Raw genomic sequence first — 57,671 nt, forward strand, 5'->3', positions numbered from 1 at the left:
TTCTGAATTTTCTCAAATCCTAAGGTCTAAACCAAACCTTTTGAATTGTTAGAATTTTCAGGGTTTTACATACTGTTTAATCTTCAATTTTCAAGGAACTTCTTTGTTGTTTGACTTTTCGTCCGAAACGGTTATTTATTATAACCGATTGTTTTTCATTTGTCAACAACTTTTTTAAATTTATTTTGACATTTTTTAATGTCGTTTCTTTTGTGTTTCTGTCGTTCCCGACAGCGAAGATTATCTTACCAGATGTATCGCCAAATGTCAACAGTTTTTTTAAGTTTTTTCAAAATTCTTGTAACAGTTCAGCCATGCGAAGCTTCAGGCAGAAAAAAGCGTTGAAAGCTTGCTTTCATAAGAATTTTTCTGCCTGAAGCTTCATAGGACGGACGCCCGATGCTTCTTGTCCGCTGTAAGTGGGCAAGAAGATGCAATGCTGAACTGTTACAAAATTCTTTATCTTCAGATTATCATCCGGATATCCGGATATAAAACCTGCCGTTCCATTATAAATCAGTACAGATATCCTGCATAATCTGCAATGTTTTCGACATATATTTATTTTTATGTCTAATAAAATGAAAATCTCTGATTATATGAATATCCTCTACAGGCACTATAATCAAACTTCCCTCTACTGCTTCTTTTTCAATCATTCGTTTTGAAAATATTGCGATTCCTCTGCCATGTACTACTGCATTTTTTATTGCCTCCGTATTTGTACTGCAGAAAATTCGTTTCAGCCTAATTCCTTTTTGTTCTAAGAACTGCTCATACTGATTCCGCTCTGTACTTCCGCTTTCTCTGCTGACGTAGTTTTGTCCCTCTAACGCCTTTAGAGAAATACTTTCTTTCTTTGCAAACGGATGTGCTTTTCCGCACACAATGACAAGTTCATCTTTACACATGGGAGCCGCTATTAAATTTTCATCTGAAACAACTCCCTCAATCATACCAATATCAATCTGATTCGTTAATAATGCCTGCTCAATTTCCGATGAATTTGTAACCTTCACTTGAAATTCACATTTCGGAAGAACCCTTTCAGCCTTATCTAAAATACGGTTAATAAGACACGTCCCCACAGAAACACTGCAGCCTATTTGTATCTGTGTTTTTTCCACCGCCTGATTCATCACTTCTTCCATTTGTTTATAGGAATCTAAAATATGGCGTGAAAAGGAAAGCAACAGCTCTCCTTCTTTTGTCAGATATAATCTTTGCGAAAGACGTTCAAACAATTTCACGCCATAATGCTGCTCCAGCTCTGCGATAGCCTGACTGATATTCGGCTGAGAAAGATGCAGTGTTTTTGCGGCCTTATTCATCCCGCCTTCATCTACAACTGCAGTGAAAATCATTAAGTGTCGTAAGGTCATAAAAATCCTTTCCTTTTAAACAGCGCCTAATAATACATATATCAACGTACCTATCATACCACTTCCCAGAATAATTGCAATGGCGCTTGTTTTATACCTTCGCAGTATAAATAAGGAACCGGCGAAAATCGAAAATTCTATAAAACGAAAATTATTGAACTCAACATTATAAAGTTCTGCCTGAAAAAGCCCCAGCATTAAGATTGAAGCTCCGGCAGAAGCAATCAGCGCAACTACTGCCGGCCGCATGGAGCCTAACACAACCTGTACCCCGTCTACATTTCTATATTTATAATAAAAATGGGCTAATAGTAAGCAAATACAAAATGATGGAATGATACATCCAATCGTACACAGCAGCACACCCGGAATTCCTGCAATCCGCATACCTACAAAAGTTGCGGAATTGATGGAAATCGGACCCGGAGTCATTTCTGCAACTGTAATAAGATCTGAAAACTCACTTAAGGTCATCAATCCATAAATATTTACAATCTGCTCCTGAATCAACGGAATTGCAGCATAACCGCCTCCCACACTGAATAAACCAACCTGAATAAACGCAATAAACAGTTTAGCCAATAACATTTCTCATTTCTCCCTTTTTGTTTTTTGTTGTTTGAATCATCAGATCAATCAGTCCAATTCCAAGACATGTAAGAATGATAATCATAGCGCTGACATCCAATACATATGTTGCAATAAACGCAATCATCATCATGCCTATATACAGGCTGCGTCTTGTATGGACAACATTTGCCGCTAAGTTGATCACAACATCAAATATGACAGCTGCAACTCCGGCCCTCATGACCTGTAATGCAGTATTGATATATGGATTCGTACGAAATTGCTCATAGAATAAAGAAATAACAGAAATGATGATCATAGGCGGAAGGATGGTTCCTAAAATCGCTGTCAAAGAACCTATAATGCCTGCAATCCGATATCCGATTATGACAGATGCATTTACCGGCAAAGGACCGGGAGCGGATTGTGTAATTGCAGTTACATCTAACATCTCATCTTCTTCTAACCATTTTAATTCTTCAACATATCTTTTCTTCATTAAAGAAACAATAACAAATCCTCCGCCAAAGGTACATGCACTCAATGCAAACATTGACTTAAATAAAACCCACAGCTTACTGTAATCTTTTTTCATTATATTTCCTCCTTTTGTTTGACACTTGGATTGTATCATCGAATTAATTATATGTAAAATACATAGTTTTTATAAAACTTATATATAAAATATATAACTAGGAAATATGCTGTGTTTTTCTGTTCCATTTTAGTTCCGCCCACAAAAAAAGGAGCCGTGAAACCTTTGATTTTTCAGGTTTCACGGCTCCTTTTTATTTTATTCCCACTCGCCGAGTTAAATCCATTTCTAAACTTTTTTGTATAGCAGATTTGATTCGTCGTGGTTTTATTTGATACAGATTATCCTTATCCTAAGGTCTATTCGGACTTTTGCTATCAAAAATCTATCCAAGCCATCCTATCACGGGTTTTGCTTGAGATGCACGATTGGGTGGCTTAGGTGTATTATAGCACGATTCGACGTTTTCTTCAAATTATTTCTTGCCACTTCAGCAGTCACATCTATTCCTCACTGTTGTTTACGACCCAAATCTTTTTGAGTGGGATCAGTTCTTTGATTTCATCATCCATTTGATCGTAGTATCGCAGGAACTCCTCGATAATTTCTTTGTGGGTCCAAAGCCGGATTTCAAAGAACTGTTTAGCCGTCTCATTGATGACCGAAGATTTGAACCCACTCCATGACACTAACAGGCCATATTCGGCACCAAAGTTTTTCATCACGCCGCCCAATTGATCCAAAACAATCCGATCCACTGGCGCGTCTGTGGACTTAACCTGAACACAGATTTTGGGGCTTCCAAAACCAAGTGTGCCCGCTGAAGCCAGAATATCCACACCTTTATCCGGTCCGGCCGGGCTAACGTATGTAGTGAATCCCTTTGCCCGAAGAATGGCATCTACAATTTTTGCTAAACCATGCCCTTTAGTCTTTTGGATTATCAGGTTTGTGATAACCCCCAAGGCTTCATTTTCAATATCTCGTGCTTCTTCATCATCCTGTGGCTCTTGCGGAGTAATTTGGGGCGCTTTCTTTCCCTGCTTCTGGGCATGGATCACTGCTTTTATGCGATCTTCCTGCTTAATACGGCAAATGGTCATAAATGCCCCAAAGGAATATAAGATGTCCTGGTCAAAAGCTGTACGTGGGATATCACAGGCAAACCAGTCAACTTGATGCGCGTGATAATAAGGATTATCGTTATTAGGTAAGAATTCATAATCCCCCGTGATTTTGCCAAAATGAATCACAGGCTTAATCTTGCTGGGTAGGACAACGATCTCTCCCTTTTTCATCTCATGGGCAAACGGCCATACCTGGCTTGCCCAGTTCATCGCTGTTTTTACCTTTACATCTGGGTTATTGTCCACAAAGTATTGCTGTAAGTCCTGCTTGGTGTGGAACTGCATGATTGATTCGGTGAGATTGTCCCAGGTGCAATATACCCTATTATCTTCAAGAAATTTATTTTCAAACTCGCCATATCGTCCGGCGCGACATAACCACATCGGCATTATTTTTCCTCCCTATCGTTCATAGCCAAAATGTTGCGCTACGATCTAAAACTGTTTTGCGTTCTTTCCAATCAGGCATTAGCATGGCCAAAAAACTATAAAAATGCTTTGAATGATTTGGATGGATAAAATGACAGAACTCATGCATTACGACATATTCGATACAGTTTCGGGGGGCTTCCAATAAACGCTTGTTCAGTGTAATAACCCCTTTTTTTGCCAAGCAAGATCCCCACCGTGTCTCCATATCACGAATCCGTAATGTCGGCATAGGCACTCCATATTTTTGGAATACTGGATAGATTTCTGAAATAATCTCTCCAAAAACAGTTCGACATTGCTCATCCAGGTAACGGCTTACCATCTTTTGCTTTTTCCTAAAATCCTCCGTGTCTTTCACACGAAGATGAAGATATATCCCGTCAGAGAAAATGGAATCTTGCACATTTTTCTCCACTTTCAGGCGGACGCCTCTGCCCAGCAGATAAAAAGTCTCTCCGCTGACATATTTCTTAGGTTGAGGGGCATATTGTGCCATCTCACGAAACTTTCTTTGCGCTGAACAGATATAGGCTCCTTTGCTCACTACAAAATCGTCAACTTTTTCAGTAGGGACATCTGAATTAGCCGAAACATAAACCTTACAATCCTTATGAACCCGCAAATTCAGATTTTTCACCGGCTTCTGTTCTAGAAGATAGTGAATCTCGTTATTTTCGTATAAAACAGTTCTTTCCTGTACCATTGCTGTCAAAACCTCCGAAGCGCCACTGTTTTGACATTTTCAATGATTTTATCGATGGTGTCAAAAGACAGTTTTAATCCCCGCTCTTTCTCGTAGTCATAAAAAAGATCATCAATATCCTGCGAGATTCGGTCGTGGATTGTTTTGTTGTTGGTCCAGTCTACCTGACTGTGGTCGGCCACAATTTTTGTAATTTCTTCCGCAATCTCTGCAACAAAATCAGGAGAAACTTCCGCTTCTTTTGCTTCGTCAAACACCGCAGAAAGAACACCGTAAAATGCCTGGGCATGAACATTATTCTTAATGGATTCCGGATAGGTTACACTGCTCTTTCCGGCGTGATAATCTTCCATGATGGTACGCATCTTTGCCAGATATTCCGCCTCGGAGATCACCTTTTCCTTGTACTGATCCAATGCATCCTTAATCCGCTTGGAGAAGCTGTCGTAATAGGAAGGATTCTCTTGATACTTTTCGCTGATGCTGCGGGTCAATTTGCTGGTAATAGCATCTGCCTTCGCTCGAAGAGATCCCAATTCCTCCAATTCCCGTTCAAAGTCATCCTTGTTCAGAATATCGATGGGGTTAGTAATTTGTTTCAGGCCAGCTACTGAAAGGTGTGTATCAAGAAGATTTTGCATCAGCGGCTCATATTCCCGGTTATCAATGGCATCACAGTAACGGATTTTCACGCTGCGGCGCACCCTAGAAAAAAAGATAAAAGTATTTTGATACTGCTTCAATTCATCTTTCGGAACGGCTGCATACGTCTGTTCCGCATTCAGCACTATATTCAACGCTTTGCCAAGAGCACAGAGGAGATTATAAAAGTTCTCTCGCTTCTTGTCGTCAGCAAGAAACACCTCCACTTCTTCGGTGTCGCGTGCATTTTTCAAGTCCGCAAACAATTCTGTCAACCGAGTATAGGCTTCACGGAGGCCAGCCACAGACGACATGACATCCACCACGACACCCTTCAGGTCTCCACTGTCAAAGTTCTCCAGCCCGGCGCCAATGTACAGATCCATAGCGGTATCTAGCTTTTCAATCAGTCCACGGTAGTCCACAATAAGGCCGTAGTCCTTGCCTTCATACAGACGGTTGGTACGGGCAATAGCCTGGAGCAGACCGTGTTCTTTCAACTCTTTGTCGATGTAGAGAACCTGGCAGATGGGGGCGTCAAAACCGGTAAGCAGCTTACTGCACACGATAAGAATATCGATGTCCCCTGCGCAGAACTGGTTCTTCATTGCCTCTTCGTAGGCATCTGCGTCACCGTAGCGGTTCATCATTTTATTCCAGTAGGCAATGACCTTATCGTCGGCACCTTCGTCTATATCGTCTACACTTTCCCGGAGATCAGGTGGTGAAATCACCACGGCACAGTTCAAATCCCCAAATTGCTCAAAACACTCCAGATACCGAATCGCATCCCGCTTGTAGTTAGTAGCCAGCATAGCCTTAAAACCGGTATCTTTGTATCCATCAATGAAGTGCTCATTGATATCCAGAGCGATCCGCTTGATACGGGCATCGGTGGAGGTCAGGCGGCGAATACTGCTCCATTTCCGGGAAAGGTCATCTCGCTGCGCTTCCGTGAGCCGTTTGGTGGTCTGTTTAAACCAGAGGTCGATATTTGCCTCGTCCACATTCTGTTCCACAAAGCGGCCTTCGTAAATGAGCGGCACAATGGCTCCGTCATCCACACCATCCTTGATGGTATATTTATGGATCAGCTTTCCGAACTTCGCCATAGTGTTCTTCTCTTTTTTCATCAAAGGCGTTCCGGTAAATCCAATATAACAGGCATTGGGAAACACCGCCCTCATTTTAGTGGCCAGCAGGCCATAGTTGGAACGATGGCTCTCATCCACCAGCAGAAACACATCCCGCGAAAAATTCTTGTGCTCCATTTTTTCAGCGGTGTTGAACTTATTGATGATTGTAGTGACTACATCCGCCTTGCCGCTATTCAGCAGTTCTACCAGATTCCGTCCACTGGTGGCTCTGGCTGGATTGAGGTGGGTATGAGCAAAGGTGGCGGCGATCTGGCGATCCAATTCCTTACGATCAGTAACAACAACCACTTTCGGATTGCAGGCGGACAGTTCCATTAAGATATACTTTGCCAACATAACCATAGTCAGGCTCTTACCGCTGCCCTGGGTATGCCAGATAACGCCGCTTTGTCGGTTTCCCTTTTTATCCTGCTGTTGAATGGTCTTGATAATCTCTTTGATGGCGAAATACTGCTGATACCGGCAGATTTTCTTTACATTGGCGTCAAATAGCACAAAGTACCGGATCAGTTCCATAACTCGTTCTTTGCTGAACAGAGAAATTAAATTCCGGTCCTGCTCAGTGGGGGTACGGTCAGTCACATGCTGGGCCAGTGTATCTTCCAGAAAAGCGGTGTCTTGTTCTTTCCACACATTCCAAAATTTTTTAGGTGTGCCGGTGGTGGCATACTTCACAGCGTTTTTATTGGTCGCCATCACAATCTGGGCAAACTTGTAGAGCTGAGGAATGTATTCCTTTTGTTGGTTGCGGATGTTCTGCTCCACGGCCTGTTCTACACTGACCTGCGGGGCTTTACACTCAATGACGGCAAAGGGGATACCGTTGATAAACAGCACGATATCCGGTCTGGCATTATGAAGCTTATCCCGACTGTCTACTGCAAACTCCTCAGTAACATAGAACAGGTTGTTCTCCGGATGCTCCCAGTCGATGTATTTCAGGTTGAAACTGAGAGTTTTACCCTCACCTACAGTCTCTGGATAGCTTTTGCCCAGCAACAAAGCATCATATATTTTTTCACTGGAGCGGACCAGGCCATCAGTTAACGGCTCGTCCAGATCTTCCATAGCCCGCTCGATGTTGGCGGCGGAGAACTCGTTTTCCGCGCCGGCAAAGGCATAGCGGTTGAGCCGCCGCAGCTGGCCTCGAAGAATGTCTTTCAGCAACACATGGTATCGGCTGCCTCTCTGCGCCTCGCAGTCCTCCGGTGATATGTAGGTATAGCCCATGGACCGCAGCAGATCAATGGCCGGCTGCTGGCTGATATTCTTTTCTAAGTACACGGATTTGTCCATGGTTTACATCCTTTCATACACATTATATTTTCTGAGGCTTTTCCCATGAAAGCTCCCATGCTCTACTTTTGAATTCTGCCCGTCCGGAAACCCTCCATTTGCGTTGAATAGTATCTTCAAAATACAACGTAAATGACGCATAATCCATTTGATTAACTGATGGTAAATTGATAAAATAATATGCATCAGGAAATTGTGCTGCAGGCGGCAGACGATAAGGCGAAATAACTCGCTCTACGCCATTAAACACATATCTTTCAAGAGATAAAGGTGTGGCGCTAATATTTCGTATTTCTATCTGCGCAGCAATCATTTTAGATGGATCATCTTTATCCATTAAATATCTTGTACGCAAATAAATATCAACACCATCTTGAATTGAAAGCATCCTTCTATTGATTCTATTTTGAATAACACCAATGTAAAGTGCCACTATTAAGGCTCCGCAAGAAAGCAAACTGGAAATAATATCTGCCAATGTCATTGTCATATCAATGCTCATATTTTGACCCTCACAATTCCCGTCAGCAATAGCTGCATCAGAGCTTTTTTCTTTTGTTTTTCCTGTTCTATGTCCTGCCGAAGCAGTTCAATTTCCCGGTCAGCAGCCGAAAGGACTTCGGCAATAGCGGTTTGTTCCTCCAGTGAAGGAAGTAGAATTTTCGAATTAAAAAAATCGTCAATCGCAATATTTAGTAAACCATGGTTTCGAGCCCCTTCCTGAGCAAATGCCTGTATCTCATGGCTCATAAGCCCTGCTTCAAAATACTGCTCCAAATATTCTCCAGAAACACTTCCTTCTTTTATTCGAAAACAAATATAGAGCGGAGATACTATTCCCACTTCATACCGTGTTAACCGCTTAATAGCCCCGAAGGGATAGCCGTTAGAATAGCTCTTATTGTAGGCAAAGTCACCCTTTTCAAGAAGGAAATAGTTGCTCTTGTCATCGCTCGCAACCGCTTTGTTGAAAAATTCAGCCTGATTGATTAGCCCGTACTGTGCAGAAATAGTAAGCACATTGGTATTTCCTATGGTATTTCTTTTTGTATGTCGCATTGCAATGTTGCGGAGGCGATTTGCTTTCCACTCCCCACTAAACCCCGGAAGACGCTTTTTGCCGGTCAGAAGCTGCTGCATGAGATACTTTTTCTGTCGCTGCTTTTCGGCAAGACGCTTTTCTTTCAGCTCAATCACCCTATCTTGGGTGGTAAGGATAGCGGCAATTTTTTTTTGTTCTTCAATAGGAGGCAGTACAATTTTACTTTTCAAAAAGCGCTCCTGTCCCAGTGTTTTGTTTCGCCCTGCTCCTCCAGGAGATGCTGCCTCCAGAATATCGGTTCCCCGCTTTGTCAAAAAATAAGAAATCAGGTAATCGATATCAACTCTATCATTTACAGGACGGTACATCGGAAAACGGTGAGATCCAATCATTCCTACTTCAGATTGTGTGGTCTTTCCGATTGCCTGTTCCCATGCGAAAACAATATTCACTATAAAGCAGTCCGGTTCAATCCAAAAGACGGACTTATTACCTAGCGCTGCACCTGTAACGGGTTCTTTATAAAAGATACCCTTTCCATGAGAACGGATACCAATTTGAGTGTACAATTCGTTAGGCTTAACCTCCACCGGTCTCTCTACACGGCTGAGGCATTCTCCAAGCATGTGCACATCCCAATCAGCAGGGAGAATGCCTGCTTTTGTTTTTTTATATCCATCTGGAACATTTCCTCGCTGGATCTGTTCAATTATATCTCTCGTTCCTAATATCATCTCTGCTCACCATTCTCTTGGTTCAATTTAACAATAGTTTCTGCAATACTGTCTTCTTGCTTCTGATGCTTTCCCTTTCTCATTTTATAAAACCAATCTGGAATAAGAAAACCCACTTCTCGTCTTTCTCGAATCTTATATTGCAAATCAATCAATTCTTGTTTAACAGATACAACGTTATCTCCTGATAACTTATTTTCAATTTGATCGCAAAAACTATTAATTTTTCGCAAAATTGAAATGCTCTCGAAGACATCTTTACAGACGGAATATGTATATTCTGCAAGTGGCGTTAACCATGATAAAATGCATATCAGCTTTATAAAGTCAGGATTAACGATGAACATAGTTATAATCATAGCAACGACTGCAGCCAACAATATGCCAAGCTGAAGGCAGATATAAGATTTATGCAAACCGTAGTCCCATCTTACATTTTCTCGTTGACAATGAAAAATCTGAGCTTCACCTGGCAAAGAGGAGTAATCACTATACCAGTTTTTCATATCAGAGGTATCTTCACCTGAAAATTCACTTATCGCTTCTGCAAGGTCGGTCTTATTCGGTAATTCGCCCCACTCAGACTTAGTTCCTCCTATAGCCGAAGCAAAAAGCGTCACATCAATATACTGTTGTATGGAAGCTGCGTGTTTTTTGTGAGCGGAAATATGTCCATCTGAGTATTTGTTAAACACAACCAATCCTACGGCAAATAAGCTGGATATGGCAGACAGTGTATCACAATCTACAATAGACGCAACGATAGAACAGATCGTGAATATAAGAGTTGCCGTCGACTTTATCCGACTGGCTCTTTTTGCATGAGAATACTCATTTCTTTGAGCTAACTGGCATTTGAGTAAGAATTCTTCATTCTGACAAGTAAAAATACTATTATCCGTATGTCGGGAAGTCGCTTCCAAGAATTTCACCCCACTTTTTAATAGCCTCTTTATGGTTACCAGCCTGTTCTTGTTGCCAAGCTTCACATGCCTTATTGTAATCAGTCCATGCCTTTTGCTGAAGACGCAATTTATCATCTATGCCAAGATTGTTGATATCGCCTTGAATTCCTTTCATATCATATACCGGATTCAAAATATGTCCTGCTATATAACTCAACGCATCTCGAAAACGAAGATCTATGTACTCATTTAGTACTGCTTGAGAATCCGCAAAATTTATAATCATCGTTTCAAGCATATATGACGGCAGTGTTTTGGCGTTCTTTACTTTATTCCATTTTTTGCAAAGGCGAATTAACTCCAACACACGTCCATCTTTACTTTGGTTTGTGCTTGTAACATGCCCTTTGTCTTTATCGGGTGCAGTCTTTTTCCAATTCCCATTTCCGTTTGGAATTAAATAGTATGATCTACCATCGCTTTCTTCTACCGTATGGAAACAAGGTACAATATCAAAAGACCATTCCTTTGATTTAAGATTTAAAATAATCGCTTCGCCGTTTCTACGAATCTCAGAACGCGAATATTCTCTCACTGATTCTAACTTTTTCTTGAATTTATTAGATACCTGGGTACTGTTAAGTGTTCCATCTTCGCATGTGCACTCTTTCTGTGCTGCATTGGTTGTACTTGCAGTTATTCTGACCTCGTCCCATGGGTCATCGGAATAATATGTTGCACCGTTAGCAGCAATACCGATCATCAAATCCACATCATCAAGATCACGGCATTTAGTCTTTCTCGCAAATGAGCCAAAATGTACATTAAAGCTATCACATAAATCAAAGAAGCCGTCCTTGTTATCAAATTCGGCGATATTATCAAACAGGTTGTCTCGACTCGTTCTTGCTTCGGATACAACATCCGGGTCAAGATTGACAATATCCCTCATAAATTCAGCAAATGCATTATTAACGGTTGTAGCCAACTCTCCTACCTCCTTAGATTCCAAGTTCATCCATGTATTTTTTCATTTGTGCTTGTACTTGAGCCAATTCTGCCTCGATATCAGCAATGTTTCGCTGCACCTCATCGATATCCACCAGTTCTTCTTCCTCAAAGGTATCCACATACCGGGGGATATTCAAGTTGAAGTCATTCTCCTTGATCTCGTCGAAGGAGGCCACATAGCTATATTTATCCTCGTTCTGTCGTGCTTGATAGGTATTGACAATGCGTTCAATATCGCTGTCCCGCAGGATATTTTGATTCTTACTCTTTTCAAAGTTCCCGTCCCCAGAGGCGTCGATGAACAGCACATCCCTGTATGTCCGGTTCTTCTTGAATACCAGAATACAGGCAGGGATACCGGTGCCGTAAAACAGGTTAGCAGGGAGGCCAATGACTGCATCCAGCAGATTCATTTCCACCAGCTGACGGCGAATTTTTCCCTCGCTGGCTCCACGGAACAGAACACCATGGGGCAGCACCACTGCCATGCGGCCGTTTTCCGCATCCAAGCTGGAGAGCATGTGCAGCACAAAGGCGTAGTCGCCTTTGGAAGTAGGAGGCACACCCCAATCGAAACGGTGGTATTGATCCAGTTCAGCAGACATTTTCTTCTTTCCCTTGCTGTCCGCTTCGGCCTCTGAGAGGAATCCACTGTCCCACTTATCCAGACTGAACGGCGGATTTGCCACCACAACCTGGAACTTCATCAAATTATCATCCTCAACATTCTGAGGATTGGAGAGGGTATCGCCCTGCCAAATTCTAGCATCATCCACACCGTGCAGGAACATATTCATAGTGCAGAGAGCCCAAGTCTGAGCGTTGAGCTCCTGGCCATAGATAGCCACCTTGCCACTGGGTACTTTTTTATAGGCTTTCAGCAACAAACCTCCGCTACCGCAGGTAGGGTCGTAGATCCGGTCGTTCTCCTTGGGCTGCACCAGAGAGGCCACCAACTCAGAGACCTGGCTTGGGGTGAAGAACTCGCCGCCCTTCTTTCCGGCATCAGAGGCAAACATGGCAATCATGTACTCGTAGGCATCTCCGATGATATCGGCAGAACCTAGCTGACTGGGGCGTAGGTCCAGACTGTTGAAATCCTCTAGCAAGTTACGCAGGGTAGCGTTCTTCTCTTTGGGTTCACCAAAATCCACTTGGGAGTTAAAGTCAATGGCCCGGAATACATTGCGTAGCTTTCCGCTGTTATGTTCCTCAATATGGTTCAGCGCCACATTGATTTTCTGACCGATTTCAGCATCGTTCCGCTTGGCATAGAGATAATCGAATGTGGACTGCTCGTCCATTGCAAATCTCTCACGGCTCATAGCCCGTTCCACCCGACGTATATCGCCGTCATACTGTTTGATGTACTCCTCGCGCCTCTCTTTAGAAACATCGCTGAGGTACTTCACAAACAACATGGAGAGAATATAGTCTTTATAGCGAGAACTGTCGATCTTGCCGCGGAAACTATCACAGGCGTTCCACAAAACCTGCTCAATATCTTTTCTTGTTGTCATCTTTATTTCCCTTTCTTTGCTCTTTTGTACGCCCGATTTAGTACGCCTGTATAATACTTTTCTTTTTCATCTGCCAAAGCCCTAAGTAATTGGCGTTCTCTTTTGGACAACAGATTAAACTGGGAGATTTTGCGCTGATCCTCCACTGAAAGAAGGGCCAATTCAAAGTCAGCTAAAAATCTCGCGTTAACTGCGCCAAGCATATTGCTGGTTGCATTCTCGTAAATTTTTCGTTTTATCTTTTCTGTATTCAGCAACCAAAAAAGATACTCTGGCAATAGGCACTTATCTTCAACTCGAATTACTACAAAATTTGAGGAAATCACCATTCCAGATGTAGTCTCATCAATCAGAACTGCTGTATAGGGAGCTGTAAGACGGACAATGATATCTCCGCTTTGCGATAGGTATTCTTCTTTCAGTGGTTCTTTTGCTTCATAGATATCCGCCTCATTCAATTGAATCGTCCCGTCCTGCTGGACACACCGCAGATTAATCAAAGGATATCGATACTCACTTGACTCTTTGGCCTGTTTTCTTGACAAGACTAGGCCGCTGCGAACACTCGCAAGGTCATGCAATTTCATTCTTTCACCTCGTTTGTCATGGTCTATAAATAACAAGTTTATTTTAAAAAAATTTCTCTCTCGAGTTACTCTCATTATATGCTAACCAGTCGAATTTGTCAACAATAAAAATTGTCATGGTCACAAAATAACAATTCCCTGATGTGCTTGACTTCTGTCGTTCACATAGCTGACGCTTTTTAGGTAGTTGGCGATGTCGCCATCCAAAATCAGCTCCGCATTGGCCAGCGGATCATTATAGATCAGTCAGTCCAATTCTGACCGCTGGTACATGCTGTTTGCCACCTCATTTTCCACAGCGACGCAGTCAATGGAAAGCATCGTCCCGTCCTCCATGTACATCTCCACGCAGGCAGTGTCCGGGTTGAACTCACAGGACAAAATCTTTCTCATAGTCGTTGCCTCCTAATGCTTAAATTTCGGTTAGTTTTTCGCAACGGCACAAGGCCCGTTTCGTTAATTTTAGAATCTGGCAAGCAATGCGTGTGGCTATCCACACACAAATCCGGCAAGCAATGCGAGTGTTAATACACACTCACATTTCCTGCCGTCTGCTTGTTGAGGGCAGCGCCCCCAAGCCCCTTGAACACAGAATTTCATTCTGTGGCTGCGCGTTCTGCGAACGCTTTGAAAGGGTACGCCAAAGCACCTTCCCTTTAAGATGCCCAGGAACAAATCGTTCCCCCCCCTTATTGCCTGATGGCTGCCGTAAAACACAGTAGCCATCGCTTGATGTGTAGGCAAAATGCCTACCTATCGTTCTCTTTTACTCCGCATCCTGTGTTCTGCTTTTTTGCATGGTGTGTCGTGAAACGCGACATACTATGGTGATTTTGGGGTACCCTAAAATGGGGTACCTTTTGGGATAATGGGGTGGCAAAACACCACCTCATCAGAGATGCTTTTTAGCGGAATTTCTTTGCCCAAACTGCCGTCAGCCATTCTTTTTGCCTGAAAAAAACAGGAGCGTGCCACGCTCCTGTCCTTACAAATATAGAGAAAACTTTTGTGCTAATCTCATCGGTGAAATTAGTCCAAACGGAAACTTATCTCACCACCGAAAATCTGGGAATACTCCACGCTTATCCAGGTATGCCTGCCGGGCCTGCTCCCGTTCTTCTGCGGTGGGCGCAGTCTTATATTTTGCATACAGTTCATGCCGCACCATCGCATCCAACTTTTGCTCCAACCCCTGATGAATTTCCTCGGCATAATCATTGTCACAGGCCAGATGATACTCCACCAAAGCTACAAAAAGGTCATAGGTAATTTGTACACTTTTCATATTCATTTCCTTTCCGCGACGGTTGCGACGATAGCGACGGTGTTTTTGACGGTATCATTTTCATCGTCGCGACCGTCGCTATCGTCGCGCCCCTTATTCTTCGGTTACTTCACAGGCGGTTGATTCCATCAGCATATAGGTCAATTTCACTTGCCGACCGGAGTGTTTGGCCTTATTTTCATAGCCAACATGATATTCCTCCAGCAGCCTGCCTGCCTTGACATTCAGGTGCTTAGTGAGGGCGTTGGAGGCCATTCCCGTTTGGAGAGCTTCAGCCAGTTCGGATGGAGAGCCGATCCACTCCCGGCACTCGGCGGAAACCAACTTTGCAACCGCATCCAGCACTGGGTCCGGCGGTTCTTTATACAGCTCGTTTTCCATGCGTTCCAGATTCCAGATCTGGGTCTGCGGGTCCTTTTTCAAGTAAAGGATCTGATCCGGCTGATCCCGCCCCACCACCTTGATGGTGGCGTCCAACTCCGTGCGTTTTTTCTTCTGCATCAGCAGCGAACCATCCGCACAGCCCAGCAGCCCAGTGGTGCCGGAAATCGTCTCAAAGGAATCGTCTGCCTGCTGCTTTCGGGTGTGATGGACGGTCAGAACACAGATACCGTGCTGATCAGCAAATTGCTTGATTCTGCCGATGATTTCATAGTCGCTGGCATAACTGTACGCTTCACCGCCTACCTCACGGATCTTCTGCATAGTGTCAATGATGATGAGATTGGTGTCCGGGTGCTCCTGCACGAAATTCTTCAGCTGTTCATCCAACCCATTCCCAATCTTTCCGGCGGCGGTGGCGAAGTGGAGGTTGGGGGTATCGTTCACACCGTACATCATAAACATCCGGCTTTGAATACGCTGAAAATCATCTTCCAGCGCAAGGTAAAGTACCGTCCCCTGATGGACTTTATATCCCCACAAATCCTGCCCGGTACTGACATGGTAGGCAATCTGAGCCACCAGGAAGGACTTGCCGATTTTGGGCGCTCCGGCAAGGATATATGCCCCTGCGTAAAGCAGGCCTTCCACCACCGGAGGCCTACTCTTATAGGTGGTTTGGAACAGCTCTGTCATTGTGAGTGTATGCAGGTATCGGGGGTCTGTCATGCGCTGCATCCTGCGATACATTTCTTCCAGACTGTCCTGGGAGTTTACAATTTCATCGTTGCTTTTTTGCCCGGAAGTGGGTATACTATTTTCGTAAGTTTTGGAGATTGACTGCCCATCATCTGCGCCAACAGATGAGCCCTGGGCGGTCATTTTCTTTTTTTCATCGATCATAGGCGAATTCCTCCTGCATCCCGTTCATAATGGTTGTGAGCATTTGGATCGTGTCAAGCAGCTCGTCTCTTACGCTTTGCCCGGCTTCAATCCGGCGCAGTTCGTCCAGCACGGCAGACAACTGATCCCGCAGGGCTTTGTAAACCTTGGGATTTCCCTGCACCACCACATCTCGTTCCAATAGCCGCCGGATAATGTAATCCTGCTTGGTCAGGCCGGTGAGTTTCACCAGGGTTTCCAGTTGGAGATCCTCTTCCGCCGATACTCGAAAAGCCACCGTCTTGTTTCTCCAGCGGTTGTGGTTGCCATAGTTCTTCTTGGACATCTTCTTACACCCCCTTCTCATTTTTCAGTGAATCCAACTTGTCAGCCATCTCCACCTGTCGGGTGGGGAATAGATGGGCATAGCGGTAGGTGATGTCGATACTCTCATGCCCCACACGCTCTGCAATAGCCAGGGCAGTAAAGCCCATGTCGATCAACAAACTGATGTGGCTGTGCCTCAAATCGTGTATGCGAATCCTTTTCACCCCAGTTTGCTTACAGCCACGGTCCATTTCCCGGTGGAGATAGCTTTTGCTGATGGGGAACATCCGGCTGTCCGGCTCCACTCCATAGAACTGCTTGAGGTAGTCCTGCAACTCATCACAGAGGAACTGCGGCATCTGGATCACGCGGTTACTCTTGGGTGTTTTGGGGGTAGTGACCACATCCTGCTTATTGAGCCGCTGGTAAGACTTATTGATGGTGACAGTGCGCTTTTCAAAGTCAAAATCTGCCGGGGTCAGGGCCAGCAGCTCTCCCTCACGGACACCGCACCAGTACAATACCTCGAAGGCGTAGAAGGACAACGGCTTGTCCATCATGGCCTCAGAAAAGCGGGTGTACTCCTCTCGGGTCCAGAACAGCATCTCCTTTCGTTCCTCCGCTCCCATGTTTCCTGCCTGCCGGGCTGGGTTGATATTCAGACCGTAAAATCGGGCAGCATGGTTGAAAATGGCGCTAAGCTGATTGTGAACTGTCTTCAGGTAGGTTTTAGACAGTGGTTTACCGTGGCAGTCCCGCAACTCTCGGATTTCATTTTGCCAACGGATAATGTCCTTTGCCGTGATCTCCGAGAGTTTTCGATTCGCAAAATAGGGGAGGATCTTTTTCTTGATGATACTCTCCTTGGTGAGCCAGGTATTGAGTTTCAGTTTGGGTTTAATGTCCTTCTCATAGAGAGCAACAAAACTCTCAAAGGTCATGTTCACATCAGCCTGTTTTTCCATCAGGAACTCCCGTTCCCATTCCAGCGCTTCTCGCTTAGTGGCAAAGCCGCGCTTGAGCTTCTGCTGGCGTTCACCCTTCCAATCGGTGTAGCGGAATTGAACATACCAGGTGCCATTGTCCTTGTTTTTGAACGCTGCCATAATTATTTCTCCTTCCTTTCTGTCTCAGATCTTGTACCATAGAATTTCTCGTGGAAAAACTTTCGGTCAATTCGCCCGGCAATGGTGATGCAGCCGGTTTTAGCCAGTTCTTCATTCATCTGTCGAATGATCCTATAGGCAAAGGGGATGGAGATCCCCAACTCCTCCGCCACTTCGTTGACACGCATAAAAATCTGATTTGCCATAGTAAATACCTTCCTTTCTTTGTTGATCGTTTCTGCCTGCTAATTTTGCTTTTCATAAAGACCTCCTTACTCTCTACTGCCACTTTTTTCTCAGTTGTATAACTAAAAAGCTGGCGTAATATTTTTTGCGCTTCGTTATCCAAGCTTATTTGCTTAGTGCTCTTATGATACTATACATATAAGTTTAGTTCAAGTGTTTTGAAAGAAATATTATTAAATAAATTTGCTTAGACTACCTTGACAAAACTAAACAAATATGCTATGTTTCGAATACGAACAATCATAGACTGGAGTTGATGATATGGCGATTGGTGAACGAATTCACTTTTTCCGTCTCCTGCGGGGGATGACACAGAAATATCTCGGCATGTCACTGGGCTTCCCGGAGAAGTCTGCTGATGTGCGCCTTGCACAGTACGAAACAGGATCAAGAACCCCTAAGGCAGACCTGACCGCTGCCTTAGCTGAGGTGCTGGATGTCTCGCCCCATGCGCTCTCTGTCCCGGACATAGACTCCTATGTAGGGCTGATGCACACGCTGTTTACCCTGGAGGACAACTACGGGCTGAAGGTCACGGAGCAGGACGGTGAGCTTTCCTTGCAGGTGGATTTTCGCAAAAACAAGGACGCTGCCCAGCTGCACGAGATGCTCTGGACCTGGCGGGAACAGGCCGCCAAGTTGGAGGCCGGAGAGATCTCTCAGGAGGAGTACGACAGCTGGCGCTACCACTACCCGGAGTACGACAGCAGCCAGATCCGCGCCAAGGTGCCGCCGGAGGGGCCAATCTAATCCTCTCACTTGTAGGCCACGGGAAAGGCCGGTTGTTGCACAAAATCAGATAATTCAGATAAATGAGAGCAAAATAAAAAAGGTCTAACTGATCAACAAAAATCAGTTAGACCTTTTACTTATGAATAAAAAGATGAGGATTTTTAGGCTACTCGCAAGCCACCCGATTTTTCTTTTCAAACTCAATAAATCGGGATTTGACGAGTGCTATCAATCTGCTATCAAATGGGGAATTTGAAAATCAAAAACCCAGTGTTTATGCGCCTTTTCGGGCCCTCACATCCACTTTTTGCTTATTCCCACTCAATCGTAGCCGTAGGCTTCGGGCTCAAATCATAGCAGACACGGTTTACATTTTTCACTTCTTTCAAAATGCGGTCTGTAATCTTTAAGAGTACCGGCCACTCCAGCTGCTCGATGGTGGCGCTCATGGCGTCTATGGTGTTGACAGCACGGATGATCACAGGATACTCGAAGCTTCTTGCATTGTCGCGGACTCCGACAGACTTGAAATCCGGCACTACGGTAAAGTACTGCCATACCTTCTTGTCCAGTCCGGCATTGTGGAATTCTTCACGTAAAATAGCGTCGGATTCTCGGACAGCCTCCAGACGTTCTCTTGTAATTGCTCCCAGACAGCGTACACCCAGACCAGGACCCGGGAATGGCTGACGGAACACCATCTCATCAGGAAGTCCCAGCTCCAGACCACACTGACGAACCTCGTCCTTAAAAAGCTGGCGCAGAGGCTCAACCAGCTTAAACTGCAGATCCTCCGGGAGTCCTCCTACGTTGTGGTGGGACTTTACAACCTTGGCAGTCTTGGTTCCGCTCTCTACGATATCCGGGTAAATGGTTCCCTGACCCAGAAATTCGATTCCCTCCAGCTTTCTTGCTTCTTCCTCAAAAATACGGATAAACTCGGCGCCGATGATCTTTCTCTTCTGTTCCGGATCGGCTACGCCCTCCAGCTTTGTGAGATAACGCTCTGTCGCATCTACATAGATCAGGTTTGCATCCATCTGATTTTTAAATACCTCGATCACACTCTCTGACTCGCCTTTTCTCATCAGGCCGTGATTTACATGCACGCAGACAAGCTGCTTGCCGATAGCTCTGATCAAAAGAGCTGCCACAACAGAACTGTCAACACCGCCTGAAAGAGCTAAAAGAACCTTCTTGTCACCTACCTGACGGCGGATCAATTCAATCTGATCCTCTACGAAGTTCTTCATATTCCAATTTGCCTCTGCATGACAGGTATCAAACACAAAGGCCCTCAGGTGAGGAAGAGCTTCTTCCCAGGTGCCATAAGCTTCCTGACACTTTGCAGGCTCATGGTCAATGGACATAACCGGATAACCGGCGCTGTAGATTTCCTCATTTACATCAATGCGTACGCCGTCTACGATATGGTTTGGTCCTCCGTAGATCACAACACCTTTTACATTTGGAAGTGCCTTTAACTCTTCTGCCGTAATGTCATGGGGATAAATCTCGCTGTATACACCCATGGCACGAATTTCTCTGGCAAGCACAGTATTCTCTGTACTTCCCAGATCCAAAATGACAATCATGTCCTGTTTCATAAATCTTCCTCCTGTGTCATCACATGATTTAAAATTTCTATAACTACAGCATACAGGATTCCATGCTGTTATACAAGTAAAACTTTGACGAAATACGCAAATAATGCTTCTCTGTTTTTCACAAGATTCCTGCTACAGGCTGCAGTCTAAGGTAAACCAGAACTCTACGCCTTCCTCTGCATTTCTGACCCCGCAGGCCTTATGGTGGGAATCCATAATGGCTTTCACAATGGAAAGGCCAATGCCGCTCCCTCCATATTCTCTGGTATGGGCTTTATCAACCTTATAAAATTTTGTCCAGAGCTTATCCAGATCCTCCTCTGGAATGTGGTTTCCTGTATTAAAGACAAAGACAGTCACTTCATTTTCATGCTTTTCCAAACGGATTTTTATCTTTCGTTTTCCATTCAAATGATTCATGGCATTATTCAGATAATTGGTTATGACTTCTTCAATCTTAAATTCATCCGCCCATACCATCACCGGCCCTGAAGGCTCAAACTCCACCTCTGCCTCTTTTTGCTGAAGCAGAATGGATGCGGAGGAAAGCACTCCATGAATCAGCCCTGTAAGGTCAAACTGCTCGATGACGGGCTTGTCATTTCCAAACTCCAGGGCGGTCAGGGTAAGAAGCTGCTTTACCATCTTGTTCATTTTCCCGGCCTCATCCATGATCACCTCGCAGTAATAATCACGACTCTCCGGGTCCTCTGCCATGCCTTCTGTAAGGCCCTCCGCATATCCCTGAATCAATGCAATAGGCGTCTTAAGCTCATGGGATACATTGGCAATAAAATCCCTGCGTGCCTCGTCAATCCGTATCTTTTCCTCAATGTCCTGCTGAAGCTCATTATTGGCTGTTTTTAAAGCCCCTATGGTTTCCTTCAGCTTTTCCGAAAGGGTATTCATACTCCGGCCCAGCACACCGATCTCATCCTGAGAATCCGCCGTATATCTGGCATCAAAATCCAGCTCGGACATCCGTTCAGATAAGGCTGCAAGGGACAAAATAGGCGAAGTAATCCTTTTTCCCGCAAAATACATAAATACGGCTCCCAGCACAAGGGCTGCGCTTCCCACATAGATCATAAAACGATTCGACAGGGCCACACTCTCATGGATACTGGCAATAGGCATGGACATAATAAAAATGGTTCTGTTGTCATCAAAAAAGCCCCAGTTCTGCAGATAATATCCATTGTTATGTTTATCATATCTTTTTTCTATTTTATAATTTTCCTCAGAAATAATGGCTTCTGTATCCGGCATTGATCTGCCTAAAATATACTGACGGACCAGATCGGATAAAAGCCTGTTATCCCAGAATGTGGGAAAGGTACGGTCATTTAAGCTGTCAATCAGCACCACCGTTGTATTGTACTGTTCATTCATAACACGCAGCATCCGGCTTACCTCGGTCTGTTCTCCGTCCTTGGAATAGAAACTTGGCAGGTCATCAATAATATTTCTCCCTTCCAGCGCCTGCTCTACCGCACAGTCATTGAGCTGTTCATAGGCATCCTGAAGGATTTTCACCTTATCATTGATATAGTACTGCTCCAGAAAAAAGCTGTTGATCACCCAGATTGCAAGCAGGACGGCTGCCAGCATCCCGATAAACAGCGTCGTAAAACGAAAACGGATGGAACGCTTCATTGTCCGCTCACCTCAAATTTATATCCCATTCCCCAGATGGTCTTGATATAATCGCCTTTATCGCCCATCTTGCTGCGAAGCTTTTTCACATGGGTATCAATGGTTCTGGCATCACCAAAATAGTCATAATTCCACACATTATTTAAAATCTTCTCTCTGGAAAGAGCAATTCCCTGATTTTCTACAAAATAGGAAAGAAGCTCAAACTCCTTAAAGCTTAACTCCACCTCTTTGCCGTCTATCGTTACTTGATGGGCCGCCTTATCAATCAGAATACCTCCAACGCTCAAAGCATCTCCTCCGGAGGCATTGGATCTGCGCAGAATCGCCTCCACGCGGGCCACCAGGATTTTAGGACTGAATGGCTTTGAAATGTATTCGTCCACGCCCAGAGAAAAGCCCTGAAGCTCATCCCGTTCCTCGCTTCTGGCTGTGAGCATGATAACCGGAACCTGGGAATATTTGCGTATGGTCTTTAATACCTCCCAGCCGTCCATTTTCGGCATCATTACATCTAAAAGCACCAAAGCAATATCCTTCTGGGCAAAAAATTTATCAACGGCCTCTTCCCCGTCTCCTGCTTCTTCCACATAAAACCCCTTGTTCGCAAGAAAGTCTTTTACAAGCTTGCGCATTCTGGCCTCGTCATCTACTACCAGTATTTTTAATCCGTTCATGGCCGGCTCCTCCTGTTTCCATATCTGATGATGATACCATTTTAGCAGAAAAAACAGGGCATTTCTACGTTTTCACATAAGTTTCACAGGTTCAGACAGCCATTTTCCTCATCACCATAACAAAAAAGACTGTCCGGCCGTTTTGTTCAGCCAGGACAGTCTTTTAAATCCGTTGCTATGAAACTTTAACTTCAGGAAAGGAGCCTATTCTACCTCGTCCTCTCCTACCAGCTCATCGTACTCCTGATCGTCTAACATCTCGTCAAAAGCATCTGCTACGATCTCGTACTCATCATCGTCCTCGATGTTGTCCAGAACAGGAGTTCCGTCCTCTGTCTCGCTGTAGCGGTACAGGTATACTTCGCCTTCCTCAGAGTCCTCTCCCTCCATAGGAAGAAGAGCAATATAATCCCTCTCGCCTGCTGTAAAAATTGTAAGAACGACACATTCCACTTCGGTGTCATCATCCAGAGTAAGGGTAACTGTCATTTCCTCTTCTTCATTTAAATTCTTCTCGTCTGCCATATTGGGTTTCCTTTCTCAGATATGATCTGTTTACCACTTACAATGTATCAGAGTCTGGGAAAAATTGCAAGGGGTTCTTAAGCGGAGAGCGCGCATTTTACAGCGCTCTTTTGTGTCTGGTGCTCAGGGTTCCGGTTTCCGGCTATAAGAAAACCTAAGGGTCTAAAATTTTTCTAAAAGCAAGAGCCATATCGAAAACTCGCTGCGCTCAGACAAGTTTGATATGGCTCTTAACGAAAAATTTGATCCCCAAAGGTTTTCTAATAGCCTCCAAAGTCGCCCTGAGCACCAGACACAAAGGCACACTAAAATGCGCGCTCTACGGTTCCTAATATTCTATCCCCTCCCGCGCCCCGATTCCTCTTTCATAGGGATGGCGGCGGAGGGTCATTTCTGTTACATAGTCGGCTGCATTTAAAAGTGCTTCTGAGGGGCCGCGTCCTGTGAGGATGACCTCCAAAGAGGCTGGACGGGTTCTCAAAAGCTCCAAGAGGCGTTCTTCGCAGATAAAGCCCTGGTGGCAGGCGCCGATGGCTTCGTCCATTACCAGAAGGTCAAAGGCAGGTGTTCCGTTTTCATCCGTTTCCAGGGCCATTTTCCAGGCATTTTCCATCTGTTCGGAATAATAGACAGCCGCTTTCTCTTTCTGCTCCGGCGTCATGTTCCATGAAAAGCCGAAGGAGCGCACACAGGGAAGCACATGGATTTCGGGAATGTTCTGAAGGGCATTTACCTCCCCGGAGTCATTTGTCTTTAACAGGCGCAGCACCAGTACGCGAAAGCCTCTGCCCGCAGCCCGGATGGCGGCTCCTATGGCGGCTGTGGTCTTTCCTTTTCCATCGCCGCAGTAAATATGGATCAAACCGGTTCTCTCATTTTTATTTTCCATTCAAATCCTCGTTTCTGGTTTCTTTCCTTCTCCGCTTCCCGTCTCGTCTCAGAATGTGTATCCAGAAGCCCTGTTTCCTCCACAAACCGCGATACAGTCTGCTTTTTATGAAACCTCTCGTTTACATAAAAGATATGAAGCCGGTCCTTTGCACGGGTCATAGCTACATAGAACATTCTCCGTTCTTCTTCCAGATCCGCATCCAGCACTGCCTTGTGATGGGGCGTAACGCCTTCATTTGCGTCCAGAATATACACAACCTTAAATTCCAGTCCCTTAGAGCTGTGCATAGTCATTAGGCTGACTCCCTCGCCCCTGGCTTCTCGGTCTGCTGCCTGACGGAGCAGTTCTTCTTTATATTCTTCCATGTGAGCAGACCAGGCGTCCCATGTCTTAAAGCCTCCGGCGCTTTCCTGAAGGGCGTCCAGCACTTCAAAGAATTCCTCTGGTTTTAACCGCCGCTCCTGAGCATATTCACGGATATAATCATCGTATCCAATGGCCTTGCGTATATAGTTTACCGCACCGGCCGGCGCCATATCCGCAAGCATGGAAAGATCGTATTCCAGCTGTTCAATCCGGTCCAGCATCCAGTTTTTATCCTGATAAAAAGATTTTACCTGCTCCCAGCTGATCCTGCTGCCGTCCAGCGCATCCCTGCTGATATACCGGGCCGGGCGGTTGATAAAGGTCATCACGTTGGCACGGCTCAAATCGCCCCTGGCTGCTTTTATGTAGGAAAACAGGTTCTTTGCAATCCAGTGTTCGTAGAGATTGGGGACTGTATCCCGCATATGAAAAGGGATATTGTACTCCATGAGCTTTTCGATCAGAAGTCTTGGCCCCAGGTTGGTGCGGTACAAAACGGCAATCTCTTCGTATGGAATCCCCATTTGGGCATAATCCCGCAGCTGGGACACGATTGCCAGCGTTTCATTTACCGGATCCGGCCACAGGCGGATGTCCACCGGCCGCCCTGTTCCTCTGAGCGCGCAGATTTCCTTTGGAAAACGGGTCTTATTATTGCTGATAACCTTTCCGGCGCTTTCCGTAATCGTGCTGACTGAGCGGTAATTGATATCTAAAAGGATCCGCTCCGCTTCGGGATAATCCTTCTCAAAGCCCAGCATCAGCTCCGGCCTTGCACCCCGGAAGCGGTAGATCGACTGATCGTCATCTCCTACAATAAAGAGGTTATTCTGAGGAAGAGCCAGCATTTTTACGATTTCGTACTGAACGCGGTTGATGTCCTGAAACTCATCAATGAGAATATACTGATACTTCTTCTGCCAGGCAGTAAGGATATCCGGCCGGGCCTTAAAAAGCTCATAGCACATGGACAGCATATCGTCAAAATCCAGGAGCTTTTCCCGCCGCATCTGATCCTCATAGCCCTCATACAGTGCCTTAAAAACCTCTTCGGAACAGCTTTTGGGATAATAATGTGCAAGAGGCATCATTTCCCCCTTTACCATGCTGATCTCGCTTAAAACGGATGCCGTAAATTCTGCCGGATCCTCCAGATCCAGCTGCATACGCTCTGCCTGCTCTCTAATAAAACGGATCCTCTGCTCTTCCCTTACGATATTTGAAGCCTGATACCCGTAAGCCAGCTTTAAAATCAGGAAAAACACGGAATGAAAGGTGCCAAAGGCCACTCTGGAACCCTGGCCCGTCATTTTCTCATACCGTTCCTTCATTTCTCTGGCGGCTGCCCTGGTAAAGGTAATCACCAGAATGCTCCCAGCCTGGACGCCGTATTTTTCCGTTAAATAACGGACCCGGTTGGTGATGACCGTAGTCTTCCCCGAACCGGGTCCTGCAAGTACAAGAGCCGGTCCGTCTTTGTGGCGGATGGCCCTTTTCTGTGCTTCGCTGAATGACATTTTATGCCTCCAGCAGTTCAATGCCCCTGCGGATGCGGGCTAATGACTCCTCTTTGCCAAGAACCTCCATAATCTCGGTGGCTCCTGCAGGCGTCATCTGCTTTCCGGATACAGCAGTGCGGATAGGCCACATAACAAAGCCTGTCTTTACGCCTGCATCGCTGACATATTTGGACAAAAGCTCGTAAAGCCCGTCATTGGAGTAGTCCTCCTGTGCCTCTAAAAGGGGAAGAACGTCCTTTAATACCTGAAGGGATGTTTCGCTGTTTGTCTTCATCTTCTTATGAGTATACATAGCTGTGTCATACTCAGGAAGAGTTTCAAAGAAATCAATATGGCCTTCGATATCGGGGAATACCTCGATTCTTGTCTTTACCATGGCAGCGATCTTTTTCAGATCCAGATCCTTTTTGATCACTCTGCGGATATAGGGCTCTGCCATCTCATAGAAACGATCAAAGTCCATGGACTTAATGTATTCGCCGTTCATCCAGCGCAGCTTTGTCATATCAAATACAGCCGGTGACTTGCTCATACGGCGGTAATCGAACTCCCGGATCATATCCTCCAGGGAGAAAATCTCCTGATTTCCCTCAGGGGACCAGCCAAGCAGAGCTACATAGTTTACCACAGCCTCTGATACAAAGCCCTGATCGATGAGATCCTCAAAGGAGGAATGGCCGCTGCGCTTGCTGAGTTTATGATGGTTCTCATCCGTGATCAACGGACAGTGAACGTATACCGGAACCTCCCAGCCAAAAGCGTCATAGAGACGGTTGTACTTTGGTGAGGAGGAAAGGTACTCATTTCCGCGGACTACATGGGTAATTCCCATCAAATGATCGTCTACTACATTGGCAAAATTGTAGGTGGGATAGCCATCGGACTTGATCAAAACCATATCATCCAGCTCTGAGTTATCTACAGTAATATCTCCGTAAATCTCATCATGGAAGGTGGTTGTTCCTGTGGTAGGATTGTTCTGGCGGATTACAAATGGCTTTCCGACTGCCAGATTGGCCTCGATCTCCTCTTTGGACAGGTGAAGGCAATGCTTGTCATAAGACATGATCTCCTCGCCGTTTACATTCGTTCTCAGAGATTCCAGACGCTCCGGAGTACAGAAGCAGTAATAAGCCTCTCCCTTTTCAACCAGCTTCTTTGCATACTCCATATAGATGCCGGAGGCCTGGCGCTCACTCTGTACATAAGGGCCGCAGCCGCCGTCCTTGTCGGGACCTTCATCGTGGATCAGGCCGGTTTCTGCCATGGTGCGGTAGATAATGTCTACAGCTCCTTCTACATAGCGTTCCTGGTCTGTATCTTCAATTCTTAAAAGAAAATCTCCGCCCTCATGCTTTGCGATCAGATAGGCGTAAAGCGCTGTTCTCAAATTTCCTACATGCATACGGCCTGTAGGGCTGGGTGCATACCTTGTTCTTACTTTCATGGTCTGTTCCTCCCGTTATTTTATTAGCAATCATTCATTTTTCTGCAAAAGGCAATGCCTCCGGGAAGCACTGCCTTTTTACGGTCCATCTTTATTCTGCCAGATCGCTTGGTCTCATGGTCAGGTTAATACGGCCCATTTTATCTACTTCTGTTACCTTTACAGTAACCTCGTCTCCGATATTTACCACATCTTCAACCTTGCCCACTCTCTTATCGGACAGCTTGGAAATGTGCACCATACCGTCCTTATTGGGAGCCAGCTGTACAAAGGCGCCGAAGTTCATGATACGTACAACCTTGCCTGTAAATACCATACCGGCCTCAATGTCCGTTACAATGCTGGTGATGATAGCAATGGCACGGTCGATCATAGCCTCATCCGTACCGCATACATTTACAGAACCCTCATCGGAAATGTCAATCTTAACGCCGGTTTCCTCGATGATCTTGTTGATTACCTTGCCCTGCTTTCCTACCACATCACCGATCTTCTGAGGATCAATGGTGATCTGCTTGATCTTTGGAGCATATGGGCTTAAATGCTTTCTCGGCTCAGAAATCACAGGCTTCATCACTTCCTCCAGAATGTACATTCTGGCCTGTCTTGTTCTGGCAATGGCCTCCTCGATAATGGGGCGTGTAAGGCCGTGGATCTTAATATCCATCTGGATGGCTGTGATACCGTTCTTTGTACCGCCTACCTTAAAGTCCATATCGCCGAAGAAGTCCTCCAGACCCTGGATATCGGTGAGAACGATATAATCATCATCGGTCTCGCCTGTTACCAGACCGCAGGAAATACCCGCTACCATCTCCTTAATCGGTACGCCTGCTGCCATTAAGGACAGAGTAGACGCACAGATACTTGCCTGAGAGGTGGAACCATTGGACTCCATGGTCTCAGATACGGTACGGATCGCATATGGGAACTCTTCCTCGCTTGGAAGCACAGGAACCAGTGCCTTCTCAGCCAGAGCGCCGTGTCCGATTTCTCTTCTGCCCGGTCCTCTGCTTGGCTTTGTCTCACCTACAGAAAAGGAGGGGAAGTTATAATGATGCATATAACGCTTGCTTGTCTCATTTACATCCATGCCGTCAATCTTCTGAGCCTCAGATAAAGGCGCCAGGGTGCAGGCATTTAAGATCTGAGTCTGACCGCGGGTGAACATACCGGAACCGTGTACTCTGGGCAGAAGATCGATCTCAGCTGCCAGCGGACGGATCTGATCGATGGCACGGCCGTCGGGACGCTTGTGATCCTTTAAGATCATCTTGCGGACGGTCTTTTTCTCATACTGGTAAATGGCGTCTCCTACTAAAGGCAGCCACTCTTCATTTTCTGCAAATGCCTCTTCCAGACGGGCTGTGATGGCATCCATGTTCTTGTCACGGGTCTGCTTGTCATCCGTAAATACAGCCTCTTCCATCTCCTGAGGCGGAACCAGCTCGCGGATGGCAGCAAAAAGCTCCTCCGGTACGGCACAGCTCTCGTATGTGTGCTTTTCCTTTCCGCACTCTGCCACAATGGTATCGATAAAGCGGATAATCTCCTGATTTACCTCATGAGCCTTGAAAATAGCGTCGATCACTGTCTGCTCGGGAACCTCATTGGCGCCGGCCTCGATCATGATCACCTTTTCTCTGGTAGATGCTACGGTCAGAGCCAGGTCGGATACGCGCTTCTGGTCAGCAGTTGGGTTAATGATAAATTCGCCGTCGATCAAGCCTACCTGAGTCGTTGCGCAGGGGCCGTCAAAGGGAATATCGGAAATGCTGGTTGCAATGGCAGAACCCAGCATGGCAGTCAGCTCAGGGCTGCACTCCGGATCTACAGACATAACTACGTTGTCCAGAGTTACGTCATTGCGGTAGTCCTTCGGAAACAGAGGACGCATGGGGCGGTCGATCACACGGGAGGTCAGAATGGCATTTTCAGAAGCCTTTCCCTCTCTCTTATTAAATCCACCCGGAATTTTGCCTACTGCGTAAAGCTTCTCCTCATATTCTACGCTTAAAGGGAAGAAATCAATGCCCTCTCTGGGCTTTGAGGATGCCGTTGCGGTAGAAAGAACAACGGTATCGCCGTAATGCATAAATGCAGCGCCGTTTGCCTGAGCTGCTACTCTGCCGATCTCTACGGTCAGCTTACGGCCGGCCAGGTCCATACTGAAACTTTTAAACATGGTTTGTCTCCTTTTCTTTTTTAATGCCAACGCCAGGTCTTATCACAGGTGCAGAAAGACGCCGAAACTACTGATCTGGGCCAAAGAATCCTTTGGAACACATCAGCAATCCCGGAGTGAACCTTCTGCGTCCAATCCTGTTTTCTGGTGTAAAACAGGGTGGAACTTGCGCTCCACCCTGATGTTTCATGAATTACTTTCTGATGCCCAGCTTCTCGATCAGTGCACGATAGCCTTCCAGATCTGTCTTCTTTAAGTAGTCCAGAAGACCTCTTCTCTGACCAACCATCATCAGCAGACCGCGTCTGGAATGATGATCCTTTGGATTCTGCTGCAGATGTGCTGTCAGCTCTGTGATTCTCTCTGTGAGGATAGCGATCTGAACCTCTGGTGAACCTGTGTCTCCAGCCTTACGGCCGTACTCTGCGATAATCTGTGCCTTCTTTTCCTTAGAAATCATGGTAATTTCCTCCTGTTAAAATAATTTTACTGAATCTAACCGTAAACCAGGCTGCCGGCTGGAGTCACCGGACAACGGGGCATCGGCGTCTGTTCATACCGATTTAGTATAGCATAGGGTGCGGGGATTGTAAACTCTTTTTATTTGAATTTTTTCTCAAAAAATCCCGCCGCAGCCTCCTTATCCCGGCTGATCTGCCCCTTTAGTTCTTCCAGAGAATCAAATTTTCGTTCTCCTCTGATAAAATCCAAAAGCTGCACTTCTATGGTGCTTCCGTAAATATCCCGGTCCAGACCCATGATATATGTCTCGGCTCCGGGGGGATTGTCGCCCTCTACCGTGGGCTTTTTCCCAATATTTGTAACTCCCTGATAATAGACACCATCAACCAGAACTCTCGAAACGTAAACGCCGTACCTGGGAAGGCGCTTAATGGCGGGAGGGATCAGATTGGCGGTTGGAAATCCCAGGACCGCGCCTCCGATATGATTCCCGTGAACCACCTTCCCATGGATGGCATAGGGTTCTCCCAAAAGCTCATTGGCCTTGGCTACGTTTCCGCAGGCCAGCTCCTCCCGGATGTAGGTGCTGCTTATATCCCTGTGCCGGTCTTCATCCTGCTCTTTTTCAATGACATAAAGACTGTAGCCGCAGGAGGCTGCCAGCTTTCTTAAAAGCTCTGCATTCCCTGCTCCCTGATAGCCGAAGCTGCAGTCCGGACCTACTACAATGGCAGCCGCCTTCATCCGGCCGGACAGGATCTGAACAACAAAATCCTCCGGGGCCATTCGCCGCACCTGATCGTCAAATGGATATTCCACCAGATAATCAATATCCATCTTTTCCATGTTTCGTCGGCGCTCCAGGCTGGTAGTGATCACCGTTTCCGGCTCTCCCTTCATCACAGCTGCAGGTGCAATGGAAAAAGTGAAAATGGCTGTAGCCCAGCCTGTTTTGCCTTTTAAATCCTTCATGGCACGCAGAAGCTTCTGATGACCCCGGTGCCTGCCGTCAAATTTCCCCAGTGTTACGATGGTAGGTTCTGTGATCTGAAACTCTGTGGTATCTGCGATATATTTCATGGTCTGGCTGCCCCCTTAAAGGTATCCGGATCCAGGTCAAACATTTTCCAGGGCTTCCACCAATGTTTTTCTTCCTGATACTGATAAACTCCCTTGAATCTGCCTTCGCTGTTGTAAAACCGGAACCGATCCCCATCTTCCCAGATTTCCGGCGCGCCGTCTCTTAAAAGATCCAGCTGCTGCCTAAAGCAGGGATTTCCGTTTTTGAGATTTTTATCTCCTTCCGGCAGAGTGTAGACCGCCGGATAAGCCTCCAACGCCTCCTCCACCGTGTAAATTTTCTCCTCAAGGCCATCCATGTCTCTCAGCTGTTCGATCTCATCCAGCTTCAGACTGTCCTCCACTAAAAAACGATCCACTCTTGTCCTGAGAAGATGCTCCATACATCCCCCTGTGCCCAGTTCTCTTCCGATATCGTCGCACAAGGTCCGTATGTAGGTGCCTTTGGAGCAGGTAACCCGGATGGATACTCTGGGAAGCTCCATATTTAAGATGGAAATCTCCAGAATCTGTACTCTTCTGGCCTTCCGCTCCACTTCCTTTCCTGCACGGGCCAGGTCGCAGAGCTTTTTCCCGTCCACCTTTAAGGCGGAATACATGGGGGGGATCTGGTCATAATCTCCCTTAAATCCCAGAATCACTTTCTCTGCCGTCTCCGGATCCAGAGCCAGGGCTTTTTCCCGGTTCTCTGTAAGGATCGTTCCTGTAGTATCCTGCGTATCTGTGGAGCAGCCTAAAAGAAGCACTGCCTCGTAGGTCTTTGTCCGGTCTGCCAGCATATCGCACAGTCTTGTGCCCATTCCTAAACATACCGGAAGCACACCTTCTGCCGCCGGATCCAGCGTTCCGGTGTGGCCGATTTTTTTCTGCTTTAAAATCCCTCTGAGCCGGGCCACCACATCGTGGGATGTGTAGCCCGGCTCCTTATATACATTGATAATCCCGTGGTACATTTATTCCTCCTGAGGGCCGGCTGCATCTAACTGCTTGGCGATGTGGAGCGACAGATTATTGACTACGTCATGGATTCTTCCAGACATGGTACAGCCCGCTGCACGCACATGGCCGCCGCCGCCGAAGTAGGATGCGATCCTGCTTACATCTACCGCATTCTGGGAACGGAGGCTTACCTTAAATTCCTGAGGGCCGGTCTGGTACATGAAAATGGCTACCTCCACGCCTTCGGTAAGACGCAGCTGGTCAATAATGCCGTCCATATCCTTTCCATTTACCCCATAAAACTCCATTTCCGACTGACGCAGAGCACTGAAAATGCATTTTCCGTCCAAAAAGGTAATGCTTTCCAGAAGAGCACGGCCCAGAATCTGGTTCTGGACATAGGTCTTTTTATAAAAGCTGTTATCGATAATAGAGCCGAAGTCAATCCCTTTTGCCATCAGCTTTCCCGCGATTTCCATGGTACGGGCGCTGGTACAGGAGTATTTAAATACTCCTGTATCATGGATCAGGCCTGTATACAGGCACTCGGCCGCAGCTTTATCAATCTTTTCCTCATCCAGCTGTTCAAACAGGACCTCGCAGGTAGAGCTTGCATTTTCAGATACCAGATTTACCTCGCAGAAGCGGGTATTGGTAATATGGTGATCCAGACACAGACTCTTTGACGCATTGGCAAGAAAAACGCCAAAGGATCCCAGCCGTTCTTCATCTCCACAGTCCAGACAGATGCAAAGCTCATAGCGTTCCTCATCTGTTTCATGGAGGATCGCATCATAGCCTGCGAGATATCCAAACTTCGGTGAGCTTTCTTCCAGATATACCGCTGCCCGGATGGCCGGATAATTGGTCTGAATGTAGTGATAAAGTCCCAGAGTCGAACCCAGACAGTCGCCGTCCGGCCTTACATGGCCTAAAATAACGACCGATCCGGTTTGCTCCAGCATCTGTTCCAGAACCGTCATTTACAGTCCCTCCTCATCCTCGTCATGGAGATCCTTTGTCACTTCATCAATCAGTTTTGACATATTTACGCCATATTCAATGGACTGGTCCAGAATAAATTTGATTTCCGGCGTATTGCGCAGGTTCACTCTTCTTGCAAGCTCTCTGCGCACATAGGAAGAGGCGCTGCGAAGGCCCTCAACGGTCGCCTTCGCTGCTTCCTCGTCGCCCAGAACACTGATATATGCCTTGCAGTATTTTAAATCAGGGGTCACTTCCACGGCAACCACACTGGTCATGGGATGGATGCGCGGATCCTTAATTCCGGAGCGGATGATCTCGCTTAATTCCCTCTGAACCTCCATGTTAATCCTTGTGTTCTTGATGCTGTTTTTACGCATTTATATTTCCTTTCCGGTATGCATTACCCGAAACGGCTCTTACCTTGGCACCTCTACCATGGTGTAAGCCTCGATTACGTCATCTTCCTTAAGGTCGTTGAATTTTTCAAATACAAGACCGCACTCATAGCCTGCCGCTACTTCCTTAACGTCATCCTTGAAACGCTTTAAGGATGCTAACGGTCCTTCGTAAATCTGCTCTCCCTCGCGGGTAATACGGCAGCTGCAGCCTCTCTGGAACTTTCCGTCCAGCACATAGGAGCCCGCGATGGTTCCCACGCCGGAAGCCTTGAACAGCTGGCGGATTACCGCATGGCCGATGACCTTTTCTTCAAATACAGGGTCTAACATACCCTTCATAGCTGCCTCTACGTCCTCAATGGCCTGGTAGATAACCCTGTAGAGACGAAGATCTACCTTTTCACGCTCTGCAATGGATTTAGCTGTGGCATCAGGCCGCACATTGAAGCCAATGATGATCGCATTGGAAGCAGATGCCAGAGTTACGTCGGACTCGTTGATCGCACCTACGCCGCCATGGATTACCTTTACCACTACCTCTTCGTTTGAGAGTCTTGTAAGGCTCTGCTTTACAGCTTCTACGGAACCCTGTACGTCTGCCTTGATGATCAGAGGCAGTTCCTTTACGTTTCCTGCCTTGATCTGGCTGAACAGATCGTCCAGAGACAGCTTCGCCTTCGTATCCTCGATGAGCTTGTTCTTGCCCTCGGAAATGAAGGTCTCTGCAAAGCTTCTTGCCTCTTTTTCATTTTCAGTTGCAACAAATACTTCTCCGGCCTGAGGAACGTCATTTAAACCGAGGATCTCAACCGGTGTGGAAGGCCCTGCTTCCTTTACACGGCGTCCTCTGTCGTCCATCATGGCACGGATCTTTCCGTAACAGGAACCGGCGGCAATGGTCTCGCCTACACGAAGGGTTCCCTTCTGTACCAGCACCGTAGCAACAGGACCCTTGCCCTTATCCAGCTCCGCCTCGATCACAAGGCCTCTTCCCTTACGGTTTGGATTTGCCTTTAACTCCAGAACGTCTGCTGTCAGAAGCACCATTTCCAGAAGATCCGTTACGCCCTCTCTGGTATGTGCGGAAACCGGCACGAAAATCGTGCTGCCGCCCCAGTCCTCAGGGATCAGCTCATATTCAGACAGCTCCTGCTTTACTTTATCAATATTGGCGCTTGGCTTATCGATCTTGTTGATGGCAACAATGATCTCAACTCCTGCCGCTTTTGCATGGTTAATGGCCTCTACGGTCTGTGGCATCACGCCGTCGTCTGCCGCTACAACCAGGATAGCGATATCCGTAGACTGAGCGCCTCTCATACGCATGGCGGTAAACGCCTCATGTCCCGGTGTATCAAGGAAGGTGATCTTTCTGTCATTGATCTCGATCACGGAAGCACCGATATGCTGGGTGATGCCGCCTGCCTCTCTTGCAGTTACATTTGTCTTGCGGATTGCATCCAGAAGAGAGGTTTTACCATGGTCAACATGGCCCATAACGCAGACTACCGGAGGTCTGGGAACCATATCTTCCGCCTTCTCCTCGTCTTCCTTTAAGAGTTCTGCGATCACATCTACCTTTTCTTCCTGCTCACAGAGTACATCAAACTCCATTGCAATCTCTTCAGCCTGCTCATAGTCAATTTCCTGGTTTAAGGTAACCATCTGGCCCTTTAAGAACAGCTTCTTTACGATAACAGACGGCTGAAGCTTCATCTTATCTGCCAGCTCCTTGATAGTTAAGCGCTCAGGCAGAGTGATCGTCTTAATATCCTCCACCTTGGCCTCTTCCTTCTTAGGCTGCGGCATAATGAAAGCTCCCTTTCCTGTCTTTGGTGCCTTCTTGCCGTCCTCTTCCCGGTCTCTCTTGTCGAAACGGTCATTCTTATGAGCGTTCTTATTGGTCTGACGGGTACTGCTTGGCTTTGTCTGGATCGGGCTGTCAAAGGAAGAAGAACGTCCTGCGTCTCTTCCGTTTCCTCTGCGGCTGTCACGGTTTCCCGTACTTCTGGAATCTCTGTCCTTATCCTGACCAAAACCGCCGCTTCTTCCGTCACGGTTTCCAAAACCGCCCTGACGGCCGTCTCTGTTTCCTCCGAAACCGCCATTTCTTCCGTCACGGTTTCCTTCTCTGTTTCCGAAACCGCCGCTTCTTCCATCGCGGTTCCCTTCTCTGTTTCCGAAGCTGCCGCTTCTTCCATCACGGTTTCCTTCTCTGTTTCCGAAGCTGCCGTTTCTTCCGTCACGGTTTCCTTCTCTGTTTCCGAAGCTGCCGCTTCTTCCGTCACGGTTTCCTTCTCTGTTTCCGAAGCCGCCGCTTCTTCCATCGCGGTTCCCTTCTCTGTTTCCGAAGCCGCCGCTTCTTCCATCACGGCTTCCTTCTCTGTTTCCTCCAAAACCGCCCTGACGGCCGTCTCTTGTATCGCGGACTCTTCCTTCGCCTCTGCCGGCTCCAGTGCGTCCGTCACGGTTCTGGCTGCGCATCTCGCCTCTTGTATCACGGCTGCGGTTCTCTCTTGTCCCGGTTCTCTCCTCAGGCTGAGCCTCTGGTCTCGCTGCTGCAGGAGCCTTTGCTTCGGAAGCTGCTGAGACAGGAGCTTCCTTTTTCGGAGCCTGCTTTGGAACAGGACGCTTTATCTGCTGCTGTGCGTTCTGTGGACGGAATACAGCGGTCAGCTTCTTCTTTGCAGGTTCTGCCTTTGCACCGTTTTCAGAAGCCTTTGGAGCTTCCTTTTTCTGGCTCACTGCCGCCCGCACCATGGCTTCCTGGTCGCCGGATAAGCTGGATGCAGCAAACAGAGAGGCAGACTGATCCTTCTGCTTCACTATATCTAATACCTCTTTACTGGTTTTGCCCAGTTCATTTGCCAGTTCACTTACTTTCATTCAAACTACCTCCATTTACATTCATCAGTGCTGCCATTGACTTTGCGAACCCTGCATCCTCCACAGAGAGAGAAGCGCGAAACTCCTGCCCCATGGCATGACCGAGTTCATCCTTTGTACCAAACAGATAGATCGGGACTTTATAGTGAGCACACATATTTGTGAACATTTTCTTTGTGTTGTCCGAAGCTTCCTCTGATACGATCACCATGCGGGATCTGCCGCTTTTAACGGACTTTTCCGTTGAAAACTCTCCGCTGACCACCTTTCTGGCCCTGGTTGCAAGGCCGATCAGGCTCAACAGCTTTTTACTGTTTACCAAGTTCTTCCATCTCCTTTTCCAGAGCTTCATATACCTCTTTGGGGATTGCCATTTTAAAGGAGCGTTCCAGCCCGCGGCTCTTTACGGCCTTTTTCAGACATTCCATGGATGGACACAGGTAAGCGCCCCGGCCGTTTTTGCGGCCTGTGGCATCCAACAGGATCTGGTCCTCAGCGGTTTTTATCACTCTTATCATTTCTTTCTTGCTCTTCATCTCACCGCAGCCGATACACTGCCTCAGAGGGATCTTCTTTCCACTCACTCTCTATCACTCCAATCCTACTGTTCGCTGCTCTCTTCCCGGTAGTCATCCTGAGCGGCGTCTTCCCCGGAAGCTTCGTACTCCTCTTCGTTTCCGCAGCCTTCTTCCTCATAAACAGGAGCCGGACCGTCGCCGTACTGTAAGCCCATCTGCTCGAAGAGTCCCATTTCCTTTGCCTGAGTCTCGCTCTTGATATCAATCTTAAAGCCTGTCAGTCTGGCTGCCAGTCTGGCGTTCTGTCCCTCTTTACCGATTGCTAAGGACAGCTGATAGTCAGGCACGATCACCTGAGCCTCTCTTGCCTCTTCATCTGCCACTACGCAGATAACCTTTGCAGGGCTTAAGGCATTTTCGATCAGATAGGCCGGATTTTCGTCCCAGTTGATAATGTCGATCTTTTCGCCCCTCAGCTCATTTACAATGGCATTGACTCTGGCTCCGTTTACACCTACGCATGCGCCTACAGGATCGACCCCGGCCTCGTTGGACTTAACGGCGATTTTTGTACGGGAGCCTGCCTCGCGGGCGATTGCCTTGATCTCTACAGTACCGTCATGAACCTCGGATACTTCCTCCTCAAACAGACGCTTTACCAGATCCGGATGGGTTCTGGATACAGAGATCCTGGGGCCCTTGGTGGTGTCCTTCACCTCAAGGATATATACCTTGATACGCTCTGTGGGACGGAAGGTTTCTCCCTTTACCTGCTCGCTCTCATTTAAAATCGCATCTACTTTGCCCAGATTGATGCTGATGTTTCTGCCCAGGTAACGCTGTACAATACCCGTAGCAACATCCTTTTCCATGCTGTAATAGTCATTGTAAAGAGCCTTGCGCTCCTCCTCGCGGATCTTCTGTAAGATTACATTCTTTGCATTCTGTGTGGCAATACGGCCAAACTTCTTGGAATCAAGCGGTACCTGTACCGTATCCCCGATCACATACTTGGGGCTGATCATACGGGCATCTGCCAGACTGATCTCCATAATGGAATCCTCTACCTCTTCCACAACTTCCTTCTCCGCATATACGGCAAAGTCTCCTGTGGTCCGGTTCATCGCCACTCTTACGTTGTCAGCTTTTCCGAAATGATTCTTACAGGCGGTAATAAGGGAATTCTCGATCGCCTCGATCATGGTATCCTTAGAGATATTTTTCTCTTTCTCCAATATCTCCATCGCCTCTAACAGTTCCTTGTTCATGATTATCCTCCTATCTATGCCTTAGAAATCAAACGCCAGCCGGATCAGCGCGATCCCCGCCTTTTCAAATGTCTGGGTACTTCCGTCCTCCATGGACAGAGTCACCGTCTTATCATCATATGCGCTTAAAATACCGGTAAATTCCTTCTGCCGGTCGATTGCCTTGTAAAGACGAACCTCTACTTCCTTGCCCATACTGCGCACATAGTCCTTTTCCTTTTTTAAAGGACGTCCCAGTCCGGGAGAACTTACTTCCAGAATGTAGCTTTCGGAAATAAAATCCTCTTTGTCCAGCCAGTCCCCCAGCTGTCTGCTGATGACCTCACAGTCATCTACGGCAATGCCGCCTTCCTTGTCAATGTACGCCCGCAGATACCAGGTTCCCGCTTCCTTTACATATTCCACGTCTACCAGCTCAAAATGATTCTCTTCCATCAGCGGAAGGAGGAATGCTTCCACTCTGCTCTCATAGCTTTCCTTCTTTGCCATCATTCCACCACCTTTCTTTTCCCTTACAATACGAAAGAGTGGACCGTCGCCCACTCTTATTATCAGTAAAACTATCTGTTATCATTTACACTATACCATCAGACCAGAGGAAATGCAAGCCCTTTTTTGCGAAAACAGCCGTAACTTCCGGTATTTTCTCAGCCTACAGCATCTTCTTTCCCCGGCACCAGGTCTGGATCACATTGTAATCCCCATCAAGTACCGCCAGGTCTGCATCACAGCCTGCTGCGATCCGTCCCTTGGTGCGGTCAGCGCCCAGACAGCGGGCCGGATTTAAGGTGCAGGAATTGATGGCTGCATCCACCGGAACCATGGCATCTTCGATCAGGATCTTAAGCCCCTTATTCATGCTCAGGGTGCTTCCCGCAATAGTAGAAGTACCCTTTAACCGGGCCAGTCCGTCCTCACCGATTTCAATGTCATGGCCTCCTAACTGGTAATTGCCTCCCGGAGGACAATGCTTGGCCCGGAGAGAGTCGCTGACCATAATGGCATAATCGCGCCCTTTAGCCGTAAAGAAATTGTTTAACGCAGCCAGATGGGAATGACAGCCGTCACAGATCACCTCGCCGTAAATATCACGAACCCGAAGCGCCGTTCCCACCAGTCCCGGATTACGGTGATGGTAGGGCGTCATACCGTTGTATACATGAGTCATGGAGGTGGCTCCGTTGGCAATTCCCAAAAGGGCCTTCTCATAGGAAGCAGAGGAATGGCCCATACTTACTGCCACGCCGTTTGAAGCACAGTACCGGGTCAGTCTGTGATCCGGATCATGCTCCGGCGCAAGGGTAATATAGCGTATCAGGCCCTTAGCCGCCTCCTGATACATCTGAAACTGCTCTACAGAAGGCACGGCAATGGCTTCCGGAGGCTGGGCGCCCTTGTAATCCATGTCCAGATAGGGGCCTTCAAAATGGATCCCCAAAATCTGCGCACCCTCGTATCCCTCTTCCACTACCTTTGCCACACTGGCTACCGCAGCCGTAAGAACATCCGGCATCTGGGTCACTGTCGTTGGGAGAATCGAGGTTACGCCCTCCTCCGGGATCCTCCTCATCCACTCTCTAAGCCCCTCCGGTCTGGCGTCGTTTGTATCATATCCGTAAGCACCGTGGGTGTGAATATCAATAAAGCCAGGAAGCACGCGGTTATCCCCGTAATCCTCATCCGCCTCTTTCGCCCCGTAAGGAAGAACCTGGCGGATCACTCCTTCCTCAATCAAAAGCTGTGCTGCCATAAACTGACCTGCAATCCACATCTTTTTTCCCTGAATACGCATCGTTATCTCCTTTTCCGATTGTCTGCCTCAAAATAAGGCGTAAATCTTTCCTGTTATATCAACCGTTAAATAATACCATCAGTATACCACATGAGAATTATTTTTCAAGTTTGTGATATAAGCGAAATATTTTTCTTTTGCCGTTTTTATCCATAATGCAGTCACAAAACGGAAGCCATGATCCACAAAGCAGCCAGAAAGATCACATTCCAGAATGTAAACGTCCTCAGATACGCCGTTTTCTTTTCCGGATATCGGGCAGCAATCTGCTTATAGGAGATCAGACTTGCCATAGAAGCGATCAGCGTTCCCAAGCCGCCCAGATTCGTCCCCACAATTAAAAGCTCCCATTGCTGCGTAAAATTGGACAAAAGCAGAGCTGCCGGCACATTGCTGATTACCTGGCTCATTATGACAGAGGCTGCCAGCTCATGACCTGAGATCACTCTTACCGCCAGTTCGCGAAAAGGGCCAAACCGGTTTATATTTCCAATAAACACAAAGAAGCATAAAAAGGTCAGCAAAAGGGAATAGTCCACCTTTGCAAACAACCGTTTATCGCCTGCCGCCACAGCTGCCAGTATAAGGATCAGAAGTATCTCTGCCGGAAGTGTTCCGTTTACCGTCTGAAGGCAGAGCAGGAATAAAAACACATAAAAAGCCGTCCGCACCAGATCCGGCCTTTCCGTCTTTTCTTCCATCTGAAGCTTAATTTTCCCCTTCTTTGAATAAAATACCACACTGAGAGCCAAAAGAAGAGCCGCAGCCGCCGTAAGCGGAAGCATCAGGAAAAGAAATTCCAGCAGCTTCATGCCGGATAAGCCATACAGGTAAAGATTCTGCGGATTTCCCATAGGGGTAAACATACTGCCCAGATTGGCTCCGATTGTCATCAGCGTAACCGTACAGCAGATTTTTTCTCTCATGGCCGCCATTTCAAGGATCATGATCCCAAAGGGAACAAAGGTGATCAGCGCCACATCATTGGTAATAAGCATACTGCCAAAAAAACACAAAAACACCAGAAGAAGCATGATCCCTCCCTGAGACCGGATCCGTTCCAAAAGCCGCTCTCCCAGATACCGGAACACGCCCAGGCTTCCAAGACCCGCTACCACTGCCATCAGGCAGAACAGAATGATCATCGTTCCCATATTAGAAGTAAAATACCTCAGATACTCCCTGTCCGGCTTTACCAGAAAACAGGATAAGAGGGCAAGGAAAAAGGAAACGGTCAGGATCGTTTCCCTTTTGATAAATGATATTACACGCAGCTTCATAATTTTATTTTTCATTCCTTTCTGTTCTGTACAAATAACCAGAACCGCGCTATAATACGTTTTATCACAAACCGGAGGTATTTTTCAATGACATTTACATATCCTGCTGTTTTTACCCCTCACAAAGAGGATAAAGGCTTTCACGCATATTTCCCAGATCTGGAATGCTGCGAAGCCGACGGACCCGATCTGGAGGACGCAGTAGAAAATGCAAGAGATGCGGCCAGAGACTGGATCACCGTAGAGCTGGAGGACACCTGCGACATCCCGCCCTGCAGCCATGCAGATGATATTGAATTAAAAGAAGGAGAATTTGTCAAATTTATCATGGTAACGATCAAGCTTCTGCCGGATAATGACTGATTGTTTCCGCAAAAAAGCTCTGCCTTACGCTGTGATCTGCTTTCACAGCGTATGCAGAGCCTTTTTTATTTCCTGATTTTATTCTCCGATCATGATCCGGATGATTTCTTCATTCGTAGCCTTCATTCCTTCTTTTCCCAGGCGGCCCACATTTTTAAGCGTTTCCTCTACTCCCTTTGTGACAATGCCGTCACCGCCGTAAAACTGCTGGCCGCGGATATACATCTGATATCCCAAAATGCCTGCATCTACCGCAGAAGCAATCTTTGCCGCGCAGGAAGCCTTCGCTCCGTCGCAGACAATTCCGGACACAATGGCAAGGGCATTTACCACCGTATGTACGATTTCTTTGTAATCTCCGCCATGGAGATAAGCGATTCCTGCCCCTGCTCCCGCTCCCGCACTGACAGCACCGCAGTAGGCAGAAAGCCTTCCGATGGCTGTTTTCTGGTGGATGGCCGTCAGGTTGGAAAGAGTCAGCGCCCGCAGCAGGGTTTCATGGCTTACCTTCATATCTTTCGCATATACAATTACGGGAACGGATGCCGTAATCCCCTGATTGCCGCTGCCGGAATTGATGATCACAGGCAGCTCACAGCCATTCATTCTGGCGTCAGACCCCGCCGCCGCCATAGCCTTTGCCCGGACACGGACGCTTTCTCCTTCCATATCCAAAAGAACGCTTCCGATATTGGCTCCGTAATTTCCCCGGATCCCCTCTTCTGCGATGGCCCAGTTATAATCAATCTGGCGCTCCAGCACCTCTCTTACATCCTCGATGTCCACAGTCCGGGCAAAATCCAGAATGTCCCTCATATTCAAAAGGCTCCGGTCCGTAAGCCCGTCCTCAGATTCTCCGGCTACCGGCTTCTTTTCCAGAATCTCTCCGTTTTTCTCTACCAGAACAATATTGGTATGGTAATTGGCGATCCGCACTCTGGCATAGGAAACGCCCTTATAAAGGGTAATCACAATATCAAAGGTGATCCCATTGTCAATATGCTCTACTGTAATGGGAACCTGCTCCATAAATTCCTTCATCTGCGCAGTCTGCTCGCTGCTTACACTGGCAATTACCTCTAACTCCTTATCTGCATCTCCTGCCACAATCCCTGCCGCCGCAGCTGCCGGAATGCCCTTTAAATGGTCTGTATTCGGCACAATTACAGATTTCACATTTTTAATAATGCTGCCGCTGGCTCCTACAACCACCCGGTCCGGCATTTCCCCCAGCACCTCTCTGGCCCTGGCAGCTCCATAAGCAAGGGCAATCGGCTCCGTACACCCCATTGCCGGAACCAATTCCTCCTTTAATGTCTGAACATACGCTGCATATTTTGCATTCCTCTTCTCCATGTGCCCCTTCCTCCTGAAGTTAAACCGTTCTGAGTTTCCACATTTTACTGCCATACTGCCAAATGGGAAATCCAACCTCTTGCATTCTCTTTAATTTTACTGTATCATATCCATATATTTTTGTAAATTTTAACATTTTAAATATATGATTAAAATATTTTTAATTAAAGAAGGCATCCGTATGGAATTTCGGGAAATCGTCACATTTTTACAGGCAGCCAAACTTCAGAGTTTTTCAAAAGCCGCCAGGCAGCTGGGATACTCTCAGGCAGCTGTCACCATTCAGATCAAGCAGCTGGAACAGGAGCTGGGAGTCCATCTCTTTGACCGCATTGGAAAGCAGACCACCCTGACCCATCAGGGACAGGTTTTCTATGAATACGCCTCTGCCATCATGCGGGATCTGGCTCAGGCCAAAGACGCTATGGCAAATCCCACGGAGCTCACCGGGCAGCTGTGCCTTGGAACCATTGAATCCATCTGCAGCTCCATTTTCCCGGATCTTCTGACCGAATACCACAGACTGCACCCAAAAGTAAACGTAAATATTATCACAGACTCCCCGGACCGCCTGTTAGAGCAGATGAATGCCAATGTAATTGACATTGTCTATTTTCTGGATAAACGGATCTACGATCCCAAATGGGAAAAGGTCATGGAGCAGCCGGAGCAGATCCTCTTTGCCGCCTCTGCAGACCACCCCTTAAGTGCAAAAAAAGGAGAGCTTTCCTTAGATGAAATTCTCTCCTACCCCTTTGTCCTTACAGAAAAAAATGCCAGCTACCGGTTCATACTGGACCAGTATCTGGCATCTGAATACAAACGGCTGCATCCCTTTCTGGAAACAGGAAACACAGACTTTATCCTTAAATTTTTACAGCAGAATCAGGGAATCTCCTTTCTCCCGGAATTTACCATCCGGCAGGCGGTAAAGGAAGGCCGCCTCTGCATCCTTACTGCCAGGGACTTTCACATCCAGATCTGGCGCCAGATCGTCTATCACCGGGATAAATGGGTCACCCGGGAAATGGCGGAATTTTTAAGGCTTGCAAAAGAAATGGCTACTTTGCGTTAATATACGCAACCAGTCCGCCTGCCTGTATGATATCCTGCATAAAGGGCGGGAAAGACTGGCCTTTATAGACCTCGCCTCTGGTGATATTGGTGATCACGCCACTGTCAAAATCCACCTCTACCTTATCTCCTGCACTGATGGCCTTTGCCGCCTGAGGACACTCGATAATGGGCAGGCCGATATTGATGGAATTGCGGTAAAAAATCCTGGCAAAGGTCTCTGCGATCACACAGCTGACCCCGGCACATTTGATGGCCAGGGGTGCGTGCTCCCTGGATGATCCGCAGCCAAAGTTCTTCTCTGCCACAATAATATCCCCCGGCTGCACCTTATTTACAAATTCACGGTCAATATCCTCCATACAGTGCTTCGCCAGCTCCTCGCCCTTTGTGGCATTTAAGTAACGAGCCGGAATAATTACATCCGTATCTACATTATCGCCGTATTTAAAAACATGTCCGCATACTTTCATGGTAATCTCCCTTCTTTTTTAGGACTGTAAAACCAGATCGTCCCGGCAGCCTTACATCACTGCTTCGGGAGCCGTAATCTTTCCTGCCACGGCGCTGGCTGCGGCTACCGCCGGGCTTGCCAGATATACTTCTGAATCCACATGGCCCATACGGCCAACGAAATTGCGGTTTGTAGTGGAAATACATCTTTCACCGGCCGCCAGAATGCCCATATAACCGCCCAGGCAGGGGCCGCAGGTGGGAGTGCTTACCACTGCCCCAGCCTCAATAAATATTTCAAGCAGCCCTTCTCTCATGGCCTGCAGATAGATGGCCTGCGTCGCAGGGATCACAATACAGCGCACACCCTTTGCAACCTTCTTTCCCTTTAAGATCTCAGCTGCCGCCCGGATATCATCAATCCGTCCATTGGTACAGGAGCCGATTACTGCCTGATCGATCTTCACCTCGCCTACCTGATCGATGGTTCTGGTATTGGAGGGAAGGTGGGGAAATGATACCGTTGGCTTTAACCGGGATAGATCGATCACATAGGTCTCATCATACTCCGCATCCTCATCCGCCTCATATACCGTAAATTCCCGTTTGGAATGCTCCTTCATATACTGGAGAGCAGTCTCATCCACAGGGAAAATACCGTTCTTTCCACCGGCCTCAATGGCCATATTGCAGATGGTAAAGCGGTCATCCATGGACAGATTCTTAATGCCCTCTCCCGTAAATTCCATGGAGCGGTACAGGGCACCGTCCACACCGATCATGCCGATGATATGTAAGATCACATCCTTGCCTGATACCCATTTGGAGGGCTTTCCAACCAGCTCAAAGCGGATGGCAGAAGGCACCTTAAACCAAGCCTTTCCCGTTACCATTCCTGCCGCCATATCCGTGCTCCCCACTCCCGTAGAAAAAGCTCCCAACGCTCCGTAGGTGCAGGTATGGGAGTCCGCTCCAATCACCGCATCACCAGCCACAACCAGACCTTTTTCCGGCAAAAGTGCGTGTTCGATTCCCATATCACCCACATCAAAATAGTTGCTGATCTCATGGCGGCAGGCAAACTCTCTGCAGCATTTGCAGTTTTCTGCTGATTTAATATCCTTGTTCGGAATAAAGTGATCCATTACAAGGGCAATTTTATCTTTATCAAAAACCGTCTGACGGTTCATCTTTTTCATCTCATTGATGGCAACCGGAGAGGTGATGTCATTTCCAAGCACCAAATCCAGCTCCGCTTCGATCAGCTGTCCCGCTTTCACCTCTGCAAGTCCCGCATGAGCGGCTAATATCTTCTGGGTCATGGTCATTCCCATTGCTTCATCCTCCTCACCAGGGGGCTTTTCATTTAGCCCCATCTGTTTTTAATCTGTGCTTTACATTCTATCATATCTGTTGCTATAATAAAAATACATAATATGAATGGTGTATATGAAAAAATGTTATACAGGAGTGTTTACCATGGAACAGAACCTTTCACAGTATAAAATCTTTTACGAGGTAGCCAAAGCAGGAAACATTTCAAAAGCTGCCAAGGAACTCTATATCAGCCAGCCTGCCATCAGCAAAGCCATCAGCAAGCTGGAAGACAGCATCGGTATCCCGCTTTTCACCCGCAGCTCCAGAGGCGTGCAGCTAACAGCAGAAGGGCAGGTCCTTTTTGAATATGCAAAGGAAGCCTTTGAGGCCCTGACCAGAGGAGAACAGGAATTAAAGCGGATCCAGGAGTTTGACATCGGCCATCTCCGCATCGGCGTCAGCAATACCCTTTGTAAATATGTGCTCCTTCCTTATCTGAAGACTTTTATCGACCAGTACCCACACATGAGGATTTCCATTGAAGGCCAGTCTACTGCTCAGACCATCGCCGGCCTGGAACAGCACAAGCTGGATCTGGGCCTGATCGCAGAACCGGCTTCTCACAGGGATCTGACCTTTATTCCCGTTATGGATATTCAGGATACCTTTGTCACTACGCCTTCTTACCTGGAAAATCTCTATCTGCGGGAAGGAAAGGATGCGGATATCTTTGAAACGGGAAATATCATGCTTTTGGATCAGAGCAACATGACCCGGATCCATGTGGATCAATACCTGGAAGAATATTCCATTATTCCCCATCAGGTTCTGGAGGTTACAACTATGGATCTGCTGATCGAATTTGCAAAGATCGGTCTGGGTGTAGCCTGTGTCATACGGGAACTGGTACAAAAGGAGCTTGACAACGGAACTTTAGTGGAAGTTCCTCTGAAAAATGCCATCCATCGAAGAACCATCGGCTTTGCCTACCATTCCAATAATCAGGCCATGGCTTTAAAAACATTTCTGGAATTTCTTTATTAAGCATAACAGCTGCCGGAGAAATGTACGTTTTCCGACAGCTGTATTTTGGGCTATTTGATCACAAATTCCACGGTTCCTGCTGCTTCCGGTGCAATCTCATAGGGTGCAAACACCACTACGGGGTCTCCCGCTTCATTAAGATAAAAATCAGTTTCCTCTGTAATTCCGTCAAAATCGCCTTCCTTTGCATTCCAGAACTTCACTCCTGTTTCCTGCTCTTTCTGCGGGATCTGAACAATGACTGCCTCATTTACAATCCTCTCATACTCTGCTCCCAACACATTCTTCCTCTGTTCCTCCGGTTGCCAGAAAGGCTTCAAAGGCGGGTGAACACTTTAAATTCCAAAAAATCCCAAAAGAGGCCGTCTGTTTGACGGTTCCCTCTTTTGGGATATCTGCTCCGTTTTCTAATTGATGCGTTATTAGTTGTTGATCAGCTTATCTTCTTCATTGTTCCAGCTGTAAAGCTTTCTGATCTCTTCGCCTACCTTCTCAGACGGATGCTCGGAAGCCAGTTTTCTCATTGCCTTAAAGTGTACCTGACGGCCTGCGGGAGACATATCAAGCAGGAAGTCCTTTGCGAAGGTTCCGTCCTGGATATCTGTGAGGATCTTCTTCATAGCCTTCTTTGTATCTTCTGTAATGATCTTCGGTCCAGTGATGTAGTCGCCATACTCTGCCGTATTGGAAATGGAATAGCGCATTCCTGCAAAGCCGGACTGATAGATCAGATCTACGATCAGCTTCATCTCATGGATACACTCAAAATATGCGTTCTTGGGATCATATCCTGCCTCTACCAGAGTTTCAAAGCCTGCCTGCATCAGAGCGCATACGCCGCCGCAGAGGACTGCCTGTTCTCCGAAAAGGTCTGTCTCTGTCTCTGTGCGGAAGGTAGTCTCTAAAAGTCCTGCTCTGGCACCGCCGATGGCAAGGCCGTATGCAAGAGCGCGGTCTAAAGCTTTTCCTGTGTAGTCCTGCTCTACTGCCACCAGACAGGGAGTTCCCTTTCCTGCCTGATACTCACTGCGCACGGTATGACCCGGAGCCTTGGGAGCGATCATGGTAACGTCTACATTCTTAGGCGGCTTAATGCAGCCAAAGTGGATATTAAAGCCGTGGGCAAACATCAGCATAGCGCCGTCCTTTAAGTTTGGCTCAATGTCCTTCTTATACATGTCCGCCTGAAGCTCATCATTGATCAGGATCATGATCACATCTGCCCTTTTTGCAGCCTCTGCCGCTGTATAAACCTCAAAGCCCTGCTCCTGGGCTCTCTTCCAGGAACGGCTTCCCTCATACAGGCCTACGATCACATTGCACCCGGATTCCTTTAAGTTCAGCGCATGGGCATGACCCTGGCTGCCGTAACCGATGATGGCAATGGTCTGTCCATCCAGCATGGATAAATTACAATCTTCCTGATAATAGATCTTTGACATATAAATATCCTCCTTGAGACGTTGTATTTTATGGCAGGTATCGGATATCTTCGCTTCCCCGCTCCAGTCCGGTCAGTCCGGTACGGGCCAGCTCCAGAATCTCGTAATCCTCTAACAGATTGATAAGGGCATCCAGCTTTGACTGGTCTCCTGTCAGCATGACCGTCAGGGAATCCCTTCCCACATCTACGATGGTTGCACGGAAAATATTGGAAATCGCACTGATGGCCTGGCGATCCTGAGCGCTTGCCCTTACCTTAACCATCATCAGTTCTCTGTATACGGAACGATCCGGCTTTAATTCCTTAATGTCTCTTACGTCCTCCAGCTTGTCCAGCTGGTTCTTGATCTGCTCAAGAACCGTCTGGTCTCCCAGAGAAACAACGGTCATCCTGGAATATCTCGGATCTGCAGTGACGCCTACGGTCAGGCTCTCAATGTTGTAGCCCCGGCGGCTGAACAGGCCTGCTACACGGGCCAGAACGCCGGCCGTATTGTCTACCAGAAGCGACAACACGATTCTGTCATCCATCATATCTTATTCCTCCATATCAGCCGGTCATTTCCCATCCCTGCCAGAAGCAGGATTTGTCTGAAAATTCCCTGTGCCATATATTAGTTTTTATCATAGCAACCATTATTTTATTTGTCAAATGTATAATAGGAATGGCAATTATGAACAGAAGTTATAACATTTCACCAAGGAGAATTGCCCTCAGCGCTTCTACCGACTCTGCAATCCGTGCCGCCTCACTCTCTTCCAGTTCCCTGCGGCTTCCGTAACCATAGAGCACGCCAATGCTCTCCAGCCCCTGCTCCCCAGCTCCTATGATGTCATGCTCCCTGTCTCCCACCATCACGATATCTGGCGCCAGACCACGGCCTGTTTCATCCCTTAAAAGACCAAAGCGCTCTCTTACATAAGAAATCACATCACCTTTTCTCACGCGGGTTTCCTCCAGATCAGCACCGCCGATGCCGTCAAAAAATCCAGCCAGCCCAAAATGCTCTAAGATCTGAACTGCAAAGGGCTCCGGCTTGGAGGTCGCCACATACAGCTTCTTTCCCGCATTTTTCAATGCTCCCAAAAGCTCTGGTATTCCCGGATACACCTTATTCTGCGCCCAGCCCTCCCGGCAGAAATACTCACGATACACGGAAATGGCCTCTGTGGCCTTTTCCTGGGAAAAACCGTAAAAATTGATGTAACTATCCCTTAAAGGCGGACCTATAAAGGGACAGAGCATATCCAGATCTGTTTCTTCTATGCCATAATGTGCCAGAGAATACTGGACAGCCTTTGTAATTCCTTCCTTCGGATCGGTCAGAGTGCCATCCAGATCAAATAATATGTACTTTTTTTCTTTCATTAGATTTTTCCATCCTTAAATGCTTTCATCATCTCATGGCCTACGCTGATATAGGGCGGATACTCTATGATCTCCTCCCTTGTAAACCAGCCGGCCTCCGACAGTTCCTCTTCCTGGAGCCGTATGGTATCGTCTCCGTCCAGATCTGCCACAAAGCCGATCATCACCGTATCGGAAAAAGCCCATGGCTGACTCTTATAGTAACGGATATTTTTGACTTTCAGTCCCACCTCTTCCATTACTTCCCGCTTCACACAGTCCTCAAAGGTCTCTCCGATTTCCAGATAGCCTGCGATCAGAGCATAATGACGGTAAGCTCCCCTGGCATACCTGGACATAAGCAGCCGATCCCCATTCCGGATCGCCACGATCACTGCCGGACTGATCTTGGGATATTCTGTATGGCCGCACGCAGAGCATACCATGGAACGCTCTTTCTCTCCCGGAGCCATCTTTCCCCCGCAGCAGCCGCAAAACCTGCGGCTCTCTCTCCAACGGTAAATCTGGCTCCCCGTAATTCCCGCAAAGCCGTCCTCCATGGGTTCAAAGGAGCGGAAGATCTGCAGTCCCTCCATAACAAAGCCGCCAAATTCCGGCATTTGAAACGTATCTGCCAGATAATACCCTTTGGAATCAATAGAAAAGAGGTATGAAACGCTTTCCACAGCATCTTCCTCTCCCTTTAAATCCCTAAAAGCAGGGAGACGGTATCTGTCCCCCTCCTTGATAAGCATTACCTTATTGTATTCATAATGAAGCAGGATATCATCCTCCTGCGGATTTTTTCTCATATAGGCAGGATTAAACCTGCCTTCACCGATTTCCTGTATCATTGGCACTGCTTCCCTTTCTTCTTTAGTTGTGGATCACTATCTTAAGTTTTTTGCCTGTACCGAAGCTCATAACCCCCAAAAGGGATTTTCCATCCACAATACAGCTTCCCAGACAGACATCCACATCCCAGCGGATCTTTTCCGCCTGATTCACAAAGTGCACAATTTCCTCCACATTATTGAAAATAACCTCTCCTGACGTCATAAGCCAACCTCCTGCTTTTGCTTTTTTACTGATACAGGAAGTTTTTCCGCCATTTTCCTATTTATACTGATGCCTTAAAAAAATTTTCTTTAAGTTTACCCTCTTTAGGCTGCTGAAAAAGTAATAATACACCGCAAAGGCTGCTGAGGTTAAAGCCCAGGTCATAGGATAACAAAAGGCAGCTGCAAGAATGGTATTGAAATGCGGCAGTGCAAAAATAATCCAGATCACACGCACCAGACACACGCCTACACCGGTAATAATGAGAGGCATCCAGGCATCACCCACGCCTCTTAAGGTACCGGAAAGGATCTCAATGGTGATATAGGTAATAAAGGTGGGAACCATAAAACGGATCAGGCTCTGGCTGATGAGCTGTACCTGAGGATCCGAGGTAAAAAGCTCAATAAACAGGTATCCCCAGAAATACAGCGCTGTCGAGACAATGGCCGTAAGCACCACGCCGATCACCATACAGGCGCCTGCTCCCTTTCTCACCCGGTCCATCCGCCTTGCTCCGTAGTTCTGTCCAACAAAGGTAGTAACGGATATTCCCAGAGCATTGATCATCATCCAGTACAGGCCGTCCACCTTTCCGTAGGTTGCCCAGGCAGTCACATTGTCTGTTCCCAGATTATTTACACCGGCCTGGATAATAATGTTGGAAATGTTATACATTACAGACTGCATTCCCGCCGGAATACCGATGCGTATGATCCTCTGCAGCATCCGGCTGTCAATACGGATTTTTCTCCACTCCACCTTATACATATCCTGTGTGCGGGTCAGGCAGAGAATTACCAGGATCGCTGAAAAAAGCTGGGAAGAAATGGTTGCCAGAGCAGCACCGGCCACTCCCATCCGGAGCACTGCCACCAAAACCACATCCAGGATAATGTTTACAAAACAGCTTCCGATGAGGAAATACAGCGGCCGTCTGGAATCTCCCACTGCACGGAGAATGCCGGCTCCCATATTGTACAGAAGATTAGGAACCATCCCCAGAAAATAGATCCTGATATAGGTTACTGCATGATCCATTACGTCCTCAGGTGTATGCATGGCTGTAAGAGCCCATCTGGCCCCCACAAGTCCTACTGCCATAAAAAGAACGCCTCCTATGACCGAAAAAGCAACTGAGGTATGTACGGCCCAGTGGACCTTGTCGGCCTTTTTTGCACCGTAATACTGCGAGATGACCACAGTAGCGCCGCTGGACAGCCCCACAAAGAAGCCCACCATCAGATTGATCAGCGTACTGGTGGTTCCTCCTACTGCCGCCAGAGCCTGTTTTCCCACAAAGCGGCCTACTACCACAGCATCTGCCGTATTATAAAGCTGCTGAAAAAAGGTTCCGAATAAAATAGGGAAGAAAAACAGCAGCAGCTGTCCGAAAATACTTCCCTCTGTAATTCCATTTGCTTTTGTCTTTTGGACTTTTTGCTCCGCACTCATTTGTTTATCTCCTCGTTGACGGGTACTTTATCTCTTTATCTGCTTACTTCTCAGCAGCTCCGTCTCCTGCTACCTCTGCAATTGACTTTACAAGACCTGCAATTCCCTGGATTTCAGAAGGAATGATGATCTTGGTGGCTCTGCCGTTGGCAGCCGCCGCAAAGGCCTCCAGACTCTTAAGCTGCAACACGGTCTGATCGGCTCCCGCTTCCCGGATGTAGCGGATTCCTTCTGCCGTAGCCTTCTGTACGGTACGGATAGCCTCCGCCTGTCCCTGAGCCTCCTTAATCTTCTTTTCCTTCTCTGCTTCTGCCCGAAGGATGGCCGCCTCTTTTTCAGCCTCCGCATTTAAAACGGCAGACTCCTTATTTCCCTCTGCTACCAGGATCATGGACTTCTTCTCGCCCTCTGCCTTTAAGATAGCCTCGCGGCGCTCACGTTCTGCCTTCATCTGCTTCTCCATGGCCTCCTGAATGGCTGCCGGGGGAATGATGTTCTTAAGCTCCACACGGGTAACCTTGATACCCCAGGGATCCGTCGCCAGATCCAGGGATTCCTGCATCTTGGCATTGATGGTTTCTCTGGAAGTCAGTGTTTCATCTAACTCCAGATCGCCGATAATATTTCTCAAAGTAGTAGCTGTCAGGTTCTCAATAGCAAGGATCGGACGCTCCACACCATATGCATACATTTTCGGATCGGTAATGTAGAAGAATACCACTGTATCGATCTGCATGGTAACATTGTCCTTTGTGATCACCGGCTGCGGCGGGAAGTCCTCCACCTGCTCTTTCAAGTTTACCTTCTTTGCCACCCGGTCAATAAAGGGGATCAGAAAATGGACGCCCACTCCGTAGGTTCCCAGATAACCGCCCAGACGTTCCACTACCAGGGCCTGTGCCTGAGGAACAATGCGGATACAGGATGAAAGAATCACCAGAATTACAACTGCAACAATAATAAACGCCATAAAACCTCCTATCATACCTAACATAAAATCCCTCCTTATTCATTTTCCTGTTCTACAAATAGTTTCGCGCCCCGGATCTCCCGGATCACAGCAGCTGTACCGGGCGTAAGGATCCGGTCCTCATGGAGCGAACGTGCCAGCCAGGTTTCTCCGGCTAAGGATACGCTTCCTGTTCCCCGGACGTTGTCGATGGTCTCCTTAACCACCACTTTTCTGCCAATGAGCCCGTCTGTGTTGGTCCGTGTCTCCTTCGGCTTTAGGATTCCTGCCGCCAGAGGCCGCACCAGAAGGAGCAGCGCAAAGGAAACGGCTGCAAACAAAGCCAGCTGCAGCTTCACGCTGCCTCCCAGAACCTGAACCAAAAGCCCCGCAAGCGCTCCCCCTGCAAACCAGATACAGGTAAGGGAAACGGTAAGCGCCTCTGCCGCTGTAAGCACGATAAATGCCGCAATCCAAAATAAGGTCATCTGCTTTTCCTCCTTTCTGCAGCCGTGCCGGAAAGCTGTCTGTACACTCCGCACGGATATGATTCCCCATTATAGCCGGCTGTACCCGCTTTTGAGGAAAGATATCTTTATTGTATCATATTTACTGTCATATTCAAATAACGGAATGAAAAAATTGACAAATCGTAAGAGAATCGTTAGAATACAGACAGACTCTCCGGTTTGGGCTTTAAAGGCCGGCCGGTTATTGATAAGGAGATTTATATTTTATGAAACGCATCCTGCTTCTTGGCACTGGAGGCACCATTGCCTGCAAACGTACGTCCCATGGGTTAATGCCCCTTCTTTCCTCAGAAGAAATCCTTTCCTTTGTCCCGGACAGCCGGACGTTCTGCAGCATTGATTCGATCCAGGTATTAAATATTGACAGCACTAACATACAGCCCTCCCACTGGCTTACCATTGAAAAGGCCATTGAGGAACATTACAAAGATTATGACGGCTTTGTGATCACCCACGGTACAGACACCATGGCTTACACGGCCGCTGCCCTTTCCTATCTGATCCGCAATTCTGCAAAGCCCATTGTGATCACCGGAGCCCAAAAGCCTATCGATATGGAAAACACAGACGCCAGAACCAATCTTGCGGACAGCCTTCGCTTCGCCTCTCACCCAAACGCACATGGGGTCAATATCGTATTCGACGGCAAGGTGATCGCAGGCACCCGCGGAAAAAAGGAGCGCACCAAGAGCTACAACGCCTTTTCCAGTATCAATTTTCCCTATATTGCCACGATCCAGGAGGAGCATATCCTTTTTTATCTGGATGACAAGGAGCTTTTAAAAGAGCCGGTGCAGTTTTTTTGCCATTTAAATCCCAATGTGGGGCTTTTAAAGCTGATTCCTTCCATGGACGCCTCCCTTCTTGACTATATGGCAGAACACTATGACGCTGTTATCATTGAATCCTTCGGCGTAGGCGGCCTTCCCTCCTATGACGGAGGAGATTACCATCGGGCCGTGGGACGCTGGACCAGCCTGGGAAAAACGGTAATCATGACCACACAGGTCACAAATGAGGGCAGCAATATGTCCGTATATGAGGTAGGCAAAAATATCAAGCAGGAATTCGGCCTGCTGGAAGCCTATGACATGACTCTGGAGGCAGCAGTGACAAAGACCATGTGGATTCTGGGACAAACAAAGGATCCAAAGGAAATCCGGCGCCTGTTTTATCAGACCGTCAACCGGGATATCCTCTGGAAATCGATATAAGGGAGGGGAACAGGAGTATGAATCAGCAGAAACGTCCTTTTTATTCCGGATTGATCCACGGCATCCCTATCGGCCTCGGTTATCTGGCTGTATCCTTTACCTTCGGCATCATGGCGGTAAGCTCCGGCCTCTCTGTTTTCCAGTCTGTGCTTATCTCCCTTACCAATCTTACAAGCGCCGGCCAGTTTGCCGGCCTTGGCATCATAACCGCCGGCTCCTCTTATCTGGAAATGGCCGCGGTGCAGCTTGTGATCAACCTGCGCTACTGCCTTATGTCCTGCTCCCTTTCCCAGAAGCTGGATCATAAGATGCCTTTATTCCATCGTTTTCTCATGGCCTATGGGGTGACGGATGAAATTTTCGGCGTGTCGGTCTGTCATCCTGGAACCTTAAGCCCCTTTTACAGCTACGGGCTGATGAGCGCCGCTGTGCCGGGCTGGACTTTAGGAACGCTTTTAGGCGCGCTCTCCGGCAGTCTGCTTCCGGAACGGCTTTTAAATGCCCTGGGCGTGGCCCTCTATGGAATGTTTCTGGCGATCATCGTACCTCCGGCAAGAGAAAACAGGATCCTTCGGGCTGTGGTCCTGCTCTCCATGACAGCCAGCTTTGTATTTACCCTGATCCCGGTATTAAATACCATTTCATCCGGATTTAAGATCATCCTTTTGACCTTTGTTATCGCCGGAGGAGCCGCCCTGATCTGCCCTGTAAAGGAGGAAGCTTAAATGAATCGGAATATTTATGTCTATATAGCAGTAATGGCAGCAGTGACCTATCTGATCCGACTGCTGCCGCTCACACTGATACGAAAAGAAATCAAAAATACCTTTCTTCGTTCTTTTTTATATTATGTTCCCTATGTGACGCTCTCCGTCATGACCTTTCCGGCCATCCTCTATGCCACCCGCTCTGCGGCAGGCGGAGCCGCAGCTCTGGCCGTGGCCGTCCTGCTGGCCTGGAAGGGAAAAAGTCTTTTTCATGTATCCCTTGCAGCCTGCACAGCTGTATTTTTACTGGAATTTTTTATCTGAACTTCTTAAATCCCGTCTTTTGCCCAGCCATAGGAACAGCGTACCGCCTTCTGCCAGCCCTTAAGCATCCTGCACCGGACTTCCTCTTCAATCTTTGGGAAGAAGCTGCGATCCGCTTTCCATCCTCTGGCGATCTCTTCCTTATTTTTCCAGAATCCCACTGCAAGACCTGCCAGATAGGCAGCTCCCATGGCGGTTGTTTCCACACAGGCCGGGCGGTCTACCTGGACGCCGGTTAAATCTGCCTGAGTCTGCAGCAGATAGTTGTTGGCGCTGGCCCCTCCGTCTGCCTTCAGCCGTTTCACCTCCTGTCCCAGATCCATCTTCATGGCTTCCAGCACATCATTGGTCTGGTAACAGAGGGAATCCAGAGTCGCGCGGATAATATGATACCGATTCACCCCGCGGGTAAGGCCCAGAATGGCGCCTCTGGCATAGGCATCCCAATGCGGTGCTCCCAGACCCGTAAAAGCCGGCACCACATAACAGCCATTGGTATCCTTTACCTTTTCGGCCATATATTCTGAATCTGCCGCTGATCCGATCAGCCTCAGCTCATCCCTCAGCCACTGGATCGCTGCTCCAGCAGCAAAAATAGACCCCTCCAACGCATAGGTTACATTTCCCTCCAGCCCCCACGCGATCGTTGTCACAAGGCCGCTCTTTGAAAATACCGGCCGGTCTCCTGTATTCATAAGGAGAAAGCAGCCTGTGCCGTATGTATTTTTCGCATCGCCCGGCTCAAAACAGGTCTGGCCGAAAAGAGCGGCCTGCTGATCTCCCGCCGCGCCTCCTATCGGAATCGGATCTCCAAAAAACTGCCGGCCTGTCATGCCGTAAATACAGCTGGAGGGCTTTGGCTTTGGGAGCATCTGTTCCGGTATGTCAAAAAGCTCCAGGATTTCTTTATCCCAGGTAAGCGTATTGATATTAAACAGCATGGTCCTGGAAGCGTTGGAGTAATCGGTCACATGAACGGCTCCCTTTGTAAGCTTCCAGATAAGCCAGGTTTCCACGGTTCCAAAAAGCAGTTCTCCCCGCCCGGCCCTCTCTCTGGCTCCGGGCACATGATCCAGGATCCATTTCAGCTTGGTAGCAGAGAAATAGGCATCAATGACCAGACCGGTCTTTTGGCGTATCAGTTCTGTCAGTCCCTTTGCCTTTAATTCGTCGCAATAAGCCGCAGTCCGACGGCACTGCCACACGATTGCCGGACCAATGGGCTCTCCGGTAGCCTTATCCCATACAATGGCTGTCTCCCTCTGGTTGGTGATGCCAATAGCAGCAATATCGCCAGCCGAGGCGCCAATCTTTGACATAGCTTCCACTGCCACTCCCAGCTGAGTCGACCAGATTTCATTGGCGTCATGCTCCACCCAGCCGGGTTTTGGAAAATACTGGGTAAATTCCTTCTGAGCAAGGCTGCAGACCTCCCCGTTCTGATCAAACAGGATACAGCGGCTGCTGGTAGTCCCCGCATCCAGAGCCATGATATATTTCCCCATACATATGCTCCCTTCTCTAAGACAACAAAAATTCGCTGAGTACGAAATTGCTCACATCCATGCCCCATTCTGTAAGTGACAGCCATACTCCTTCTTTTTTCAGCAGACCATTGGCCATAAGCCGTTCGATCACCGCTCCATAGACCGTTTCCATTTTCACTCCGAACAGTCTTACGAAATCCATTTCCGATACCCCTCTCGTCATCCGAAGGCCCAGAAACATAAATTCTTCCATACGGGCCTCTCTTGAAAGCTGCTCCACCGGCCCAGCCAGTTCTCTCAGACCTTCCCCACAGTCATGCTCCAGATCCAGGGCCAGATAACGCCTCAGATCCTTTTCATTGGAAAAGCGGCAGCCGTCCATATAAGAAGATGCCCCCAGGCCCAGTCCCAGATAGGACACCTCTGTCCAGTAGCCTATATTGTGGCGGCATTCCTTTCCA

General features: G+C 47.5%; 58 protein-coding genes and 1 pseudogene (1 of these 59 running past the window's edge). 7 read left to right on the forward strand and 52 right to left on the reverse strand.

All coding sequences use genetic code 11. The features are described from left to right. Positions 1-509 precede the first annotated feature (509 nt). The 18 genes and pseudogenes from ACZM6M_RS12945 to ACZM6M_RS13030 all read right to left on the reverse strand — a co-directional run bounded on the left by ACZM6M_RS12945 (position 510) and on the right by ACZM6M_RS13030 (position 17,830). Entirely contained in the window at positions 510-1,382 is an 873-nt protein-coding gene (locus ACZM6M_RS12945) for a LysR family transcriptional regulator (protein WP_066543995.1), read from the reverse strand. 15 nt (positions 1,383-1,397) lie between these two features. Beyond that, complete coding sequence (locus ACZM6M_RS12950) at positions 1,398-1,970, reverse strand: chromate transporter (RefSeq protein WP_337433667.1); 573 nt, start codon at positions 1,968-1,970, stop codon at positions 1,398-1,400. Continuing rightward, positions 1,957-2,547 (reverse strand): chromate transporter, encoded by a 591-nt coding sequence (locus tag ACZM6M_RS12955; RefSeq protein ID WP_066543991.1) that lies wholly within the window; start codon positions 2,545-2,547, stop codon positions 1,957-1,959. The genes ACZM6M_RS12950 and ACZM6M_RS12955 overlap by 14 nt, the downstream gene beginning before the upstream one ends. Positions 2,548-2,990: 443 nt before the next feature. Further along, complete coding sequence (locus tag ACZM6M_RS12960) at positions 2,991-4,004, reverse strand: restriction endonuclease (RefSeq protein WP_340277879.1); 1,014 nt, start codon at positions 4,002-4,004, stop codon at positions 2,991-2,993. Between the two features lie 19 nt (positions 4,005-4,023). Further along, positions 4,024-4,749 (reverse strand): M48 family metallopeptidase, encoded by a 726-nt coding sequence (locus tag ACZM6M_RS12965; RefSeq protein ID WP_489490464.1) that lies wholly within the window; start codon positions 4,747-4,749, stop codon positions 4,024-4,026. Between the two features lie 5 nt (positions 4,750-4,754). Further along, the gene (locus ACZM6M_RS12970; protein WP_489490465.1) at positions 4,755-7,844 is read right to left on the reverse strand and encodes a type I restriction endonuclease subunit R; all 3,090 of its coding nucleotides are present in this window, start codon (positions 7,842-7,844) and stop codon (positions 4,755-4,757) included. A gap of 22 nt (positions 7,845-7,866) precedes the next feature. Further along, positions 7,867-8,346 (reverse strand): hypothetical protein, encoded by a 480-nt coding sequence (locus tag ACZM6M_RS12975; RefSeq protein WP_489490466.1) that lies wholly within the window; start codon positions 8,344-8,346, stop codon positions 7,867-7,869. Continuing rightward, positions 8,343-9,620, reverse strand: a complete 1,278-nt coding sequence (locus ACZM6M_RS12980) for a restriction endonuclease subunit S (protein WP_489490467.1) — start codon at positions 9,618-9,620, stop codon at positions 8,343-8,345. Before ACZM6M_RS12980 ends, ACZM6M_RS12975 begins: the two co-directional genes overlap by 4 nt. Then, positions 9,617-10,543: an S-4TM family putative pore-forming effector gene (locus ACZM6M_RS12985; RefSeq protein WP_489490468.1), complete on the reverse strand. Its 927-nt coding sequence runs from the start codon at positions 10,541-10,543 to the stop codon at positions 9,617-9,619. The genes ACZM6M_RS12980 and ACZM6M_RS12985 overlap by 4 nt, the downstream gene beginning before the upstream one ends. Continuing rightward, positions 10,515-11,513, reverse strand: coding sequence for an SMODS domain-containing nucleotidyltransferase (locus ACZM6M_RS12990; protein WP_489490469.1), 999 nt, complete (start codon positions 11,511-11,513; stop codon positions 10,515-10,517). The genes ACZM6M_RS12985 and ACZM6M_RS12990 overlap by 29 nt, the downstream gene beginning before the upstream one ends. A gap of 13 nt (positions 11,514-11,526) precedes the next feature. Next, a complete protein-coding gene (locus ACZM6M_RS12995) occupies positions 11,527-13,056 on the reverse strand; it encodes a type I restriction-modification system subunit M (RefSeq protein WP_489490470.1) in 1,530 nt (509 codons plus the stop codon). Positions 13,057-13,058: 2 nt separating this feature from the next. Further along, complete coding sequence (locus ACZM6M_RS13000) at positions 13,059-13,643, reverse strand: restriction endonuclease subunit S (RefSeq protein WP_489490471.1); 585 nt, start codon at positions 13,641-13,643, stop codon at positions 13,059-13,061. A gap of 120 nt (positions 13,644-13,763) precedes the next feature. Continuing rightward, positions 13,764-14,036 (reverse strand): annotated as a pseudogene (locus tag ACZM6M_RS13005) (DUF6061 family protein). A gap of 658 nt (positions 14,037-14,694) precedes the next feature. After that, positions 14,695-14,928: a complexin-2 gene (locus tag ACZM6M_RS13010; protein ID WP_489490472.1), complete on the reverse strand. Its 234-nt coding sequence runs from the start codon at positions 14,926-14,928 to the stop codon at positions 14,695-14,697. Between the two features lie 93 nt (positions 14,929-15,021). Beyond that, positions 15,022-16,212: an AAA family ATPase gene (locus ACZM6M_RS13015; RefSeq protein ID WP_489490473.1), complete on the reverse strand. Its 1,191-nt coding sequence runs from the start codon at positions 16,210-16,212 to the stop codon at positions 15,022-15,024. Further along, positions 16,202-16,537: a plasmid mobilization protein gene (locus tag ACZM6M_RS13020; protein WP_489490474.1), complete on the reverse strand. Its 336-nt coding sequence runs from the start codon at positions 16,535-16,537 to the stop codon at positions 16,202-16,204. Before ACZM6M_RS13020 ends, ACZM6M_RS13015 begins: the two co-directional genes overlap by 11 nt. A 4-nt stretch (positions 16,538-16,541) precedes the next feature. Beyond that, positions 16,542-17,624, reverse strand: coding sequence for a site-specific integrase (locus ACZM6M_RS13025; protein WP_489490475.1), 1,083 nt, complete (start codon positions 17,622-17,624; stop codon positions 16,542-16,544). A gap of 2 nt (positions 17,625-17,626) precedes the next feature. Beyond that, positions 17,627-17,830 (reverse strand): hypothetical protein, encoded by a 204-nt coding sequence (locus tag ACZM6M_RS13030; protein WP_002566189.1) that lies wholly within the window; start codon positions 17,828-17,830, stop codon positions 17,627-17,629. 301 nt (positions 17,831-18,131) lie between these two features. Between ACZM6M_RS13030 and ACZM6M_RS13035 the strand changes: the two genes are divergently transcribed. After that, positions 18,132-18,620 carry a helix-turn-helix domain-containing protein gene (locus ACZM6M_RS13035; RefSeq protein WP_489490476.1) on the forward strand — a complete coding sequence of 163 codons (489 nt, stop codon included), beginning with the start codon at positions 18,132-18,134 and terminating at the stop codon, positions 18,618-18,620. Positions 18,621-18,913: 293 nt separating this feature from the next. On the opposite strand, the gene guaA is transcribed toward ACZM6M_RS13035, so the two are convergent. The 20 genes from guaA to ACZM6M_RS13135 all read right to left on the reverse strand — a co-directional run bounded on the left by guaA (position 18,914) and on the right by ACZM6M_RS13135 (position 41,087). After that, positions 18,914-20,209 (reverse strand): glutamine-hydrolyzing GMP synthase, encoded by a 1,296-nt coding sequence (guaA, locus tag ACZM6M_RS13040; protein WP_317438686.1) that lies wholly within the window; start codon positions 20,207-20,209, stop codon positions 18,914-18,916. A gap of 132 nt (positions 20,210-20,341) precedes the next feature. Beyond that, positions 20,342-21,865 carry a sensor histidine kinase gene (locus ACZM6M_RS13045; RefSeq protein WP_066543970.1) on the reverse strand — a complete coding sequence of 508 codons (1,524 nt, stop codon included), beginning with the start codon at positions 21,863-21,865 and terminating at the stop codon, positions 20,342-20,344. Beyond that, on the reverse strand, positions 21,862-22,542 hold the full coding sequence (locus tag ACZM6M_RS13050; RefSeq protein WP_066543969.1) for a response regulator transcription factor: 681 nt from the start codon (positions 22,540-22,542) through the stop codon (positions 21,862-21,864). Before ACZM6M_RS13050 ends, ACZM6M_RS13045 begins: the two co-directional genes overlap by 4 nt. A gap of 204 nt (positions 22,543-22,746) precedes the next feature. Beyond that, positions 22,747-23,067, reverse strand: coding sequence for a DUF1292 domain-containing protein (locus ACZM6M_RS13055; protein WP_066543967.1), 321 nt, complete (start codon positions 23,065-23,067; stop codon positions 22,747-22,749). A gap of 328 nt (positions 23,068-23,395) precedes the next feature. Further along, positions 23,396-23,956, reverse strand: coding sequence for a cob(I)yrinic acid a,c-diamide adenosyltransferase (locus ACZM6M_RS13060; RefSeq protein ID WP_418496759.1), 561 nt, complete (start codon positions 23,954-23,956; stop codon positions 23,396-23,398). Beyond that, complete coding sequence (locus ACZM6M_RS13065; RefSeq protein WP_418496757.1) at positions 23,926-25,842, reverse strand: ATP-dependent helicase; 1,917 nt, start codon at positions 25,840-25,842, stop codon at positions 23,926-23,928. The genes ACZM6M_RS13060 and ACZM6M_RS13065 overlap by 31 nt, the downstream gene beginning before the upstream one ends. 1 nt (position 25,843) lies before the next feature. Continuing rightward, positions 25,844-27,292 carry a glutamate--tRNA ligase gene (gene gltX, locus ACZM6M_RS13070; protein ID WP_489490477.1) on the reverse strand — a complete coding sequence of 483 codons (1,449 nt, stop codon included), beginning with the start codon at positions 27,290-27,292 and terminating at the stop codon, positions 25,844-25,846. A 91-nt stretch (positions 27,293-27,383) separates the two neighbouring features. Continuing rightward, entirely contained in the window at positions 27,384-29,477 is a 2,094-nt protein-coding gene (locus ACZM6M_RS13075; RefSeq protein ID WP_066543963.1) for a polyribonucleotide nucleotidyltransferase, read from the reverse strand. A gap of 193 nt (positions 29,478-29,670) precedes the next feature. Further along, positions 29,671-29,937: a 30S ribosomal protein S15 gene (rpsO, locus tag ACZM6M_RS13080; protein WP_066543962.1), complete on the reverse strand. Its 267-nt coding sequence runs from the start codon at positions 29,935-29,937 to the stop codon at positions 29,671-29,673. A gap of 140 nt (positions 29,938-30,077) precedes the next feature. Then, positions 30,078-31,019 (reverse strand): bifunctional riboflavin kinase/FAD synthetase, encoded by a 942-nt coding sequence (locus ACZM6M_RS13085; protein ID WP_066543959.1) that lies wholly within the window; start codon positions 31,017-31,019, stop codon positions 30,078-30,080. After that, positions 31,016-31,972: a tRNA pseudouridine(55) synthase TruB gene (gene truB / locus ACZM6M_RS13090; protein WP_066543957.1), complete on the reverse strand. Its 957-nt coding sequence runs from the start codon at positions 31,970-31,972 to the stop codon at positions 31,016-31,018. Before truB ends, ACZM6M_RS13085 begins: the two co-directional genes overlap by 4 nt. Continuing rightward, positions 31,973-32,941 (reverse strand): DHH family phosphoesterase, encoded by a 969-nt coding sequence (locus ACZM6M_RS13095; protein WP_066543955.1) that lies wholly within the window; start codon positions 32,939-32,941, stop codon positions 31,973-31,975. Next, complete coding sequence (gene rbfA, locus ACZM6M_RS13100; RefSeq protein WP_066543953.1) at positions 32,942-33,322, reverse strand: 30S ribosome-binding factor RbfA; 381 nt, start codon at positions 33,320-33,322, stop codon at positions 32,942-32,944. 39 nt (positions 33,323-33,361) lie between these two features. Further along, positions 33,362-36,103: a translation initiation factor IF-2 gene (gene infB, locus ACZM6M_RS13105; protein WP_489490487.1), complete on the reverse strand. Its 2,742-nt coding sequence runs from the start codon at positions 36,101-36,103 to the stop codon at positions 33,362-33,364. Positions 36,104-36,215: 112 nt separating this feature from the next. Next, positions 36,216-36,551: a L7Ae/L30e/S12e/Gadd45 family ribosomal protein gene (locus ACZM6M_RS13110; protein ID WP_066543951.1), complete on the reverse strand. Its 336-nt coding sequence runs from the start codon at positions 36,549-36,551 to the stop codon at positions 36,216-36,218. Next, a complete protein-coding gene (gene rnpM, locus ACZM6M_RS13115; protein WP_066543949.1) occupies positions 36,538-36,813 on the reverse strand; it encodes an RNase P modulator RnpM in 276 nt (91 codons plus the stop codon). The genes ACZM6M_RS13110 and rnpM overlap by 14 nt, the downstream gene beginning before the upstream one ends. 17 nt (positions 36,814-36,830) lie before the next feature. Then, positions 36,831-38,015: a transcription termination factor NusA gene (nusA, locus tag ACZM6M_RS13120; protein ID WP_317438695.1), complete on the reverse strand. Its 1,185-nt coding sequence runs from the start codon at positions 38,013-38,015 to the stop codon at positions 36,831-36,833. A 21-nt stretch (positions 38,016-38,036) separates the two neighbouring features. Further along, positions 38,037-38,504, reverse strand: coding sequence for a ribosome maturation factor RimP (rimP, locus tag ACZM6M_RS13125; protein WP_066543945.1), 468 nt, complete (start codon positions 38,502-38,504; stop codon positions 38,037-38,039). A gap of 163 nt (positions 38,505-38,667) precedes the next feature. Beyond that, complete coding sequence (gene nagA / locus ACZM6M_RS13130; RefSeq protein ID WP_066543944.1) at positions 38,668-39,807, reverse strand: N-acetylglucosamine-6-phosphate deacetylase; 1,140 nt, start codon at positions 39,805-39,807, stop codon at positions 38,668-38,670. A gap of 161 nt (positions 39,808-39,968) precedes the next feature. After that, positions 39,969-41,087 (reverse strand): SLC13 family permease, encoded by a 1,119-nt coding sequence (locus ACZM6M_RS13135; RefSeq protein WP_337433661.1) that lies wholly within the window; start codon positions 41,085-41,087, stop codon positions 39,969-39,971. Between the two features lie 87 nt (positions 41,088-41,174). On the opposite strand from ACZM6M_RS13135, the gene ACZM6M_RS13140 reads away from it, so the two are divergent. Continuing rightward, entirely contained in the window at positions 41,175-41,450 is a 276-nt protein-coding gene (locus tag ACZM6M_RS13140; protein WP_066543943.1) for a type II toxin-antitoxin system HicB family antitoxin, read from the forward strand. A 78-nt stretch (positions 41,451-41,528) separates the two neighbouring features. Here the strand turns inward: ACZM6M_RS13140 and ACZM6M_RS13145 are convergent, their stop codons facing one another. Next, positions 41,529-42,806: an L-cysteine desulfidase family protein gene (locus ACZM6M_RS13145; RefSeq protein ID WP_418496753.1), complete on the reverse strand. Its 1,278-nt coding sequence runs from the start codon at positions 42,804-42,806 to the stop codon at positions 41,529-41,531. Between the two features lie 181 nt (positions 42,807-42,987). Between ACZM6M_RS13145 and ACZM6M_RS13150 the strand changes: the two genes are divergently transcribed. Beyond that, positions 42,988-43,881 (forward strand): LysR family transcriptional regulator, encoded by an 894-nt coding sequence (locus ACZM6M_RS13150; protein WP_066543939.1) that lies wholly within the window; start codon positions 42,988-42,990, stop codon positions 43,879-43,881. On the opposite strand, the gene leuD is transcribed toward ACZM6M_RS13150, so the two are convergent. Beyond that, a complete protein-coding gene (leuD, locus tag ACZM6M_RS13155) occupies positions 43,868-44,353 on the reverse strand; it encodes a 3-isopropylmalate dehydratase small subunit (protein ID WP_066543937.1) in 486 nt (161 codons plus the stop codon). The genes ACZM6M_RS13150 and leuD overlap by 14 nt on opposite strands. A 51-nt stretch (positions 44,354-44,404) precedes the next feature. Beyond that, positions 44,405-45,667: a 3-isopropylmalate dehydratase large subunit gene (gene leuC / locus ACZM6M_RS13160; RefSeq protein ID WP_317438708.1), complete on the reverse strand. Its 1,263-nt coding sequence runs from the start codon at positions 45,665-45,667 to the stop codon at positions 44,405-44,407. Positions 45,668-45,812: 145 nt separating this feature from the next. On the opposite strand from leuC, the gene ACZM6M_RS13165 reads away from it, so the two are divergent. Then, positions 45,813-46,694, forward strand: a complete 882-nt coding sequence (locus ACZM6M_RS13165) for a LysR family transcriptional regulator (RefSeq protein WP_317438700.1) — start codon at positions 45,813-45,815, stop codon at positions 46,692-46,694. 50 nt (positions 46,695-46,744) lie between these two features. Here ACZM6M_RS13165 and ACZM6M_RS13170 read toward each other — a convergent pair whose 3' ends face one another. The 9 genes from ACZM6M_RS13170 to ACZM6M_RS13210 form a co-directional block, all read right to left on the reverse strand. Next, positions 46,745-46,972, reverse strand: coding sequence for an RsiV family protein (locus tag ACZM6M_RS13170; RefSeq protein ID WP_489490478.1), 228 nt, complete (start codon positions 46,970-46,972; stop codon positions 46,745-46,747). A gap of 144 nt (positions 46,973-47,116) precedes the next feature. After that, positions 47,117-48,136, reverse strand: a complete 1,020-nt coding sequence (gene ilvC, locus ACZM6M_RS13175) for a ketol-acid reductoisomerase (RefSeq protein WP_066543932.1) — start codon at positions 48,134-48,136, stop codon at positions 47,117-47,119. Positions 48,137-48,164: 28 nt separating this feature from the next. Continuing rightward, positions 48,165-48,668 (reverse strand): acetolactate synthase small subunit, encoded by a 504-nt coding sequence (gene ilvN, locus ACZM6M_RS13180; RefSeq protein WP_066544039.1) that lies wholly within the window; start codon positions 48,666-48,668, stop codon positions 48,165-48,167. 154 nt (positions 48,669-48,822) lie between these two features. Beyond that, positions 48,823-49,506: an HAD family hydrolase gene (locus ACZM6M_RS13185; protein WP_337932635.1), complete on the reverse strand. Its 684-nt coding sequence runs from the start codon at positions 49,504-49,506 to the stop codon at positions 48,823-48,825. Beyond that, entirely contained in the window at positions 49,506-50,339 is an 834-nt protein-coding gene (gene nudC / locus ACZM6M_RS13190; protein WP_337932632.1) for an NAD(+) diphosphatase, read from the reverse strand. The genes ACZM6M_RS13185 and nudC overlap by 1 nt, the downstream gene beginning before the upstream one ends. A 22-nt stretch (positions 50,340-50,361) precedes the next feature. Beyond that, entirely contained in the window at positions 50,362-50,544 is a 183-nt protein-coding gene (locus tag ACZM6M_RS13195; RefSeq protein WP_066543926.1) for an HPr family phosphocarrier protein, read from the reverse strand. Positions 50,545-50,601: 57 nt separating this feature from the next. Further along, positions 50,602-51,999 carry an MATE family efflux transporter gene (locus tag ACZM6M_RS13200; RefSeq protein WP_337433656.1) on the reverse strand — a complete coding sequence of 466 codons (1,398 nt, stop codon included), beginning with the start codon at positions 51,997-51,999 and terminating at the stop codon, positions 50,602-50,604. 43 nt (positions 52,000-52,042) lie between these two features. Beyond that, positions 52,043-52,993, reverse strand: coding sequence for an SPFH domain-containing protein (locus ACZM6M_RS13205; protein WP_066543919.1), 951 nt, complete (start codon positions 52,991-52,993; stop codon positions 52,043-52,045). 11 nt (positions 52,994-53,004) lie between these two features. Continuing rightward, positions 53,005-53,436 (reverse strand): NfeD family protein, encoded by a 432-nt coding sequence (locus tag ACZM6M_RS13210; protein WP_337932629.1) that lies wholly within the window; start codon positions 53,434-53,436, stop codon positions 53,005-53,007. A gap of 248 nt (positions 53,437-53,684) precedes the next feature. On the opposite strand from ACZM6M_RS13210, the gene ACZM6M_RS13215 reads away from it, so the two are divergent. Genes ACZM6M_RS13215 through ACZM6M_RS13225 form a run of 3 tightly spaced genes read left to right on the forward strand, consistent with a single transcriptional unit; the run spans position 53,685 to position 55,723 of the window. Beyond that, on the forward strand, positions 53,685-54,692 hold the full coding sequence (locus ACZM6M_RS13215) for an asparaginase (RefSeq protein ID WP_337433654.1): 1,008 nt from the start codon (positions 53,685-53,687) through the stop codon (positions 54,690-54,692). A gap of 17 nt (positions 54,693-54,709) precedes the next feature. After that, positions 54,710-55,417 carry an AzlC family ABC transporter permease gene (locus tag ACZM6M_RS13220; RefSeq protein ID WP_337433653.1) on the forward strand — a complete coding sequence of 236 codons (708 nt, stop codon included), beginning with the start codon at positions 54,710-54,712 and terminating at the stop codon, positions 55,415-55,417. Further along, complete coding sequence (locus tag ACZM6M_RS13225) at positions 55,418-55,723, forward strand: AzlD domain-containing protein (RefSeq protein WP_337433652.1); 306 nt, start codon at positions 55,418-55,420, stop codon at positions 55,721-55,723. A 5-nt stretch (positions 55,724-55,728) separates the two neighbouring features. Here ACZM6M_RS13225 and glpK read toward each other — a convergent pair whose 3' ends face one another. Next, the gene (glpK, locus tag ACZM6M_RS13230) at positions 55,729-57,228 is read right to left on the reverse strand and encodes a glycerol kinase GlpK (RefSeq protein WP_337932628.1); all 1,500 of its coding nucleotides are present in this window, start codon (positions 57,226-57,228) and stop codon (positions 55,729-55,731) included. Positions 57,229-57,244: 16 nt separating this feature from the next. After that, a protein-coding gene (gene hemW, locus ACZM6M_RS13235) for a radical SAM family heme chaperone HemW (protein ID WP_066543910.1) crosses the window boundary here: on the reverse strand, positions 57,245-57,671 show its final stretch. 770 nt of this gene lie beyond the right edge of the window; 427 of the gene's 1,197 nt are visible here — the last part of the coding sequence; its start codon lies beyond the right edge, outside the window — the gene reads right to left on this strand; it ends in the stop codon at positions 57,245-57,247.

It is taken from the genome of Enterocloster sp., from assembly GCF_057861365.1.

Bases quoted from the DNA above. Each gene is read 5' to 3' on its own strand.
- ACZM6M_RS12945 (WP_066543995.1), bottom strand. From the start codon at position 1,382: ATGACCTTACGACACTTAATGATTTTCACTGCAGTTGTAGATGAAGGC.
- ACZM6M_RS12950 (WP_337433667.1), bottom strand. From the start codon at position 1,970: ATGTTATTGGCTAAACTGTTTATTGCGTTTATTCAGGTTGGTTTATTC.
- ACZM6M_RS12955 (WP_066543991.1), bottom strand. From the start codon at position 2,547: ATGAAAAAAGATTACAGTAAGCTGTGGGTTTTATTTAAGTCAATGTTT.
- ACZM6M_RS12960 (WP_340277879.1), bottom strand. From the start codon at position 4,004: ATGCCGATGTGGTTATGTCGCGCCGGACGATATGGCGAGTTTGAAAAT.
- ACZM6M_RS12965 (WP_489490464.1), bottom strand. From the start codon at position 4,749: ATGGTACAGGAAAGAACTGTTTTATACGAAAATAACGAGATTCACTAT.
- ACZM6M_RS12970 (WP_489490465.1), bottom strand. From the start codon at position 7,844: ATGGACAAATCCGTGTACTTAGAAAAGAATATCAGCCAGCAGCCGGCC.
- ACZM6M_RS12975 (WP_489490466.1), bottom strand. From the start codon at position 8,346: ATGAGCATTGATATGACAATGACATTGGCAGATATTATTTCCAGTTTG.
- ACZM6M_RS12980 (WP_489490467.1), bottom strand. From the start codon at position 9,620: ATGATATTAGGAACGAGAGATATAATTGAACAGATCCAGCGAGGAAAT.
- ACZM6M_RS12995 (WP_489490470.1), bottom strand. From the start codon at position 13,056: ATGACAACAAGAAAAGATATTGAGCAGGTTTTGTGGAACGCCTGTGAT.
- ACZM6M_RS13000 (WP_489490471.1), bottom strand. From the start codon at position 13,643: ATGAAATTGCATGACCTTGCGAGTGTTCGCAGCGGCCTAGTCTTGTCA.
- ACZM6M_RS13010 (WP_489490472.1), bottom strand. From the start codon at position 14,928: ATGAAAAGTGTACAAATTACCTATGACCTTTTTGTAGCTTTGGTGGAG.
- ACZM6M_RS13015 (WP_489490473.1), bottom strand. From the start codon at position 16,212: ATGATCGATGAAAAAAAGAAAATGACCGCCCAGGGCTCATCTGTTGGC.
- ACZM6M_RS13020 (WP_489490474.1), bottom strand. From the start codon at position 16,537: ATGTCCAAGAAGAACTATGGCAACCACAACCGCTGGAGAAACAAGACG.
- ACZM6M_RS13025 (WP_489490475.1), bottom strand. From the start codon at position 17,624: ATGGCAGCGTTCAAAAACAAGGACAATGGCACCTGGTATGTTCAATTC.
- ACZM6M_RS13030 (WP_002566189.1), bottom strand. From the start codon at position 17,830: ATGGCAAATCAGATTTTTATGCGTGTCAACGAAGTGGCGGAGGAGTTG.
- ACZM6M_RS13035 (WP_489490476.1), top strand. From the start codon at position 18,132: ATGGCGATTGGTGAACGAATTCACTTTTTCCGTCTCCTGCGGGGGATG.
- guaA (WP_317438686.1), bottom strand. From the start codon at position 20,209: ATGAAACAGGACATGATTGTCATTTTGGATCTGGGAAGTACAGAGAAT.
- ACZM6M_RS13045 (WP_066543970.1), bottom strand. From the start codon at position 21,865: ATGAAGCGTTCCATCCGTTTTCGTTTTACGACGCTGTTTATCGGGATG.
- ACZM6M_RS13050 (WP_066543969.1), bottom strand. From the start codon at position 22,542: ATGAACGGATTAAAAATACTGGTAGTAGATGACGAGGCCAGAATGCGC.
- ACZM6M_RS13055 (WP_066543967.1), bottom strand. From the start codon at position 23,067: ATGGCAGACGAGAAGAATTTAAATGAAGAAGAGGAAATGACAGTTACC.
- ACZM6M_RS13060 (WP_418496759.1), bottom strand. From the start codon at position 23,956: ATGGAAAATAAAAATGAGAGAACCGGTTTGATCCATATTTACTGCGGC.
- ACZM6M_RS13065 (WP_418496757.1), bottom strand. From the start codon at position 25,842: ATGTCATTCAGCGAAGCACAGAAAAGGGCCATCCGCCACAAAGACGGA.
- gltX (WP_489490477.1), bottom strand. From the start codon at position 27,292: ATGAAAGTAAGAACAAGGTATGCACCCAGCCCTACAGGCCGTATGCAT.
- ACZM6M_RS13075 (WP_066543963.1), bottom strand. From the start codon at position 29,477: ATGTTTAAAAGTTTCAGTATGGACCTGGCCGGCCGTAAGCTGACCGTA.
- rpsO (WP_066543962.1), bottom strand. From the start codon at position 29,937: ATGATTTCTAAGGAAAAGAAGGCACAGATTATCGCAGAGTACGGCCGT.
- ACZM6M_RS13085 (WP_066543959.1), bottom strand. From the start codon at position 31,019: ATGAAATATATCGCAGATACCACAGAGTTTCAGATCACAGAACCTACC.
- truB (WP_066543957.1), bottom strand. From the start codon at position 31,972: ATGTACCACGGGATTATCAATGTATATAAGGAGCCGGGCTACACATCC.
- ACZM6M_RS13095 (WP_066543955.1), bottom strand. From the start codon at position 32,941: ATGACGGTTCTGGAACAGATGCTGGAGCAAACCGGATCGGTCGTTATT.
- rbfA (WP_066543953.1), bottom strand. From the start codon at position 33,322: ATGCGTAAAAACAGCATCAAGAACACAAGGATTAACATGGAGGTTCAG.
- infB (WP_489490487.1), bottom strand. From the start codon at position 36,103: ATGGTGCGGGCGGCAGTGAGCCAGAAAAAGGAAGCTCCAAAGGCTTCT.
- nusA (WP_317438695.1), bottom strand. From the start codon at position 38,015: ATGAACAAGGAACTGTTAGAGGCGATGGAGATATTGGAGAAAGAGAAA.
- rimP (WP_066543945.1), bottom strand. From the start codon at position 38,504: ATGGCAAAGAAGGAAAGCTATGAGAGCAGAGTGGAAGCATTCCTCCTT.
- nagA (WP_066543944.1), bottom strand. From the start codon at position 39,807: ATGCGTATTCAGGGAAAAAAGATGTGGATTGCAGGTCAGTTTATGGCA.
- ACZM6M_RS13135 (WP_337433661.1), bottom strand. From the start codon at position 41,087: ATGAAGCTGCGTGTAATATCATTTATCAAAAGGGAAACGATCCTGACC.
- ACZM6M_RS13140 (WP_066543943.1), top strand. From the start codon at position 41,175: ATGACATTTACATATCCTGCTGTTTTTACCCCTCACAAAGAGGATAAA.
- ACZM6M_RS13145 (WP_418496753.1), bottom strand. From the start codon at position 42,806: ATGGAGAAGAGGAATGCAAAATATGCAGCGTATGTTCAGACATTAAAG.
- ACZM6M_RS13150 (WP_066543939.1), top strand. From the start codon at position 42,988: ATGGAATTTCGGGAAATCGTCACATTTTTACAGGCAGCCAAACTTCAG.
- leuD (WP_066543937.1), bottom strand. From the start codon at position 44,353: ATGAAAGTATGCGGACATGTTTTTAAATACGGCGATAATGTAGATACG.
- leuC (WP_317438708.1), bottom strand. From the start codon at position 45,667: ATGGGAATGACCATGACCCAGAAGATATTAGCCGCTCATGCGGGACTT.
- ACZM6M_RS13165 (WP_317438700.1), top strand. From the start codon at position 45,813: ATGGAACAGAACCTTTCACAGTATAAAATCTTTTACGAGGTAGCCAAA.
- ilvC (WP_066543932.1), bottom strand. From the start codon at position 48,136: ATGTCAAAGATCTATTATCAGGAAGATTGTAATTTATCCATGCTGGAT.
- ilvN (WP_066544039.1), bottom strand. From the start codon at position 48,668: ATGGATGACAGAATCGTGTTGTCGCTTCTGGTAGACAATACGGCCGGC.
- ACZM6M_RS13185 (WP_337932635.1), bottom strand. From the start codon at position 49,506: ATGAAAGAAAAAAAGTACATATTATTTGATCTGGATGGCACTCTGACC.
- nudC (WP_337932632.1), bottom strand. From the start codon at position 50,339: ATGATACAGGAAATCGGTGAAGGCAGGTTTAATCCTGCCTATATGAGA.
- ACZM6M_RS13195 (WP_066543926.1), bottom strand. From the start codon at position 50,544: ATGACGTCAGGAGAGGTTATTTTCAATAATGTGGAGGAAATTGTGCAC.
- ACZM6M_RS13200 (WP_337433656.1), bottom strand. From the start codon at position 51,999: ATGAGTGCGGAGCAAAAAGTCCAAAAGACAAAAGCAAATGGAATTACA.
- ACZM6M_RS13205 (WP_066543919.1), bottom strand. From the start codon at position 52,993: ATGTTAGGTATGATAGGAGGTTTTATGGCGTTTATTATTGTTGCAGTT.
- ACZM6M_RS13210 (WP_337932629.1), bottom strand. From the start codon at position 53,436: ATGACCTTATTTTGGATTGCGGCATTTATCGTGCTTACAGCGGCAGAG.
- ACZM6M_RS13215 (WP_337433654.1), top strand. From the start codon at position 53,685: ATGAAACGCATCCTGCTTCTTGGCACTGGAGGCACCATTGCCTGCAAA.
- ACZM6M_RS13220 (WP_337433653.1), top strand. From the start codon at position 54,710: ATGAATCAGCAGAAACGTCCTTTTTATTCCGGATTGATCCACGGCATC.
- ACZM6M_RS13225 (WP_337433652.1), top strand. From the start codon at position 55,418: ATGAATCGGAATATTTATGTCTATATAGCAGTAATGGCAGCAGTGACC.
- glpK (WP_337932628.1), bottom strand. From the start codon at position 57,228: ATGGGGAAATATATCATGGCTCTGGATGCGGGGACTACCAGCAGCCGC.